At 65.6% G+C, this 48,685-nt stretch carries 49 protein-coding genes (1 of these 49 running past the window's edge); 28 read left to right on the top strand and 21 right to left on the bottom strand.

Annotated features, from left to right (window positions below):
- Nucleotides 1-107: 107 nt before the first annotated feature.
- The gene (locus DRB17_RS13850) at nt 108-410 is read right to left on the bottom strand and encodes a hypothetical protein (RefSeq protein WP_114582812.1); all 303 of its coding nucleotides are present in this window, start codon (nt 408-410) and stop codon (nt 108-110) included.
- Nucleotides 411-458: 48 nt separating this feature from the next.
- On the bottom strand, nt 459-827 hold the full coding sequence (locus DRB17_RS13845) for a LysR family transcriptional regulator (RefSeq protein WP_114582811.1): 369 nt from the start codon (nt 825-827) through the stop codon (nt 459-461).
- Nucleotides 828-1,025: 198 nt separating this feature from the next.
- On the opposite strand from DRB17_RS13845, the gene DRB17_RS13840 reads away from it, so the two are divergent.
- From DRB17_RS13840 to DRB17_RS13810, 7 genes are all read left to right on the top strand, one after another.
- Nucleotides 1,026-1,649 (top strand): class I SAM-dependent methyltransferase, encoded by a 624-nt coding sequence (locus tag DRB17_RS13840; RefSeq protein WP_206607894.1) that lies wholly within the window; start codon nt 1,026-1,028, stop codon nt 1,647-1,649.
- The gene (locus DRB17_RS13835) at nt 1,646-2,101 is read left to right on the top strand and encodes a MarR family transcriptional regulator (protein ID WP_114582810.1); all 456 of its coding nucleotides are present in this window, start codon (nt 1,646-1,648) and stop codon (nt 2,099-2,101) included. Before DRB17_RS13840 ends, DRB17_RS13835 begins: the two co-directional genes overlap by 4 nt.
- Nucleotides 2,101-2,352 (top strand): SHOCT domain-containing protein, encoded by a 252-nt coding sequence (locus DRB17_RS13830; protein WP_206607893.1) that lies wholly within the window; start codon nt 2,101-2,103, stop codon nt 2,350-2,352. The genes DRB17_RS13835 and DRB17_RS13830 overlap by 1 nt, the downstream gene beginning before the upstream one ends.
- A 186-nt stretch (nt 2,353-2,538) precedes the next feature.
- Nucleotides 2,539-4,581: an NADH:flavin oxidoreductase gene (locus DRB17_RS13825; RefSeq protein WP_114582809.1), complete on the top strand. Its 2,043-nt coding sequence runs from the start codon at nt 2,539-2,541 to the stop codon at nt 4,579-4,581.
- A 10-nt stretch (nt 4,582-4,591) separates the two neighbouring features.
- Nucleotides 4,592-4,837: a hypothetical protein gene (locus DRB17_RS20575; protein WP_206607892.1), complete on the top strand. Its 246-nt coding sequence runs from the start codon at nt 4,592-4,594 to the stop codon at nt 4,835-4,837.
- 325 nt (nt 4,838-5,162) lie between these two features.
- Nucleotides 5,163-6,674 carry a di-heme oxidoredictase family protein gene (locus DRB17_RS13815; protein ID WP_114582808.1) on the top strand — a complete coding sequence of 504 codons (1,512 nt, stop codon included), beginning with the start codon at nt 5,163-5,165 and terminating at the stop codon, nt 6,672-6,674.
- Nucleotides 6,675-6,857: 183 nt separating this feature from the next.
- Nucleotides 6,858-7,526 carry a DUF1194 domain-containing protein gene (locus DRB17_RS13810; protein WP_206607891.1) on the top strand — a complete coding sequence of 223 codons (669 nt, stop codon included), beginning with the start codon at nt 6,858-6,860 and terminating at the stop codon, nt 7,524-7,526.
- Here the strand turns inward: DRB17_RS13810 and DRB17_RS13805 are convergent.
- Together DRB17_RS13805 and tyrS are read right to left on the bottom strand one after the other, a co-directional pair.
- A complete protein-coding gene (locus DRB17_RS13805) occupies nt 7,523-8,332 on the bottom strand; it encodes a metal-dependent hydrolase (RefSeq protein WP_114582806.1) in 810 nt (269 codons plus the stop codon). The two genes, DRB17_RS13810 and DRB17_RS13805, sit on opposite strands and share 4 nt — an antisense overlap.
- Before the next feature lie 122 nt (nt 8,333-8,454).
- Nucleotides 8,455-9,711: a tyrosine--tRNA ligase gene (gene tyrS, locus DRB17_RS13800; RefSeq protein ID WP_114582805.1), complete on the bottom strand. Its 1,257-nt coding sequence runs from the start codon at nt 9,709-9,711 to the stop codon at nt 8,455-8,457.
- 104 nt (nt 9,712-9,815) lie between these two features.
- Between tyrS and DRB17_RS13795 the strand changes: the two genes are divergently transcribed.
- Complete coding sequence (locus tag DRB17_RS13795) at nt 9,816-10,952, top strand: anhydro-N-acetylmuramic acid kinase (RefSeq protein ID WP_114582804.1); 1,137 nt, start codon at nt 9,816-9,818, stop codon at nt 10,950-10,952.
- A gap of 13 nt (nt 10,953-10,965) precedes the next feature.
- Here the strand turns inward: DRB17_RS13795 and DRB17_RS13790 are convergent, their stop codons facing one another.
- Entirely contained in the window at nt 10,966-11,634 is a 669-nt protein-coding gene (locus tag DRB17_RS13790) for an alpha/beta hydrolase (protein WP_114582803.1), read from the bottom strand.
- A gap of 234 nt (nt 11,635-11,868) precedes the next feature.
- Here DRB17_RS13790 and cysE point away from each other — a divergent pair, with 234 nt between their 5' ends.
- The 6 genes from cysE to tenA all read left to right on the top strand — a co-directional run bounded on the left by cysE (nt 11,869) and on the right by tenA (nt 16,790).
- Nucleotides 11,869-12,642 carry a serine O-acetyltransferase gene (gene cysE / locus DRB17_RS13785; protein ID WP_114582815.1) on the top strand — a complete coding sequence of 258 codons (774 nt, stop codon included), beginning with the start codon at nt 11,869-11,871 and terminating at the stop codon, nt 12,640-12,642.
- A gap of 58 nt (nt 12,643-12,700) precedes the next feature.
- Nucleotides 12,701-13,180, top strand: a complete 480-nt coding sequence (locus DRB17_RS13780; protein WP_114582802.1) for an Rrf2 family transcriptional regulator — start codon at nt 12,701-12,703, stop codon at nt 13,178-13,180.
- A 47-nt stretch (nt 13,181-13,227) separates the two neighbouring features.
- Nucleotides 13,228-14,355 carry a cysteine desulfurase family protein gene (locus tag DRB17_RS13775; protein WP_114582801.1) on the top strand — a complete coding sequence of 376 codons (1,128 nt, stop codon included), beginning with the start codon at nt 13,228-13,230 and terminating at the stop codon, nt 14,353-14,355.
- A 55-nt stretch (nt 14,356-14,410) separates the two neighbouring features.
- Nucleotides 14,411-15,604 (top strand): IscS subfamily cysteine desulfurase, encoded by a 1,194-nt coding sequence (locus tag DRB17_RS13770; RefSeq protein ID WP_114582800.1) that lies wholly within the window; start codon nt 14,411-14,413, stop codon nt 15,602-15,604.
- Nucleotides 15,605-15,726: 122 nt separating this feature from the next.
- On the top strand, nt 15,727-16,059 hold the full coding sequence (locus DRB17_RS13765) for a ferredoxin family 2Fe-2S iron-sulfur cluster binding protein (protein ID WP_114582799.1): 333 nt from the start codon (nt 15,727-15,729) through the stop codon (nt 16,057-16,059).
- A 5-nt stretch (nt 16,060-16,064) separates the two neighbouring features.
- Nucleotides 16,065-16,790 carry a thiaminase II gene (gene tenA / locus DRB17_RS13760; protein WP_114582798.1) on the top strand — a complete coding sequence of 242 codons (726 nt, stop codon included), beginning with the start codon at nt 16,065-16,067 and terminating at the stop codon, nt 16,788-16,790.
- Between the two features lie 22 nt (nt 16,791-16,812).
- Here the strand turns inward: tenA and DRB17_RS13755 are convergent, their stop codons facing one another.
- The 7 genes from DRB17_RS13755 to proV all read right to left on the bottom strand — a co-directional run bounded on the left by DRB17_RS13755 (nt 16,813) and on the right by proV (nt 25,753).
- A complete protein-coding gene (locus tag DRB17_RS13755) occupies nt 16,813-17,358 on the bottom strand; it encodes a hypothetical protein (RefSeq protein ID WP_114582797.1) in 546 nt (181 codons plus the stop codon).
- Nucleotides 17,359-17,438: 80 nt separating this feature from the next.
- On the bottom strand, nt 17,439-20,648 hold the full coding sequence (locus DRB17_RS13750) for an efflux RND transporter permease subunit (RefSeq protein WP_114582796.1): 3,210 nt from the start codon (nt 20,646-20,648) through the stop codon (nt 17,439-17,441).
- On the bottom strand, nt 20,645-21,811 hold the full coding sequence (locus tag DRB17_RS13745) for an efflux RND transporter periplasmic adaptor subunit (protein ID WP_114582795.1): 1,167 nt from the start codon (nt 21,809-21,811) through the stop codon (nt 20,645-20,647). The genes DRB17_RS13750 and DRB17_RS13745 overlap by 4 nt, the downstream gene beginning before the upstream one ends.
- Before the next feature lie 21 nt (nt 21,812-21,832).
- Nucleotides 21,833-22,378, bottom strand: a complete 546-nt coding sequence (locus DRB17_RS13740) for a PadR family transcriptional regulator (protein WP_114582794.1) — start codon at nt 22,376-22,378, stop codon at nt 21,833-21,835.
- Between the two features lie 256 nt (nt 22,379-22,634).
- On the bottom strand, nt 22,635-23,498 hold the full coding sequence (locus DRB17_RS13735) for a glycine betaine ABC transporter substrate-binding protein (RefSeq protein ID WP_114582793.1): 864 nt from the start codon (nt 23,496-23,498) through the stop codon (nt 22,635-22,637).
- A 131-nt stretch (nt 23,499-23,629) separates the two neighbouring features.
- Complete coding sequence (locus DRB17_RS13730; protein ID WP_114582792.1) at nt 23,630-24,559, bottom strand: ABC transporter permease; 930 nt, start codon at nt 24,557-24,559, stop codon at nt 23,630-23,632.
- A gap of 3 nt (nt 24,560-24,562) precedes the next feature.
- On the bottom strand, nt 24,563-25,753 hold the full coding sequence (gene proV / locus DRB17_RS13725; protein WP_114582791.1) for a glycine betaine/L-proline ABC transporter ATP-binding protein ProV: 1,191 nt from the start codon (nt 25,751-25,753) through the stop codon (nt 24,563-24,565).
- A gap of 673 nt (nt 25,754-26,426) precedes the next feature.
- Here proV and DRB17_RS13720 point away from each other — a divergent pair.
- Genes DRB17_RS13720 through DRB17_RS13705 form a run of 4 tightly spaced genes read left to right on the top strand, consistent with a single transcriptional unit; the run spans nt 26,427 to nt 31,400 of the window.
- Nucleotides 26,427-28,211, top strand: coding sequence for a glycoside hydrolase family 15 protein (locus DRB17_RS13720; protein WP_114582790.1), 1,785 nt, complete (start codon nt 26,427-26,429; stop codon nt 28,209-28,211).
- Complete coding sequence (gene otsA / locus DRB17_RS13715; protein ID WP_114582789.1) at nt 28,208-29,599, top strand: alpha,alpha-trehalose-phosphate synthase (UDP-forming); 1,392 nt, start codon at nt 28,208-28,210, stop codon at nt 29,597-29,599. The genes DRB17_RS13720 and otsA overlap by 4 nt, the downstream gene beginning before the upstream one ends.
- Before the next feature lie 3 nt (nt 29,600-29,602).
- The gene (locus tag DRB17_RS13710; protein WP_114582788.1) at nt 29,603-30,568 is read left to right on the top strand and encodes a glucokinase; all 966 of its coding nucleotides are present in this window, start codon (nt 29,603-29,605) and stop codon (nt 30,566-30,568) included.
- A 49-nt stretch (nt 30,569-30,617) separates the two neighbouring features.
- On the top strand, nt 30,618-31,400 hold the full coding sequence (locus DRB17_RS13705) for a peptidoglycan-binding protein (RefSeq protein ID WP_114582787.1): 783 nt from the start codon (nt 30,618-30,620) through the stop codon (nt 31,398-31,400).
- Nucleotides 31,401-31,423: 23 nt separating this feature from the next.
- On the opposite strand, the gene hutU is transcribed toward DRB17_RS13705, so the two are convergent.
- From hutU to DRB17_RS13690, 3 genes are all read right to left on the bottom strand, one after another.
- Nucleotides 31,424-33,115, bottom strand: a complete 1,692-nt coding sequence (hutU, locus tag DRB17_RS13700) for a urocanate hydratase (protein WP_114582786.1) — start codon at nt 33,113-33,115, stop codon at nt 31,424-31,426.
- Nucleotides 33,116-33,195: 80 nt separating this feature from the next.
- Complete coding sequence (locus tag DRB17_RS13695; protein ID WP_114582785.1) at nt 33,196-34,653, bottom strand: TrkH family potassium uptake protein; 1,458 nt, start codon at nt 34,651-34,653, stop codon at nt 33,196-33,198.
- 8 nt (nt 34,654-34,661) lie between these two features.
- Entirely contained in the window at nt 34,662-35,318 is a 657-nt protein-coding gene (locus tag DRB17_RS13690) for a potassium channel family protein (protein ID WP_161958823.1), read from the bottom strand.
- Nucleotides 35,319-35,560: 242 nt separating this feature from the next.
- Here DRB17_RS13690 and DRB17_RS13685 point away from each other — a divergent pair, with 242 nt between their 5' ends.
- The 3 genes from DRB17_RS13685 (at nt 35,561) to DRB17_RS13675 (ending at nt 36,705) form a co-directional block, all read left to right on the top strand.
- Nucleotides 35,561-35,833: a hypothetical protein gene (locus DRB17_RS13685; RefSeq protein WP_114582783.1), complete on the top strand. Its 273-nt coding sequence runs from the start codon at nt 35,561-35,563 to the stop codon at nt 35,831-35,833.
- Nucleotides 35,830-36,150 (top strand): c-type cytochrome, encoded by a 321-nt coding sequence (locus DRB17_RS13680; RefSeq protein WP_114582782.1) that lies wholly within the window; start codon nt 35,830-35,832, stop codon nt 36,148-36,150. The genes DRB17_RS13685 and DRB17_RS13680 overlap by 4 nt, the downstream gene beginning before the upstream one ends.
- 138 nt (nt 36,151-36,288) lie before the next feature.
- Nucleotides 36,289-36,705, top strand: a complete 417-nt coding sequence (locus DRB17_RS13675) for a phasin family protein (RefSeq protein ID WP_161958822.1) — start codon at nt 36,289-36,291, stop codon at nt 36,703-36,705.
- Nucleotides 36,706-36,797: 92 nt separating this feature from the next.
- Here DRB17_RS13675 and galE read toward each other — a convergent pair whose 3' ends face one another.
- Entirely contained in the window at nt 36,798-37,772 is a 975-nt protein-coding gene (gene galE, locus DRB17_RS13670) for a UDP-glucose 4-epimerase GalE (protein ID WP_114582780.1), read from the bottom strand.
- A 203-nt stretch (nt 37,773-37,975) separates the two neighbouring features.
- On the opposite strand from galE, the gene DRB17_RS13665 reads away from it, so the two are divergent.
- Complete coding sequence (locus DRB17_RS13665; RefSeq protein WP_114582779.1) at nt 37,976-38,560, top strand: NADPH-dependent FMN reductase; 585 nt, start codon at nt 37,976-37,978, stop codon at nt 38,558-38,560.
- A 27-nt stretch (nt 38,561-38,587) separates the two neighbouring features.
- On the opposite strand, the gene DRB17_RS13660 is transcribed toward DRB17_RS13665, so the two are convergent.
- Entirely contained in the window at nt 38,588-39,289 is a 702-nt protein-coding gene (locus DRB17_RS13660; RefSeq protein WP_114582778.1) for a winged helix-turn-helix transcriptional regulator, read from the bottom strand.
- Between the two features lie 156 nt (nt 39,290-39,445).
- Here DRB17_RS13660 and DRB17_RS13655 point away from each other — a divergent pair, with 156 nt between their 5' ends.
- Nucleotides 39,446-40,267, top strand: a complete 822-nt coding sequence (locus tag DRB17_RS13655) for a class I SAM-dependent methyltransferase (RefSeq protein ID WP_206607889.1) — start codon at nt 39,446-39,448, stop codon at nt 40,265-40,267.
- A 797-nt stretch (nt 40,268-41,064) separates the two neighbouring features.
- A complete protein-coding gene (locus DRB17_RS13650; protein WP_161958821.1) occupies nt 41,065-41,742 on the top strand; it encodes a LuxR C-terminal-related transcriptional regulator in 678 nt (225 codons plus the stop codon).
- Between the two features lie 141 nt (nt 41,743-41,883).
- On the opposite strand, the gene DRB17_RS20720 is transcribed toward DRB17_RS13650, so the two are convergent.
- The 3 genes from DRB17_RS20720 to DRB17_RS13635 all read right to left on the bottom strand — a co-directional run bounded on the left by DRB17_RS20720 (nt 41,884) and on the right by DRB17_RS13635 (nt 44,611).
- Nucleotides 41,884-42,621, bottom strand: a complete 738-nt coding sequence (locus DRB17_RS20720; RefSeq protein WP_114582775.1) for a helix-turn-helix transcriptional regulator — start codon at nt 42,619-42,621, stop codon at nt 41,884-41,886.
- A 485-nt stretch (nt 42,622-43,106) separates the two neighbouring features.
- Nucleotides 43,107-43,469 (bottom strand): ArsR/SmtB family transcription factor, encoded by a 363-nt coding sequence (locus tag DRB17_RS13640; RefSeq protein WP_114582774.1) that lies wholly within the window; start codon nt 43,467-43,469, stop codon nt 43,107-43,109.
- A 179-nt stretch (nt 43,470-43,648) separates the two neighbouring features.
- Nucleotides 43,649-44,611 carry a transporter gene (locus DRB17_RS13635; protein ID WP_114582773.1) on the bottom strand — a complete coding sequence of 321 codons (963 nt, stop codon included), beginning with the start codon at nt 44,609-44,611 and terminating at the stop codon, nt 43,649-43,651.
- A gap of 353 nt (nt 44,612-44,964) precedes the next feature.
- Between DRB17_RS13635 and DRB17_RS13630 the strand changes: the two genes are divergently transcribed.
- From DRB17_RS13630 to DRB17_RS13615, 4 genes are read left to right on the top strand one after another with little or no spacing between them, the layout of a single operon-like run.
- The gene (locus DRB17_RS13630; protein WP_114582772.1) at nt 44,965-45,846 is read left to right on the top strand and encodes an S-methyl-5'-thioadenosine phosphorylase; all 882 of its coding nucleotides are present in this window, start codon (nt 44,965-44,967) and stop codon (nt 45,844-45,846) included.
- Nucleotides 45,847-45,865: 19 nt separating this feature from the next.
- Nucleotides 45,866-46,972, top strand: a complete 1,107-nt coding sequence (gene mtnA / locus DRB17_RS13625; protein ID WP_114582771.1) for an S-methyl-5-thioribose-1-phosphate isomerase — start codon at nt 45,866-45,868, stop codon at nt 46,970-46,972.
- Nucleotides 46,973-46,993: 21 nt separating this feature from the next.
- A complete protein-coding gene (locus DRB17_RS13620; RefSeq protein WP_114582770.1) occupies nt 46,994-47,674 on the top strand; it encodes a class II aldolase/adducin family protein in 681 nt (226 codons plus the stop codon).
- Nucleotides 47,671-48,510 (top strand): VOC family protein, encoded by an 840-nt coding sequence (locus DRB17_RS13615; protein WP_161958820.1) that lies wholly within the window; start codon nt 47,671-47,673, stop codon nt 48,508-48,510. Before DRB17_RS13620 ends, DRB17_RS13615 begins: the two co-directional genes overlap by 4 nt.
- Nucleotides 48,511-48,546: 36 nt before the next feature.
- On the opposite strand, the gene DRB17_RS13610 is transcribed toward DRB17_RS13615, so the two are convergent.
- Nucleotides 48,547-48,685 carry the 3' portion of an aldolase gene (locus DRB17_RS13610; RefSeq protein WP_206607888.1) on the bottom strand. The gene runs 596 nt beyond the window's last position, so only the last 139 of its 735 coding nucleotides appear in the window; its start codon lies beyond the right edge, outside the window; the stop codon is at nt 48,547-48,549.

The following is a 48,685-nucleotide window of genomic DNA, read 5'->3' as shown; positions in this document are numbered from 1 at the left end:
CCACCACCGCCGGGAATGCAACGCCCTCGATCCCAGCCCGCGCTCAGACATCGCCGCCCGAAAATCCAACGGTTGAGCGCGCCTCGGCCGGGTTTTTCAGCGTCCTGCTAGAAAACTTGGCGGAAGGTGTAGCGCACCTGCCGCCCTTCCTGCGCGAACCGATAAATGTCGCCACACAGCGCGATCAGGTCCGGATCGTGGTCGAACGACTGCGCGTCCGCCAGGGCCTTGAGCTGGCGCAGATCGCGCTGGTCCAGCGACAGCATCGGCGTCCCGTCCTCGTCCTGGCCGGCCGTGCCGATTGCGAAGGCCTCGCGGATGTCGTGAAGATGGTAGTCACCCCCGCGGTCGCTGTGGATCAGCCGCCAGCGGCCGTCGGGATCGCGGGCATAGACGCCGGGCTCGCTCATTACGTTGAAACCTCCTCGCGTGGATCGGTATCGAGCGTCGCCAGCCGCTCAATGCTGCCTTCCTCCACCAGCCAGTCGCGAATGGCCAGGATATCGTCCTTCAGCGGCAGGTGACGCGGCCAGACGACGTAAAAGCCATGGTCGGTGCGGTAGCGCGCCTCCACTGCCCTCGCTGGTGAGGCCGATCGAAACGTCGCCAAAGAACTTGCGCCCGTTCTCGGTCAGCGCGGTGCGCCGGTTTGCGCGCGTGAACAGCGTCGTGCCCAGATCCTGCTCCAGCCGGCGGATGCCGGCACTGACGGCCGCCTGACTGGCGTTCAGCTCCTCGGCGGTCAGCGTGAAGCTGCCTAGGCGCGCCGTCGCCTTGAAGGCGAACAGGCTGGTGGGCGAGGGCATGGCGCGGCGCAGGCTTTGCATAATATCAGGTTATCGTTCGAACGAGATTTTTTGCTCGTCACGCGGCGTTTGAACGCCGCTATCGTAAACTTATTGCAACGTCCGGGGAACCTATCGGCGCCGGCAGGACGCCGGGGCATCGTCACTGTACTGATCTGCGTCAAGGCATCTCTTCGAAGTGTTGCCATATTCGAGGGCCGTTACTCGAGGCGGGCCGATATGATCGAGGGTTTCTTTCCCGCGACCGCGATGCCGGATAAGGACTGGTGGGCGGCGCTGTGGCCGAGCCCAGAGGCTGTCCTGCGGGCGCTCGGCATTCGGCCCGGGATGACCGTTGTGGACCTGTGTTGCGGCGACGGCTACTTCACGGCGCCACTCGCACGGATCGTCCAGGGACAGGTGTACGCCGTCGACATCGATCCGGCGATGATCGAGCAATGCCGCGCCGCGCTCGACGCTGCCGGCGCCAGTGTGCTCAGTCTGATATGCGCGGATGCACGCGGGCTCCCCGATCTGCTGGACGGCGAGGTCGACTGCGTCCTGATCGCCAACACCTTCCACGGCGTCCCGGACAAGACCGGAATGGCGATGGCCGCGGCTCGGGTGCTCCGACCCGGGGGATGCCTAATCGTCGTGAACTGGTATCCACTGCCGCGCGAGCGCACGGTCGTCGTCGGAGAGCCACGCGGCCCGCGCACGGATATGCGGATGTCGCCCGAGCAGGTGCGAGAGGCCGTGGAGCCGGCAGGGTTTGTCCAGGATCGAGTGGTCGACCTGCCGCCGTTCCACTATGGGGCGATCTTCCAGAAAGAGGTCCCGGAGCAGGAGGAAAAGAGGCGATGACCGAGAAAGACGACACGACCGGGCGCAGCGGCAGCCCGATGGAGATGGGCATGGAGATGGCGAAGCGAATGATGGCGCAGATGGGGGCCGGCTCGCCCGACCCCATGGCCATGATGCAGAAGATGATGAAGCGGATGGGCGAGGAGGACCACAGCCCACCGCCGATGATGCAGATGTGCATGGGCATGTGCGCGGAGATGCTGACTGCGATCAAACGGACCACAGACATGGCCGGCTTCGCCACGCCGGAACTGCATGCGCTCTTCGAGGAATGGCTCGAAACGGCCGAAGATCGGGCGATGCAGCACTTGCGCGAGACCCCCGACGCCGACCAAGCCAGCATCTCTGAAGCTCTGGAGATTGGTGAGGCCAGCGCCGCCTACCTCCTGGCGCACCTGGCCCGGCGCGGCAAGGTTACGCTGCGGGCGGCGCCACGGGACGGAGGTCAGTGATGGAGCCCTGGCACACGATGCCCTGGTACGGGATGGTGCTTGGGCCGCTGATGATGGTGCTTGTCCTGACCACCGTCATCGTCGTCGCAGTGATCATCGTGCGCTGGCTGGGAGGCAGCTTTCCAGACGGCGGACCCGACCAGGCCCGGTCTGCCGCAAAGGCGCCATTGAGGATCCTGGAGGAGAGGTACGCGCGGGGCGAGATCGACAAGGAAGAATTCGAGGAACGCCGGCGCACTCTCGGATACTGACGCTGGGCCAAACCGCTGACCGCGCAAAGCCGCTGGGCTTCGTCGACGAACTCTACCAGCAGGGAGAAGCGGACGGTCGGCCGCACGGGCGCCGCTTGCCGGCACCGAACATCAAAAATGCGGCTTTAGGCGCGAACCGCCAAAATGCCATCATCCGATGCGACAGAGTGCGATAGAGAGAGGACCATGGCCCGCAACGACCCGCTGCTTCAGCCCTTCACGCTCAAGCACCTGGAACTCCGCAACCGGATTTGCTCCACCGCGCACGAGCCGAACTATGCCGAGAACGGCCTGCCGACGGAGCGCTATCGCCTCTACCACGAAGAGAAGGCGAAGGGCGGCATCGGGCTGACGTTCATCGGCGGCTCCGCCGTGGTGGACCGGGATTCGCCGCCGGCCTTCGGCAACCTGCACCTCTGGGACGACGCCATCGTGCCGCACTTCCGGGCGCTGGCCGAGGGTGTGCATGCGCACGGTGCGGCGGTGATGTGCCAGATCACCCACCTGGGTCGGCGCACCGCCAACATGACGGCGGACTGGCTGCCTGTGCTCTCTCCCTCCTGCGTGCGGGAGCCGGCGCACAGGGCGTTCCCGAAGGCGATGGAGGACTTCGACATCGCCCGCGTGGTGCGCGCCTATGGCATGGCGGCGCGGCGTTGCCGGGACGGCGGCCTGGACGGCATCGAGATCGAGGCCTACGGCCACCTGCTGGACGCCTTCTGGTCGCCGATGACCAACCGGCGGGACGATGAGTACGGCGGCTCGCTCGATAACCGCCTGCGCTTTGCCCATCAGGTCATTGCCGAGATCCGCCGGCAGGTAGGTGCGGACTATATCCTCGGCATCCGCATGGTGGTGGACGAGGATCTGAAGAACGGCCTGCGCTGCGAGGAGGGCATGAAGATCGCCCGCCGCCTGACGGCCGACGGCGGTGTGGACTTCGTCAACGTTATCAAGGGCCATATCGACACTGATGAGGGCCTGTCGCACGTCATTCCCGGCATGGGCACGCCCGCCGCGCCGCACCTGGAACTGGCCGGGCGGGTGAAGCGGGAACTAGGCGTGCCGGTGCTGCACGCCGCCCGCATAAACGACGTGGCGACCGCCCGCCATGCCGTGGCCGAGGGGCACGTCGATCTTGTCGGCATGACCCGCGCGCACATGGCCGACCCGCATATCGCGCTGAAGCTGGCTCGCGGGGACGAGGAGCGCATCCGCCCATGCGTCGGCGTCGGCTACTGCATCGACCGGATCTACGAGGGCGGCGACGCGCTGTGCATCCACAACGCCGCCACCGGGCGCGAGCAATCGATGCCGCACGTCATTCCGAAGGCCGAGGGGCGTGCGAAGAAGGTCGTGGTCGTCGGCGCCGGCCCCGCCGGGCTGGAGGCCGCGCGCGTCGCGGCACTGCGCGGGCACGGCGTGACGGTTTTCGAGGCGGCGGACCGCCCCGGCGGACAGGTCCGCCTTGCCGCCGCGTTACAGCGCCGGGGGGAGATCATGGGCATGATCGACTGGCTGGAGGACGAGGCGGTGCGCGCCGGTGCCGAGCTGCGCATCAACACCTTCGCCGAGCGGGCGGAGGTGATGGCGGAGGCGCCGGATGTCGTGGTCGTCGCCACCGGCGGGCTACCCAATACCAGCTTCCTGGAGGAGGGCGAGAATCTGGCGACGACAAGTTGGGACGTCCTGAGCGGCCAGGCCGTGGCCGGGCAGGACGTGCTGGTCTACGACGACAACGGCGCGCACCCCGGCGTGACCGCTGCCGAATACCTGGCCCGCGCGGGCAGCCGCGTCCACTACGTCACGCCGGAGCGCATGCTTTCTCCCGATATCGGCGGCACGAACTATCCTGCCTACTTCCGGGCGTTCGGCCAGTTCGGGGTCGAGACCACGGTGAACCGTCGCCTGCTGGGGCTGCGCCGGAACGGCAACAAGCTGGAGGCCATGCTCTGGGACGACTACGCCAAGGCTGACCATATCGTCCCCGTGGACCAGGTGGTGGTCGAGCACGGCACTTTGCCCTTCGACGAGCTGTACTTCGACCTCAAGGACGGCTCCGCCAACCGGGGCGAGGTTGACTACGACGCCCTGCTCGCCGGCCGCCCGCAGCCCGTGGGTCAGGGCGCGAACGGCGGTTACTGGCTGGTCCGCATCGGCGACGCCGTGGCCAGCCGGAACATCCATGCGGCGATCTACGATGCGCTGCGGGTGGTGAAGGACATTTAGCGAAGACGTGGTGTCAGGCGCACAGACGGGCCCCTTCGGCGCGTCCCAGCGCCAGCGACGCGGCAACCTCCGCCACGTGCCTTCCCTGAAAGCGTGCCCCGTCAAGCTCGTTCCGGCTTGGCGGACGGTAGACGCCGCCGTTACCGCCCACGTCGAAACCCAGGCGCGGCTGACCTCGATGTTGTCGGATGAGGACAAGGCCGCCCTCAACGGTCTCCTCGCCAAGTACCTGGCAGGTTTCGAGGGTGATTCCTGAGGCCGCTTCGGTTTCGAAGCGACGTCCACGGCGATGCCCCCGCGTGACACAGACTGGTCACTGTCACGCCGTCGATCGTGCAATAACATCCCCCTTTGGGTGAAGACGTCAGTTGATTCGTGCGATCAAAGCGGAGGTAATAGTAAATAAGTTCGGCTTCTATAACAGATGTTAAAGGTCTAAATCCGGGTTTTCATTTGTTAAAATTGGCAAATCCGGAAATGATGACTGGTGTGTGGATGGGTGTGAATGCCTCTCGCGGGGCGGCTGACGCGAGCGGTCTTTTCGTGTGGGGTTTGCAGCCGACAAATTGGGGGATTGATTCATGAAACTGAGGCTTATCGCCCTCGGCGCGCTTTTGTTGTCGCCGGGGGTGGCCGCGGCGCATGAGCCGCATGCGTGTCCGCTCGATTTCCCGGACTCGCCTGTCCTGTCCGGCCATCTGGAGCAGGCCGATATCGCGGAGGGCTTCGTTCCGTTCAGGGAACTCTTCGAGCGTGGGCGCGAACTTTTCGTCGCCAAGGTGAACAAGTGCGACGGTCAGGGCCGGCCCGCGACGACGGGGGCGGGCGACAAACGGGTGCCGGACCAGCCCAGCTTCATCCGCACCTCGGCGCCGGAGTCGAACTCCTGCGCGGGCTGCCACAGCGATCCGCGGCCGGGCGGCGCCGGTGGCTTCGTCGCCAACGTCTTCGTGCTGGCGCAGGCGCTGGATCCGGTGACCGAGAGTGTCAGTCCCGAGTTCAGCAACAGCCGCAACACGCTTGGCATGTTCGGCTCGGGCGCCATCGACATGCTTGGCCGCGAGATGACGGCGGAGCTTCGCGCGCAGGCGACGGGGCTGCCGGACGGCGACCATGTCCTGACGACGAAGGGGGTGGACTTCGAGGTCACCATCGCCGGTGGTGAGGTTGTCGCCAGCCGCGGCATCGACACCGACCTGGTCGTGAAGCCGTTCCATCAGGCTGGGGTGGTGCGCTCCGTGCGCGAGTTCACGGTGAACGCCTATAACCACCACCACGGCATGCAGGCGGAAGAGCGCTTCGACCTCAATCCGGCGAAGGGGTTCGACCCGGATTTCGACGAGGACGGGGTGGAGCATGAGCTGACCGTCGGCGACATAACGGCCGCGACGATCTTCCAGGCCGCCCTTGGCGTGCCGGGCCAGGTGCTGCCGGCGGACCGGGACGAACGGCGCGAGGTCCGGCGTGGCGAACAGCTTTTTTCGGACGTGGGCTGTGCCTCCTGTCACGTGCCGGCAATGCGCCTCAACAGCCGAATGTATGTTGAGCCGTACGAGCTCAATCCCGACGGCACGTTCAACGAAGCCGCGCAGGCCGTGTCGTTCGACATGACACGCGACGGCGAGCGGCCGCGGCTGGAGCGGGCGCGCGGCGGCGGCGCCATCGTCCGCGCCTACACCGACCTCAAGCGTCACAACCTTTGCGACCCCGAGGACAGGCCGGACGCCATCCGCTTCTTCTGCAACGAGCAGCTCGACCAGGGCCGGCCCGAGCAGGACGGCCGCCCGGGCCGCGAGTTCTTCATCACCCGCAAGCTCTGGGACGTCGGCAACTCGGCCCCCTACGGCCATCGCGGGGATTTGACGACCATCACCGAAGCCATCCTCGCCCACGGCGGTGAGGCCCGCGAGTCCCGCGACGCCTTTGACGAGCTGCTGGTCGAGGATCGCGCCGCCATCGTCAGCTTCCTGAAGTCGCTGCAGGTACTGCCGCCGAACTCTCCGCGCGTTAAGACGGACGGCTGGCAGGGCGTGTTTCGCCGGGGAAGCAATGTCAGGGCCTTGGCGCAGTCGGGCTCCCCATTCTTCAAGTAGCGTTGGAATTTTTCTCGCGCCCCGTCGTCCGGTCCGGGCGGCGGGGCACCTTCCAGTCGTCGGTTCTTTCGGGTAACTTTCGCCCGGCTGCAGGCGGCGCTAAGCTGAAATATGCGTGCATTGCGGTCGATAGCTCGGCATGCCGTGGTTGCCCTGGTTGTGTCCCTGCTCGCGAATGGAACGGTGGCGGCGCAGGAAGGGGTGGACCTGGAACTCGTGCTGCTGGCGGATGGCTCGCGCTCCATCGATGCCGCCGAGCTTCGCTTCCAGCGTGAGGGCTATGCCACCGCCATGCAGGACCCGGCGGTCCTGGCGGCGATTGGCGGTGGCTATTACCAGCGGATTGCGGTCGCCTATGTCGAATGGGGCGGGGCGCATTCGCAGAAGCTGATCGTTCCGTGGATGGCGATTGATGGCCCGGAAAGTGCCGCGCGCTTTGCTGACACTCTGCTGTCCTCGACGGATCGGGCAGAGGGCGTCAACGCTATCGGGACGGCCATTGCCCTGGCTCACGAGCTTATCGAGACCAACGCCTATGATGCGGCCCGCAAGGTGATCGATTTTTCGGGCGACAGTGCGAACAACATGGACGGACCGCCACTGGCGCCCGCCCGCGCGCAGGCCCTTGCCGCCGGCGTCACCATCAACGGGTTGGCAGTTCTTTGCTATGCCTGCAGCGGGCCGCCGGTGAGCTACGACCTCGTCTCGGCGTTCGAACGGTCGATTACGGGCGGGCCGGGCAGCTTCGTCATCAGCGCGGATAACACGACGCGCTTCACCGACGCGGTGCGCCGCAAGCTGATACTGGAAATCGCGGGAAAACCCGCCCGAACCAAGGCCCCTGCCAGCTAGAACTGCCGCGTCTCGCCCGGTTCCATCACCACGACGTTGCCTTGGTAATCGTCCCCCAGCGCTTCCTTGAACGCCTCGGGCGTACCCTTCAATGGCGGGAAAGTCCCGTAGTGCATCGGCACGACGATTTCGGTCTTCAGAAGGTTCTCGACCGCGTAGGCAGCATGGGCCGGGTCCATCGTGAAGTGCCCGCCGATGGGGAGGAATGCGACGTCCGGCCGGTAGTAATCGGCGATGAACGCCATGTCCGAGAACACGCCCGTGTCGCCGGCATGATAGAGCGTCGGACCGTTGCTCAACTCAATGATATAGCCGGCGGGCTCGCCGCCGGGATAGACCTGCTCCGCGCCGGTTTCCGGGTTGGCGTGGACGACTTCGGAGCTGTGTTCGGCGTGCGTCATCGTGACCGTCACGCCTTCCAGCGGCTCGATGGGACCACCCTTGTTGAAGCGGATCAACTGGTCCGCCGGCACGATACCCAGCGTGCGGAAGGTGTGTCCCATGTCCGCGTTCAGAGCGACCTTGGCGCCCGTCATCCTGGCGATCTCGCCGGTATCGCCGATATGGTCGCCATGGCCATGGGTGACGAGGATCAGATCCACGTCGCCAAGCGCGGCAAGATCCTTGTGCTCGTCGGGCGTCAGCGGATTTCCGGTTATGAAGGGGTCGATCAGGATCACCTGATCGCGGGACGTGGTGATCTTGTAAGCGGCTTGCCCGAACCACTGTACGTCCGCGCTCCAGGCCGGTGCCCCGAACACGCTTAACGCGAGTGTCAGCGTGAAGGTCTTCAGGCAGCGAAACATATCGTCGCTCCTCCCGTCCGTTGGTTCGTCGAAGCCGTATCGCTCCACCGATGAGAGCATAACACGGCTCGCCAGGGCTGCGACGAGGGAAGCGAAGACGGTTGCCGCGTCTGGAGTAGCTGTTACCCGACCTCCACCAGCGCATGCCGCTTCTTGCCGGCGGAGAGCTTGATAACCCCGTTCTCGCCGATGTCGGCCGCGCTCACCTGTGCCGATTCGTCCGCGATCTTGGCGTCGTTCACCCTGGCGCCGCCGCCCTTGATGAGCCGGCGAGCCTCGCCGTTCGTATTGGCAAGGCCGGTTTCGCGCAAAAGTTCGTACAACGGCACGCCGCCGGCCAGCCGGTCACGGGACACGGCGATGCGCGGCAGATCCTCGCCCAGCGTGTGCTCCTCGAACACGCGGCGGGCCGTTTCGGCGGCGGTGGCGGCTGCGTCCTCGCCGCGGCACAGCTTCGTGGCCTCGAACGCCAGGACCTTCTTCGCCTCGTTGATCTCCGCGCCCGGCAGCGCCTCCAGCCGTTCGATCTCCTCGATCGGCAGGCCGGTGAACAGGCGCAGGAAGCGGCCGACGTCGGCGTCCTCGGTGTTGCGCCAGAACTGATAGTAGTCGTAGCTGGACAGGTTCTTCTCGTTCAGCCAGATGGCTCCCTGATGGGTCTTGCCCATCTTCTGGCCGGAGGCCGTGGTCATCAGCGGCGTGGTCAGACCGAACAGCTCTCGCCCGTCCACCCGGCGGGTCAGCTCGACACCGTTGACGATATTGCCCCACTGGTCCGAGCCGCCCATTTGCAGACGGCAGTCCATCCGGCGCGACAGCTCCAGGAAGTCGTAGGCCTGGAGGATCATGTAGTTGAACTCCAGGAACGTCAGTGGCTGCTCGCGGTCCAGGCGCAGGCGCACGGAGTCGAAGGTCAGCATCCGATTGACCGAGAAGTGCTGGCCATAGTCACGCAGGAACGAGATGTAGTTGAGGTCGCGCAGCCAGTCGTCGTTGTTCACCATGACGGCGTCGGTCGGTCCGTCGCCGAACGTGAGGAACTGGCGGAAAATCGCCTTGATTCCGGCCATGTTGGCCTGGATCTCGTCGTCGCCGAGAAGCTGGCGCTGGCCGTCCTTGCCGGAAGGGTCGCCGATCTTCGTCGTGCCGCCGCCCATCAGCACTACCGGCTTGTGACCCGTCTGTTGCAGCAGGCGCAGCAGCATGATCGGCACCAGCGAGCCGACGTGCAGCGAATCCGCCGTGCAGTCGAAGCCGATATAGGCCGGCACCGGTGCCTTTTCGCACAGGACGGTGTCCAGGCCGTCGGTGTCGGTCGCCTGGTGGATGTAACCGCGTGCTTGCGCTTCCCGGAGGAATTCGGATTTCGGCTGACTCATCTCGGCTCACTTCAGCTTGCAGGGCGCGCGGGCACTTAGCACAATCGCCCGATGTTGCCAATCGACGCCACGCGTGCGCGGTCGCACGGGGCAGGGGGAATGCCATGACCGAGACCAAGTCCGATCTCGTGTGGGCCCTCGGCCTGATGAGCGGCACTTCCCGCGACGGCATCGACGCCGCCTTGATCCAGAGTGACGGCGCCAGCCGCGTCGTTGCCGGCGCGTCGCTGTCCCGACCTTACGGCCCGGTGTTCCGCGAGCGCCTGACCGCTCTCGTCAACGGGGAAGGCGACGTGGCGGCGGTGGCGCGCGAATTGACCGACCTGCACGCCGACGCGGTCGAGGCGCTGCTCTCGACATCCGGCATCGCGAGGTCCAGCGTGCGCGTCATCGGCTTCCACGGCCATACTGTGCATCATAATCCGGCGGCGGGCATGACCTTGCAGATCGGCGACGGCGCGCGGCTGGCGGCGTTGACCGGCGTCGATACGGTGAACGACTTCCGTGCCGCCGACGTCGCGGCGGGCGGGCAGGGCGCACCCTTGGCGCCGCTCTATCATGCCGCCCGCGCCGCCGCACTGGACAAGCCGCTGGCGGTCCTGAATCTGGGCGGCGTCGGGAATGTCACCTGGTTGGGCGCGGATGGCCGGATCATCGCCTGCGACACCGGTCCCGGCAACGCGCTGATCGACGATCTGGTGTTCCGGCGCACCGGCGATGCATTCGACGCCGGCGGCGCTATCGCGGCGGCGGGGCGCGTGGACGAGGCGGTGCTGGCGCGTCTGCTGGAGCATCCCTATTTCGCCGCGCCTCCGCCGAAGTCTTTGGATCGCGATGCCTTCGACGCGGCGCGGGTCGAGCCCCTGTCGCTGGAAGATGCGGCGGCGACGCTGGCCGCTTTCACCGCGGGATCGGTGGCCGCGGCGCTGCCGCATTTGCCGGCAGCGCCGCGCCGCTGGCTGGTCACCGGCGGCGGACGGCACAACCCCGCGCTGATGGATGCTCTGCGCCGGGTTTTGGAGGTGCCGGTGGAGCCGGTGGAGGCGGCGGGCTGGGACGGCGACGCGTTGGAGGCGGAGGCTTTTGCCTATCTGGCGCTACGCGCGCTGAACGGCTGGCCGCTGTCGCTGCCCGAAACCACGGGCGTGCCGAGGCCGATGCCCGGCGGGCGACATCATGCCGCATCGCCGGCAAAAGCAGGTGGCGGCGCGGCGGCCGGGGGTGCGGCGCGGGGATTCTGACGGCCGATCCCGCTTAGCGCGCGGCGGCCTGCGCTTCCTGCGCGCCCTCGGCGTGCTGGCGCAGGTAGTCCTCCACGTGGCCCGTCATCTCCTCCATCCGGTCCGTGAAGAAGTGGTTCGCCCCCTGCACCACGCGGTAGTCGACCGTGATGTCGCGCTGCTGCGAGAGCTTGTTCACCAGCTTTGCCACCGACGGCTCCGGCACGATGTCGTCCTTGTCGCCCTGCAGCACCAACCCAGAGGAGGGGCAGGGAGCAAGGAAGGAGAAATCGTACATGTTCGCCGGCGGCGCCACCGAGATGAAGCCGCTGATCTCCGGCCGGCGCATCAGAAGCTGCATGCCGATCCAGGCGCCGAAGGAGAAGCCGGCAATCCAGCAACTGGCGGCGCCTTCGTTGTACATCTGCAGCCAGTCCAGCGCCGAGGCGGCGTCGGAAAGCTCGCCCTCGCCCCTATCGAATTCGCCCTGTGAGCGGCCCACGCCGCGGAAGTTGAACCGCAGGACCGAGAAGCCCTGCCGGGCGAAGGTCTGATAGAGGTTGTAGACCACCTTGTTGTTCATGGTTCCGCCATGCTGCGGGTGCGGGTGCAGCATGAGGGCGATGGGCGCCTTGGGCGTACGCCCATGCTGGTAGCGCCCCTCCAGTCGGCCTTCCGGCCCGGCAAAGATCACATCAGGCATTGTGTCGTGTCTTCGGTCCCAGTCTTGCGTAACGGTCGTCGGCCGTTCCCGTCGTTGCTTCCCGCCCCGCGGGTCGGGGCGATCGAGGCCCGTCGGCCGGGCGTGGCGAAAACTTGATCAATTTACTCAGGCATACTATATCGCAAACAGGTCTTTGCTGCCTTCGGTGTCATTCCGCCCGGCGGCACGACGGCGCCAAAGTCCGCGCACACTACTACCACGATGGTGGAAGCCATGTTCAAGAGTCTGCGGGACGAAATCGACGGCATCATGGCCCGCGATCCGGCGGCACGCTCCTGGCTAGAGGTAGTGCTTTGCTATCCCGGATTCCAGGCCTTGGCCTTCTATCGTATGGCCAACTGGCTGTGGCGGCATGGTTTTCACCTGAGCGGGCGCTGGGTTTCGCACCTTGGCCGCGTTCTCACCGGTATCGAGATTCATCCTGGCGCCAGGATTGGCCGTAACCTCTTCATCGATCACGGCATGGGCGTCGTCATCGGCGAGACGGCCGAGATCGGCGACGATGTCACGCTCTATCACGGCGTCACACTGGGCGGCATATCGCCCAGCGAGAACAGCGACGAGCAGCGCAACCGCAAGCGTCATCCCACGCTTGGCGACCGGGTGATCGTCGGCTCCGGCGCGCAGGTCCTGGGCCCCTTCGAGGTTGGCGAATGTGCGCGCATCGGCGCCAACGCGGTAGTGACCAAGCCGGTGCCGGCGCGTGCCACGATGGTGGGCAACCCGGCCAAGCAACTGCCGATGCGCGACCAGCCGCACGAGGCGGAGCCGCGCTTCGTCGCCTACGGCACGCCGACGGGCGACATCCCCGACCCGGTGGCCCGCGCCCTGGACGGCTTGCTGCAGGAGGTGCACGGACTGCGCGCCCGCGTGCAGGAACTTGAGTCGCAGCAGGGCGAGGGCCGGGGAACGCTGCCGCCTCACGGCGAGGAGCAGGAGACGGAACGCGAGGAAACCCGGCAGAGCCGTGTGGAAGGGAAGTGCTGACGGCCGGCGCGCTGTCGATCCCGGCAGCGCGATCAGCGCGCGAGGAGACTGATCTGTCATGAAGCTGAGTGCAAAGGGCCGGTACGCCGTGATGGCGATGTGCGACCTTGCAAGCCAGAGCGATAGCGGTAAGCCCGTCGCCCTTGCCGACATCGCCGATCGACAGGAAATTTCGCTGTCCTACCTGGAACAGCTTTTCGCGAAGCTGCGCCGGGGCGGTCTGGTCAACAGCGTCCGCGGCCCCGGTGGCGGCTACCTGCTGGCGCGGGAGGCGGAGGAGACGCGCGTTGCGGATATCATCCTCGCGGTCGACGAGCCGATACGGGCGACCCGCTGCTCGCCTGCGCAGCCGTTTGGGTGCCGCAGCAACAAGGCGCGGTGCCTCACCCACGACCTTTGGGAGGAGCTGGGCAACCAGATCTATCTCTATCTGTCCTCGGTCAGCGTGGCGGACGTGATCGAGCGGCGTATCCCGGCCGGCCGGCGGGAGCGGGCGCCGGACAACGGGTCGGGCAACGGTTCCGTCGCCGCGGAATGACCTATCCCGCACTCGAACACCGGTAAAAGGGGAAGCCCACGGCAGGCATGAGCACTCCGGTCTATCTCGATTATAACGCGACCGTCCCGGTCCGGCCCGAGGCGGCCGACGCCATGACCGCCGCGCTTGGCGAGGTGGGCAACGCCTCCTCGGTCCACCGCTTCGGCCGCGCCACGCGGCGCCGCGTGGAGGCGGCGCGCGAGGCCATCGCCGCGCTTGCCGGGGCGCGGCCGTCGCAGGTCGTCTTTACCTCCGGCGGCACCGAAGCCAACAACATGGCGCTGCTCGGCACCGGCCGCCCGCGCATCCTGGTTTCGGCGGGCGAGCACGATTCCGTGCTGCGGGCGATGCCGCAGGCCGAGCGCATTCCCCTGCAGCGCGACGGGCGTATCGACCTGACGGCGCTGGCAACGATGCTGGCGGACGATCCGCGGCCGGCGCTGGTGTCGGTGATGCTGGCGAACAACGAGACCGGCGTGATCCAGCCCGTGGCCGAAGTGGCCACGCTGGCCCGGCAGTTCGGCGCGCGGGTCCACTGCGACGCGGTGCAGGCCGCCGGCAAGCTGCCGGTCGATATCGCAAGGTTCGGTGTCGATCTGATGACCCTCTCCGCGCACAAGCTGGGCGGGCCGCAGGGCGTGGGCGCGCTGATCGTCGCGGACGAGGCGCCGCTGCAGGCCATCGTCCACGGCGGCGGACAGGAGCGCGGCTTCCGCGCCGGCACCGAAAACGTGCCCGCCATCGCCGGCTTCGGCGCGGCGGCGCAGGCGGCGATGGCCGGGATCGACGGCATGAAGCGTCTCGGTGAATGGCGCGACCGGCTGGAGGCGCAGGTGCGTCGCGTGGCGCCAATGGTGACGATCCATGGCGCGGACGCACCCCGCCTTGCGAACACAAGCTGTATCGGCCTGCCCGGCGTGACGGCGGAAACCCAGGTCATGGCGCTCGATCTGGCGGGGGTGGCGGTGTCCTCGGGCTCGGCGTGCTCGTCGGGGAAGGTGCATCCCTCGCACGTTCTGGCGGCGATGGGTGTGGCGCGGGACGAGGCCGGCAGCGCGATCCGCGTCAGCCTGGGCTGGCGAACGGCGGAGGGGGATATAGAGCGGTTCCTCGATGCCTGGAGCCGTGTTGCCCGCCGCCACCAGGGCGCGGCGGAAGCCAGCCCGGCGGCTTGAATCCGGCCGCCTTGCGCGAAACATGACAGTTCTGGAAAGCGTCCAAGCGAGAGCCATGAGCCAGCGCCCGATCTACCTTGACTATCAGGCCACCACGCCCGTGGATCCGCGCGTGCTGGACGCCATGTGGCCGTACTTCGCGGAGCATTTCGGCAACCCGCACAGTGTCCACCACGCCTATGGCCGGAAAGCCGAGGCGGCGGTGGAGCAGGCGCGCACCGAGGTCGCCGCGTTGATCGGCGCCGAGCCGCGCGAGGTCGTGTTCACCTCCGGTGCGACGGAGTCCAACAACACGGCGATCAAGGGCGCGGCGCATTTCCATGCACAGTTCGACAAGAAGCATATCGTCACCGCCGCGACGGAACACAAATGTGTTCTGGAGAGCTGCAAGCGGCTGGAAAGCGAGGGCTTCGAGGTCACCTATCTGCCGGTGCGCGCGAACGGCCTCGTCGATCCGGACACCCTCGCCTCGGCGATGCGCGAGGATACGGTACTGGTCTCGATCATGGCGGTGAACAACGAGATCGGCGTGATCCAGCCGTTGAGCGAGATCGGGGCGCTGTGTCGGGAGCGCGGGGTCTATTTCCATACGGACGCCGCGCAGGCTGTGGGCAAGATCCCGCTGGACGTGCGGGAGATGAACATCGACCTGCTGTCGATCTCCGGCCACAAGGTCTATGGCCCCAAGGGTATCGGCGCGCTGTATATCCGCCGCCGGCCGCGCGCGCGGATCCAGCCGCTGATCGACGGCGGCGGGCAGGAGCGGGCGATGCGCTCGGGCACCGTGCCGGTGCCGCTGGCCGTGGGGCTCGGCACGGCTTGCCGCGTGGCCGGAGAGGAGATGGCCGGCGAGAGCGCGCGCCTTTGCGAACTGCGGGACCGGCTGCTTCGGGCCTTGCGGGCGCAGGTATCGGACCTGCGTGTCAATGGCGACATGGATGCGCGGATACCCGGAAATCTGAACGTCACCCTGCCGGGTATCGAGGCGGAGGCCCTGATCGAGAAGCTGGACGGCGTGGCTGTCTCCACCGCTTCCGCCTGTTCCTCGGCGTCGGTCGAGCCGTCCTACGTGCTGTCGGCGTTGGGCTTGCCGGACAGCGATGCGGCGGCCAGCCTGCGGATCGGCCTGGGCCGCTTCACCACCGCCGAGGAGATCGACAGCGCGGTGGCCCAAATCGCTGCCGCCGCGAACGATCTGCTGGCGGAAGGCACGGTCGAACGTCCGGCTCGCACGCCTGCGGCGGAATGACGCGGGATTGCGAAAATCGACTCTGGCCTTCGGATAAACATATCGGTAAGTCACGGCCTAATCCGCGAAAGATACCGGCCTGAAACGACACGGGCCTGAAGAGAGGCGAGGACGACTGCACCATGCCGAAGATGACCTTCGTTCAGAAGGATGGAAGCCGCAAGGAAGTCGAGGCCCCGATCGGGCTGTCGATTCTGGAGATCGCCCACCGCAACGGCATCGACATGGAGGGGGCGTGCGAGGGCTCTCTTGCCTGCTCCACCTGCCACATCGTCGTGGACAAGTCGTGGTACGGAAAGCTTGAGGAGCCTTCCGAGGACGAGGAGGACATGCTTGACCTCGCCTTTGGCCTCACCAAGACCTCGCGCCTGGGCTGCCAGATCATCATGACCGAGGAACTCGACGGCCTGGTGGTGAAGCTTCCCGATCAGGTCGTCAACTGGATGGACATGTAACCGCGATGACCGAGACCGGCGTGGCCAGTCCGGCGGCGCCGATTCCGCCGGACAGCTTGGTTGGAAAGCTGAAGGCGGCCTGTCCGCAGGATTGGCGGAACTATGCCGGGCACGCGTTCGTGCGCAAGCTGGCGGCCGGGACGCTGCCGGAGGCCAGTTTCCGGCATTATCTGATCCAGGACTATCTGTTCCTGATCCACTTCGCGCGCGCCTATGCGCTGGCAGTTTACAAGAGCGAAACGCTGGCCGACATGCGCGAGGCGGCGGCTGTCGTCGATGCGCTGCTCAACACCGAGATGCGCCTGCACCTGGACTATTGCGCGCGCTGGGATCTGTCGGAAGACGAGATCACCGAAACCCCGGAAGCCCGCGCGACGCTCACCTACACGCGCTTCGTCCTGGAAACCGGGCATGCCGGCGACCTGCTGGATCTTTTGGTGGCGCTGGCACCCTGCGCCTGCGGTTATGGCGAGATCGGCGCCCGGCTGATCGCCGACCCGGACACCAAGCTGGACGGCAATCCCTACCGGGAGTGGATCGAGCTTTACGGCGGCGAGGAGTTCCAGACCGTCACCCGTAACGCGGTCGCACAGCTTGACAGCGTCGCCGCCCGGCGGATCGGGGAGGCGCCGGAGGATTCGGGCCGCTGGCCGTCGCTCGTCCGCATCTTCCGCATGGCCACGCAGCTTGAGACCGATTTCTGGCAGATGGGACTGGAGCGCACCGAGTAGGCGGCGCAGGAAGAGGACCGCCTCAACCCGGCCTGTGGGGGCGGCGCGGCCGTCTCAAAGCGACGTTCAGCAGGTCCAGATAGGGAAGCGCATCCATCAGCAGCGACACGACCGTGGCCACGACGTTCACCGGCGTCCGCGGACGGGCCGGCACGGCGCGAAGCTCCATGTGGACGCGCATATGGTCGTCCCACCACAGTTGCCCGCGTGCCAGGCGGGCGTGCGCCAGGATCGTCCAGGCCGCCCGCCGTCCGACGGCATTCTCGGCTGAGTAAGGGATCACGCCGACGACCGCGCGGAGTGTGAGAAGCCCGTCCTCGCAATCCACCGGCAGCTCGGCGTGGAAGGTGATGCCGCGATAGACGAAGTCGAATCGAATCGGCTGGTCGTTCGTGCGCTGCCGGACGAATCCTTGTTCGTCCAGCTCTACATCGCCGACCTCGACCGGCATCGCAGTCTGGGAGAGCACCTCAACGGCGCTTGCCGAACTTGGAGCGTCCTTATCCACGGTCTCCGCCATCGCCGCCACCGTTACGCACTCCCCCGAACCCTCGCCAATGAACCGCATTTTATGGACATTCGAACGCTAAAGGCTTGATGCTTAAGGACCGGTAAAGCATCGGCTCGAAGTCCACGCGGCCCTTCGCCTCACTCCGCCGCGTGCGGCAGTTGTGGCGCCTCGCTACCGGTGGAGACGGGCGGCTGGGCCATCTCCCGGCCCTTTCGCCGATCCCGCCAAGCCGCGACGTTCGCCCGGAACATCAGGGCGCAGGGCGTGATGATCAGCGTTAGCACCGTGGCGAAGGTGAGGCCGAATACGATGGCGGTGGAAAGCTGACGCCACAGCTCGGTCGAGGGCGCGCCGGTCTGGACAAGCCGGTTCAGGAAGTCGATGTTGGTGCCCAGGACCATCGGCATCAGCCCCAGGATCGTGGTGATCGTGGTCAGCCCCACCGGACGTAGGCGCTGGGCGCCGGTGCGCAGGATCGCCTGCAGGACGTCCGGTTCGTGCTTGCGCAGGCGGTCGAAGGTATCGATCAGCACGATGTTGTTGTTCACCACGATGCCGGCCAGGGCGATCACCCCGATCCCGGTCATGACGATGCCGAACGGCTGGTTTGTTACCAACAGGCCCGTCATCACGCCGATAGTGGAAAGCACCACGGCCGAGAGGATCAGGAAGGCGCTGTAGAAAGAATTGAACTGCGTCACCAGGATGATCGCCATCAGGAAGAGGGCGACGACGAAGGCCTTGGTGAGGAAGCTCGCCGCCTCCTTCTGTTCCTCCTCCTCGCCCTTGAAGGCGATGTCCACCCCGCGCGGCAGATCCCGCGTATCGAGCCACCCCTGAAGGTCCCGAACCTTGTCGTCGGCAAGAACACCCGGCGGCACGTCCGCCTTGATCGTCAGCACGCGCCGGCTGTCCGTGCGGCGAATCAGGTTCGTCCTGTGCTCCGGGCGCCTCTCGACGAAATTCGAGGCGGGAATGTTGCCGCTGCCGGTCTCCATGCGGATTTGATCCAGGCGGTCCAGGCTGCGCTGACTTTCGGGGAAGCGCACGACGATGTCGATCTCCTCGTCGGCGTCGCTTACCCGGTATTCGCCCAGTTTCAGGCCGTTCGTCATCATCTGCACGTAACTGCCGAGCAGCGAGACGTCGGCGCCGAACTTGGCAGCCTGCGCGCGGTCGACCTCAAGCTCCCATTCGATGCCGGGAATCGGTCGACTGTCCTCGATGTTGGTGTATTCGCCATCGCGGCGCATGCGCTCGACGATTTCGCCGACGACGGGAGCAAGTTGGTCGGGATCGTTCGCGGCGACCTCGATCTGGATCGGCTTGCCGGTCGGCGGTCCCATCTGCTGCTCTTCGGATTCGACGCGGATGCCGGCCAGGTTGGCCGTGCGCTGCTTGATGTCGGCGATGATCTCGCTGGCGGGTCGCCTGTTCCACCAGTCGACGAACTCCAGCGTGATGGTGCCGATGATGTCCTCCGGCTCGTCGCGCTGCTGGCCGGAGAGAAGCTGCGAGCGGGCGTAGATGGCGTGGAACTCCTGCTTTTCCCGATGCAGTTGCAGGACGCGGGATTCCACCTCCTTCACCAGCCGGTCGCGCTGGTGGATCGACAGGTTGCCGCGGCCATGAACCTGCAGGACGGCGTTGTCGGGCTCGACGTCCGGGAAGAACTCCACGCCGCGACCAAATTGCGAATAGGCGTATTGCACGGCGACCAGCATCACGAGCGCGGCGAGGATGACCTTGGCCGGATGGCGCAGGGCGGCGCGTAGAACGCGCAGGTACGCGCCGGTGATGCCGGACAGCCGCGTCAGGTCCCCCGTGCTGCCGGCGGCGATGGCGCGGGCCTTCTCGCTGTCCACGCCGCCGCTGGCAACGCCCCGGCCGGTGATGGAGCCCAGCGTGGGGACGAACACCAGCGCCATCGCCAGCGACGCGGTCAGCGTCGCCAGCAGGGTGATGGGCAGGAACTTCATGAACTCGCCGACGATTCCCGGCCAGAACACCAGCGGCAGGAAGGCCGCCAGTGTCGTCGCCGTCGCGGCGATGATCGGCCAGGCCATGCGTTTGGCGGCCAGGCCATAGGCCTCGTGCGCCGACTTGCCCTCACGCAGTTTCCGGTCGGCGTACTCGACAACGACGATGGCGCCGTCCACCAGCATGCCGACAGCCAGGATCAGGCTGAACAGCACCACCACGTTCACTGTGAGGCCGGCGAGGTAGAGCACCAGGATGCCGGTCAGGAAAGAGCCCGGAATCGCCAGCCCCACGAACCCGGCCGAGCGAACGCCGAGCGCGGCGACGATCACCACCATCACAAGGATAACTGCCGCCAGGACGTTGTTCTGCAGATCGCTCAGCATCGTGCGGATGTTCGCGGACTTGTCCTGGCTGTAGGTGACGCTCACCACGTCCGGCCAGTTCGCCCGGCCTTTCTCCACGGTGGCACGCACTTGCTCGATGGTCTCGATGATGTTCTCGCCGGTGCGCTTGGAGACTTCCAGCGCGATGCCGCGCTCGCCATTGATACGGGCGAAGGTCTCCGGGTCCTTGAAGGTCCGCCGCAGGGTGCCGATGTCGGCGAAGGTCACCGCCGCATCCCCCGATACCTTCACCGGCATGTCCAGTATATCCTGCGGGTCGCTGAACAGCCCCGGCACCTTGATGGCGAATCGGCCTCCCCCGGTGTCGAGCGACCCTGCCGCCACCAGCCGGTTGGAGCGGGAGACGGCCTCCATCACCTGCCGCGCGTCGATGCCGTAGCTTTCCATCACTATCGGATCGACGATCAGCTCGACCAGTTCCTCGCGGTCGCCGGCGATCTCGACGTCGAGGACTGGGGGCAGCGCCTCGATCTCGTCGCGCAGGTCGCGAGCCAGGCTCAGGAGCGCACGCTCCGGCACCTCGCCGGAAAGCGTTACCACCAGGACCGGGAACAGGCTGAGGTTGACCTCGTGGACGGTGGGCTCGTCCGCCTCCTCCGGCAGCTCGGGCTCGGCCAGGTCGACCTTCTCCCGCACGTCCTGCATCGCGGCGTCGGCGTCGAAGCCGGCCTCGAACTCGAGGATGACGTTGGCGCCGCCCTGGTAGGCGATGGAGCGCATCTCGTCCACGCCCTCCACGCTGCGCAACTCCTGCTCCAGGGGCTGCACCAGCAGGCGTTCGGAATCCTCGGGCGAGATGCCCTCGTGATGTACCTGGGCATAGATGACGGGGATGTTGACGTCGGGATCGGCCTCCTTGGGGATGGCGATGTAGGCGTATGTGCCGCCGATCAGCAGCAGAAGCAGCAGCGAGAGGACGGTGCGGCTATGCGTCAGCGCGGCCTCGATCAGCGCCGTCATGGCCGCGCCTCCGGACCGGGCTTGCCGGGCGCATCCTGCGGCAGGTCGAGGGGCGTGCCTTCAAGGCTGTTTACGACGTCGGACTCCTCCACCGGCTCGACCTCTTGACCGACGTTCACGAAGTTCTGGCCGACCGTAATCAGCGTCACCTCGTCTGGTAGTCCCGTGACCCAGACCCCCTCGCGCGTGTCGCTGAGGATATTGACCTCCTGGAAGCGCACGCGGTCCTCTTCGTCTAGATATTTGACGCCCACCATGCCCTGGTCGGTGAGTGTCAGGATCGACGGCGCCAGCAGATGGGCGGGTGCCTGCCTCACGGCCACGCGGAGGCTTGCCGTCACACCGTCACGGGCGCGACGATCGGGGTTCGGTGCCGTCATCTCGACGCCGAACGTGCGTGTATCCTCGTCGGCCTCCGAGGCGATGTAGCTGATCCGGCCCTCGATCCGTTCGCCGGTAATCAGTTCGGCCGTAGCGCTGTCGCCGATATGCAGCATGCCGACATCGCGCTCGCTGACGTCGGCCACGACCTCGATCGGGTCCAGATCGATCAGCCGAAGGATCGGTGCGCCGCCGGTAAGGTAGTCTCCGACTTCGACCATGCGGTCACCGACCTGGCCGGCGAACGGCGCTCGGACCTTGGTGTCGGCCAGCGCGATATCGGCTTTGGACACCGCGGCCATCGCTTCCTCGTAGTAGGCCCTGGCCTCGGCAAGCTGGTTCTGCGCGCGATAGCCCTTTTCGGAAAGCTGCCGCGCGGCTTCCAGTTCGATTCGGCGCTGGTCCAGGCGAGCTCTGGCTTCGGCAAGGCGGGCCGGTTTGTCCTGCGCGTCGATGCGGGCAAGCAGCTCGCCCTTTTCGACCGTGTCCCCCTTGTCGACCAGCAGCTCGACGACGCGGCCGGTGGTTTCCGCTGCGACAGTCACTTTCTTTTCCGCCTTGGTGCGTGCCTGGACGACGAGCGTTTGCGTGTGTTGCTGAACCGTCTGGGTCCGGACGCGGACCTGGGGTATCTGCTGCCGGGCGGCGAGGTGCGCCGCTTCCTTGCGGGCATCGGGCTCGTTCCGGCCGCCGAACTCGCCGGACGCGATCCACAGGACCGCGGCCAGGGCGAAGAAGAACGCCAGGAACCACGAGCCGTACTTGCGCAGACGGGAGAGCATGAGGGTGCGGCCTTTCCCGGGCTATTCCGCTGCCGTATCCGCCGGCACAGCGGCGTCGCGAAGGAGGTCGTCGCGGTGGTCGCATAGGTAATTACGGGCGGCGCGATAGACCGCCAGGCCCAGCCCGTGGACGAAACGCTCCCCTGCGGGATGCTCGCCAAGTTCTTCGCATTCCTCCATGCGGGCCAGGGTTTCGTCGTACCAATGGATGCGCGCGTCGATCAGGCGGGCAAGTTCCTCCGCCGGCAGGAGGTGAGCGAAGAACAGGATGAAGCAGAAATCTGATCGGAACTTGTCGGCGGCCGGCGGGTGGTGCAGCGCCTTTTCCAGCGCGCGGCGGCCGGCGGACGTGATCGAGTAGACTTTTTTGTCCGGGCGCTTGTCCTGCGGCAGTTCGCAATATTCCACCAGGCCGTCGGCGGCCAGACGGCTCAACGCCGGATAGATCGCGCCAAAGCTGGCTTCGTGGATGTGGGCCAGAGGACCTTCCTCGAAGCTCTTCTTGATCTCGTATCCGCTTGCGGCGCCGCGGTTCAGCACGCCAAGGCAAAGGGTCTGCGTGTCCATCGGTCTCAATTCCAGTCCAAAGATACTGTCAGTATATATCGTTTCGATATAAGGCGTGCCAGCATATATTTGTCCGATATACCGCGACGCAGCGTCGCAGATGGTGCGTGGCTCTGCACGGCGGGATCGGCGGCGTCGCAAAACGAGTGACTGGCAGCGTCTCTTGAAGCGATCTTGGGCGCGGCGACGAAAAGAAAAGGGGCCCGACCCCTTGGGCCGGACCCCTTCGCTCCCAGATGGTGCGATTGGGCCGAGGTTACTCGATCTCGCCCGTCGCCCAGTAGTGAACCCGCTTCGGGTTGTTCTCGATGTACTTCGACACGGCCTCTTCATAAGAGGTCTCCTGTGCGTCGTACATCGCCGCCTGCAGGTCGTTCAGCGGGATCCACATGCGGGACAGGGTCATCGCGGCGTCGATGTTCTCCTGATAGAAGCCCTGCCGCGCGACCGCGTGGATGCGCTCGAAGCTGCCGAGCACGCCCTTCGGGTCCTCAAGATAGCGCAGGTCCCACTTGCCGAACTTCCAGTGCGGGCTCCAGCCGGTGACCACGATCCAATTGTTACGCTTGACCGCCCGGTCGAGCGCGGCTGTCATACCAGCACCGCTGGAGGTCTGGAGGTTGTAGCCGTCCAGGCCGTACTCCTCGACCGCCTTCTTGGAGAGGCGGGTGAGGCCGGCGCCCGGATCGATGCCGACGATGGTGCCATCCAGCTTCTCGCGGACGTCGTCGTTCTTCAGGTCCGCGATGGAGTTGAGCTGATCCTTCGGGATGTAGTTCGGCACCACCCAGCCAAGGCGGGCGTGGTCATAAAGGATGCCAAGCGACACAACCTTGTCGCCGACCTTGTCCCAGTAGTCGGAGTGGGTGCCCGGCAGCCAGGACATCAGCATGACGTCGATGTCGCCCTGGGACACGCCCTGATACTGCGGGGCGATGTCGGTCTGGATCAGCTCGACCTCCTCGCCCACGCGATTTTCAAGGATCTGCTGGGCCAGCTTGGTGACGAACTCGGCGTCGGACCACGCGGTCCAGCCGATCTTCACCTTCGCCGCGGCCGGTGTAGCCACAAGCGCGGCGGCGGCCGCTGCCGCAACGAATGTCTTCTTCAGACTCAGCATTTGAGGGTCCTCCTCTTTGCTTTCCTCGCGTCTTCCCCCGCCAAGGTCCCTGGCAAGGGTGCGATCGCGCCGTTGGCCGGCGCGTTATAATGGCGCGACGTCCCGCTTTCTCAGCAAGGGGGCGCCACCCCTCAAGTCGTTCGTGCGTGTTCTTCGCCTTTCTCCTCACCTGCCGCGGGGTGCCCGCGCAGCGTGCGCATGAGCCGTCGGAACAGGCTTTCACCCTGCCCGATGTGGCCGAAACTCTGCGTGATGCGGTCCAGCATGATCGCCACGATCACAACACCGAGGCCGCCCTCGAAGCCAAGGCCGATGTTCAGGCGCTGAATGCCGGTCAGGACGGTATTGCCCAGGCCGCCCGCGCCGATCATCGAGGCGATGACCACCATCGACAGCGCCAGCATGATGGTCTGGTTCACCCCGGCCATGATCGACGGCAGCGCCAATGGAAGCTGGACCTTCATCAGAAGCTGCCGGTCGGTGCAGCCGAAGGCGAGGCCCGCCTCCACGTTCTCGTGGCTGACCTGACGGATGCCCAGATTTGTCAGGCGCACCGACGGCGGCATGGCGAAGATCACCGTGGCGATGGTTCCCGGGACCTTACCCAGGCCGAAGAACATGGCCGCCGGGATCAGGTAAACGAATGGCGGCATGGTCTGCATGAAGTCCAGGATCGGCCTGACGACCGCCTCGACCGTGTCGCTCTTGGCCATCGCAATGCCGACTGGGAAGCCCAGGATCAAGGCGACGAAACTGGCGGCGACGACCAGCGCCATCGTCGATACCGTCTCCTGCCACAGGTTCATCCCCATGATCACGAAGAGCGAGACCGCGGCGAAAATGGCGAAGCGCCATCCGACCCGCCAGAGGCTCAGCAGGACCAGGAGGGCTGTAAGGATCAGTGGGTGTATCCAGAGCAGCGTGTTCTCGAAACTCTCCGACACGAAGCCAATGGCGGCCGCGATGGCGTCCAGTAGCGGCTGGAAGTTGATCAGGATGAAGTCGACGATCGCCTCAACCCAATCGCCGATCGGGATCCGCAATGCTTTAATGGTTTCCATTGTTCAGCTCGCCCTGTCCAGGGTTTGTAGCAGCGCGGTCTTGGAGATCGCGCCGATATACTTTTTGTTCCCGTCCAAAACCGGGATCGGATAGGCGCTGTTCGCAACCTGGTGGAGCACGTCCGACAGACCCATGTCCCCGGTGACGGGCTCGACATCCTTGAGGAACGCGCTTTGGATCTTGCCATCGCCATTCTTCGCCTCGGCAAGGCTGCTGGCAGACACCATGCCTTCATAGTGCTGGTGCTTGTCGAGGACGATGGCGACGTCGCGGTCCTTGCCGCGCATGGCCTGGATGGCTGAATTCAGGTCGCTGCCCGGCCGCTCGATCACCGTGAGCTGCTGCTTGCGCGCGATGTCGCCGGCGGTGAACACCTGTGTGACGTCCACGCCCTTGAAGAAGGAGCTGACGTATTCGTCGGCCGGTTTGGTTACGATTTCTTCCGGCGTGCCGATCTGCACGATCCTGCCGTCTTCCATGACCGCGATGCGGTCGCCGATGCGCATCGCCTCGTCCAGGTCGTGGGTGATGAAGATGACGGTGCGCTGGCTCTCCGACTGCAGGCGCAGGAGTTCATCCTGCATCTCCGTGCGAATGAGCGGGTCGAGAGCCGAGAACGCCTCGTCCATCAGCATGATGGAAGGATCGTTGGACAACGCGCGGGCAAGGCCCACACGCTGCTTCATACCGCCGGAGAGCTCGTCCGGATAGCTGTGCGCATTGGCCTTCAGACCAACGGCGTCGAGCGACTTCAGCGCCCGCTCGTAACGCGTTTCGCGGTCCACCCCGGCGACCTCGAGCCCGAACGCGGCGTTGTCGATGACGGTCTGATGCGGCATCAGCGCGAACGACTGGAAGACCATCGCCATTTCGCGCCGGCGCAGTTGGATAAGCTCTTCCTTGCTCATCTTGACGATGTCATGGCCGTCGATCTCGATTTTGCCGAAGGTCGGCTCGATCAGACGGTTGAGCATGCGCACCATGGTCGACTTGCCGGAGCCGGACAAGCCCATGACGACGAAGACCTCCCCTTCGTAGACTTCGAAGCTGGCGTCCTGCACGCCGACGGTCATGCCGGTTTCCTCGAAGATCTCGTCCTTGGACTTGCCCTGCTCGATCAGGTCGTAGGCCTCCTGCGGGCGAGGACCGAAAATCTTGTACACTTCGTTGACGACAAGCTTGGTTTTGGCCATCGCGCAGCGAGCCCCCTTCCACACGTTATTTCACCGACCCGGGATGAACCGGTCCGGCGCGACCTTTCGATATTGGAGCGCCGTCCTGGTCATCACGGCACCCTGCCAGCAATAAGGATGGAGTTGGGGGTAGATGGTGCGCCTTGTCAAGCCGTCGCCAACGAAAGTTCTAAGTATGTTCGCAATGTCGGCGCCTGATCCCCTTGCCTGATGTATTTGTGGGGTTGGAGTTCGCTTCGAGATTGATAATAGATCCGTCATATTATATAATAACGGCTTGGTTGTATAATATCGTTATACTATAAAGTTCAGGAGGATTGCGGGATTTGGGTCGGACGGCAGTAATGGGGTGGGCTGCGGTATCAAGTGCGGTCCAATGACCGGCACCAGCGAATGAAAACACTTGAGCCACCCCGTCTCATCCCATCGTACGCTGCGTTGATCGATCACCTGTGCTTAGGCCAAACAGTCCATTGTGCGTCAACTATATGATTGCGGCCCGGCTGCGCCGAATTTCCTGCGAAAAATGTCAAACCCGGCCGCAATGCACGGCGGTCGACCGGCGATATCCTCTATATGGACAGAGAAACGTGTGGGGCCACGGCAGGCTTGGCTGTAACCTACGTAGCGAAGGGTGATCGTTGCAGCGGCGCCGTGGCTCCGCGGAGGATGAATGAGCGACCTCGATCTCGCCGTTATCGGCAACTGCGCGTTCGCCGCGCTTCTGGATCGATCGGCCCGGATCGTCTGGAGTTGCCTGCCACGATTCGATGGCGATCCGGTGTTCTGCGCGTTGCTGGATAACCACCACGGTGCCGAGCGCGGCTTCTGGGACGTCGAACTGCAGGATTTCTCCCACGCCGAGCAGCGCTATCGCCGCAACTCCGCGGTGGTCGAGACTGTCCTGTACGACCGCAGTGGGAATGCCGTCGAGATCATCGATTTCGCACCGCGCTTCAAGCAGTTCGACCGCACCTTCCGCCCGCCCGTGTTCGTGCGCCGGATCCGCCCCTTCGCGGGTGCGCCAAGGGTACGCTTTCGCCTGCGGCCCGCCTGCGGCTACGGCAGCGGGACGCCGGAGGTGACGCGCGGCAGCAACCACATCCGCTTCGTGATGCCGGCGATGACGCTGCGCCTGACGACGGACGCGCCGCCGACCTACATCCTGGAAGAGACAGCCCACGTGCTCGAGCAGCCGGTCACCATGGTGCTGGGACCGGACGAAAGCCTGACCGAGCCGGTGGCGGAGATCGGCCGGCGGTTCTTCGAAAAGACCGACGCCTACTGGCGCGAGTGGACGCGTTTCCTGGCGCTGCCGTTCGAGTGGCAGGACGCGGTGATCCGTGCGGCCATCACGCTGAAGCTGTGCAGCTTCGAGGAAACCGGCGCGGTCATCGCGGCGCTGACGACCTCGATTCCCGAGGCGCCGCACTCGGGCCGCAATTGGGATTACCGATTCTGCTGGCTGCGCGACTCGTTCTTCGTGGTGCATGCGCTCAACCGTCTGGGCGCGACGCGCACGATGGAGAGCTACCTCAGCTATATCACCAACATCGTGGTGGAAAGCGGTGGGGGACCGCTTCAGCCGGTGTTCGGGATCGCCCTGGAAACCCGCCTGGATGAGCGGGAAGAGCCGGGATTGGCCGGTTACCGCGGCATGGGGCCGGTCCGCGTGGGCAACGACGCCTATACCCAGGTTCAGAACGACGGCTATGGCGCGGTGGTGCTGGCGACCGCCCAATCGTTCTTCGATCGGCGTCTCAGCCGGCCCGGCGACGAGGCCTTCTTCCAGCGCCTGGAGCGGCTGGGCCAGAAGGCGGTCGAGCTTTGGAACGTGCCCGATGCAGGTATGTGGGAGTTGCGCACGCGTCAGCAGGTGCACACCTTCTCTGCCGTGATGTGTTGGGCGGCCTGCGACCGACTGGCACGTATCGCGGAGCGTTTGGGTCTGGACAGCCGTGTTGCCTACTGGCGCCACTACGCGGGCGAGATCCGCGAGGAGACGCTGCGCCGGGCATGGAACTCGGAGATGGGCAGCTTCGTTGCTTGCTTCGAGGGCCAGGAGATCGACGCGAGCTTGCTGTTGCTGCCGGAACTCGGATTCCTGCCGGCCGACGACCCACGCTTTCTGGGAACGCTGGCGTGCGCCGAACGCTATCTTCGTTCCGGCGATCATGTCTTCCGCTATGCCGCGCCCGACGATTTCGGCGAGCCCGAGACCGCGTTCAACGTCTGCACCTTCTGGTACATCGACGCCCTGGCGGCCGTCGGCCGCACTGAGGAAGCGCGCGAACTGTTCGAGCGGATGCTGGCGGCGCGCAACCACCTGGGCCTGCTTTCCGAGGACCTCGATCCTGACAGCGGCGAGCTGTGGGGCAACTTCCCGCAGACCTATTCGATGGTTGGGCTGATCAACTCGGCGCTGCGCCTCAGCCGGCCCTGGGAGGAGGCGTTTTGACGCGTCTGGTCGTCGTCTCCAACCGTGTGACATCACCGCGTCAGGCGCGCTCGGGCGCGCAAGGCGGCCTTGCGGTGGCGGTGCAGGCAGCGCTGGAGGATTGGGGCGGCGTCTGGTTCGGCTGGAGCGGCGAGCTACGCGATACTGGGGCCGAGGAACCCACGGTGTTCCGCTCAGGCCAGGTAACCTACGCGACCGTCGATCTCAGCAGCCAGGATTACGAGGAGTATTACAACGGCTTCGCCAACCGCACGCTGTGGCCGCTGTTCCACTACCGGCTCGACCTGACGGAGTTCAGCCGCCGCACGCTCTCCGGCTACCAGCGTGTGAATCAACTCTTTGCAGAGAGGCTGCGGCCGCTGTTGCGCGACGACGATCTGATCTGGGTCCATGACTATCATCTTATCCCACTGGCCGAGCAGCTTCGCCATGCCGGGTGCCGGCAGCGGATGGGCTTTTTCCTGCACATTCCGTGGCCGGCCCTGGAAGTGTTTCTGGCATTGCCGAACCACCGGGAGATCGTGCACGCCCTCTGCGCCTACGACTTGGTCGGTTTCCAGACTGACAACGACGTGCGCGGCTTTGTAAACTATATCAAGCTGGAGGCTGGCGGCGAGGTCGATCCCGACGGGACGGTCAGGGCGTTCGGCCGCCGCCTGCGGGTCGCGGCGTTTCCAATTTCCATCGACACCGCGCGGCTTGCCGGATTCGCGCGGGAAGCGGTATTCGCGCGCCAGACGGTGCGGCTGCGCGAATCCCTGCGCGGGCGCAAGCTCATGATCGGCGTGGACCGGCTGGACTACTCCAAGGGCCTGCCGCAGCGCTTCCGGGGGTACGAGCAGCTTCTGGAGCACTATCCCGAGAACCGCGGGCGCGTCGTCTTCCTGCAGATCGCGCCGCCCTCGCGCCAGGATGTGCCGGAATACCTGCAGATCCGCCGGCAGCTTGAGGCGACGGCGGGTCACGTCAACGGCGCGTATGCCGAGTTCGACTGGATGCCGCTGCGCTACCTCAACACCGGGTTCAGCCGGCGTATCCTGGCCGGCTTCCTGCGCCTTGCCACGGTCGGCGTGGTGACCCCGTTGCGGGACGGGATGAATCTTGTCGCCAAGGAGTACGTCGCCGCGCAGAACCCGAAGGATCCCGGCGTTCTGCTGCTGTCCCGCTTTGCCGGTGCGTCGGCGGAACTCGATGGGGCGGTGCCGGTGAATCCCTATGACGTCGAGGGTACGGCCGGTGCGATGCAGGCAGCCCTTTCCATGCCTTTGGAGGAGCGTCGCGAGCGCTGGGAAAGCATGTATCGGCGCCTGGAAACGCATGACGTCGACTACTGGCGCGGCGCGTTCCTGGATGCGCTTTCCGCCATGGAACCGGCGGCGTGTGAGTAGCGCATGTCCGGCGTTTCGCGCACGATTCTGCTGGGCGACATCGGCGGCACCAACGCGCGTTTCGCGCTGCTGTCAGACGGTGCGCCCTCTCATCAGTACCGTCAGCGCACGAACGATCATCGCGACCCTGAGAGCGCCGTTCGTGCTTACCTTGATGCAACCGGCGCACCGCTGCCCTCGATTGCAGTGATGGCGGTCGCCGGTCCGGTGCGCGACGGCCGTGCCCGACTGACCAACGCCGCCTGGACGTTCGATCCGGACAAGATCGAAGACGAACTGGGCATCGGCCGCGTTGTGGTGGTCAATGACTTCGCGGCACAGGCCTGGGCATTGGCGGAACTGGCTGACAAGGACGTGCGTCCAATCGGTACGGGCGCGGAGGTGGAAACGGCGCCCAGATTGGTCATCGGGGCGGGGACCGGTCTGGGCGCGGCCGCCTACATGCCGGCCGACGCGGGCATGGGTGAGCGGGTGGTGACGGGCGAGGCCGGGCACGCGACGCTGGCTGCGGCCGATGACGGACAGGAAGCGGTGCTGCGTCCGCTGCGGCTGAGCTATGGCCGCGTGTCGGCGGAACGTGTGCTGTCTGGGCCGGGGCTTGCCGCGCTGGCCGGGGCCGTGGCTGAGATGCATGGCAAGGATGCGCCCGGCACGACGCCAGAGGCCGTGCTGGCGGCCGCCCGCGCGGGCGATACGGTCGCCGGAGAGGCGGTAGCGCTGTTTCGCGCCTTCATGGGTGCGTTCGCCGGCGACTTGGCGCTGGTCTTCGGTGCCTGGGGCGGCGTTTACCTGAGTGGCGGGCTGGTGCGGGCGATGGAGGCGGAGCTTGACGCCCCAGCATTCCGCGAGGCCTTCGAGGCGAAGGGGCGGTTCCGAGAGGCGGTGGCCGCCGTTCCCGCGTGGATCGTCACGCATCCCGACCCGGCGTTTCTCGGTCTTGCCAGACTGGCGCGCCGGCTTGGCGATTGAGTTGGCGGCTCTTGCGCATGTGCAGGGTTTATCCGAACTTCGGGCCGTGATGATGATCGTCCGAGTCCTCCGCCATCTTCTTCTTGTCGCCGCCCTTGCCGTCGCGTTGCCGGCCTATGCCCAGACGGAGGCCGAGGGCGATCCGCTGGTCCGCGATATTCAGCAGGGCCTGAAGGAACTTGGATACGAGGTCAGGGTGGTGGATGGCCTTTACGGCCCGAATACGCGCAGCGCCATCGAGGCATTCCAGACCAAGCACGACCGCGAAGTCACCGGCGAGGTCAGCGAGACGTTACGCGCGGAGATTCAGCGCCTGTTGTTCCGGCGCTCGCAGGAGGCACGGCGAATCTGGACGCAATCCCGGCTTTACCTGAAAGCTCTTGGCTATACGCCCGGCGACGGCGAGTTCGACAGTCCCGCCGCGCGCCGCGCGCTGGAAGCGTTCGTCGAGGACCACTTCCTGACAGTGGGCAGCGGCTTTTCCGAGACCCTGCACGGCATCATCGCAAGGCGGGCGCGGGCCGACGAGAGGGCGCAGACGCACCTGTGCCACCGTTTCATGCGCGAGAAGGTCTATGACAAAGCTTTGTCGTGGTGCCGGCGGGTGGCGCGCAAGGACAATGTCGAGGCGCAATACCTCGTCGGCTGGATGTACTACTACGGCCGCGGGGCCGAGCAGTCCTATGCCAAGGCCTTCGAGTGGTATCATCGTGCCGCCAGGGCGGGCGACAGCCGGGCGCAGACCTTCGTCGGCCTGATGTACCGCCACGGCCAGGGGGTCGACCGCAATCCGGACGCCGCTCACCACTGGTACCAGCGCGCCGTGGAGTAGCGGCCGCCACCTCGCCTCGCGGCTCAGTCCTCCAGCATCGGCAGCTTCAGGCCGAACTCGCGGGCGCAGGCTTTCGCTTCGTCATAGCCGGCGTCGGCGTGGCGCATCACGCCGGTCGCCGGGTCGTTGGTGAGCACCCGCTCAATCCGTTTCGCCGCCGCATCGCTGCCGTCGCAGACGATCACCATGCCGGAATGCTGGCTGAAGCCCATGCCCACGCCGCCGCCATGGTGCAGGGATACCCAGGTCGCACCCCCGGCGGTGTTAAGCAGGGCGTTCAACAGCGGCCAGTCGCTCACCGCATCGGAACCGTCCAGCATCCCCTCGGTCTCGCGGTTGGGGCTGGCGACGGAACCGCTGTCCAGGTGGTCGCGGCCGATGACGACCGGCGCCGACAATTCGCCGCGCGCGACCATCTCGTTGAAGGCCAGGCCCAGCTTCGCCCGGTTGCCAAGGCCAACCCAGCAGATCCGCGAGGGCAGGCCCTGGAAGTGGATCCGCTCGCGGGCTATGTCGAGCCAGTTGTGCAGGTGGGCGTCGTCGGGGATCAGTTCCTTCACCTTCGCATCGGTGCGGTAGATGTCCTCCGCCTCGCCCGACAGCGCGGCCCAGCGGAACGGCCCGATGCCCCGGCAGAACAGCGGCCGGATATAGGCGGGAACGAAGCCGGGGAAGTCGAAGGCGTGCTCCACCCCCATCTCCAAGGCCATCTGCCGGATGTTGTTGCCGTAGTCCAGCACCGGAATGCCTTGAGCGTAAAAGTCCAGCATGGCGCGCACCTGCACTGCCATCGACTCCTTCGCCGCCCGCGTGACGCCGGCGGGGTCGCGCTCCTGCGCGGTTTCCCACTGGTCCAGCGTCCAGCCGGCGGGCAGGTAGCCGTGTAGCGGGTCATGCGCGCTGGTCTGGTCGGTCACGACGTCGGGATGGACACCGCGGCGCAGCAGCTCCGGGTAGACCTCGGCGGCGTTGCCTTCCAGGCCGATGGAGACCGCGTTGCCAGCCTTCGTAGCCTCCTCGACAAGCTGTAGCGCGTGGTCCAGATGGTCGGCTTTGCGGTCCAGGTAGCCCGTCTCCAGCCGCCGCTCGATGCGGCTCGGCCGACATTCCACCGCCAGCATCGAGGCGCCGGCCATTGTTGCCGCCAACGGCTGCGCACCGCCCATGCCGCCAAGCCCGGCGGTGAGGATCCACTTGCCGGCGAGGTTGCCGCCGAAATGCTTGCGGCCGACCGCGCCGAAGGTTTCGTAAGTGCCCTGGATGATCCCCTGGCTGCCGATATAGATCCAGGAGCCGGCGGTCATCTGGCCGTACATCATCAGGCCAAGCTTATCCAGCTTGTTGAAATGCTCCCAGTCGGCCCAGTGTGGCACCAGATTGGAGTTGGCGATCAGCACGCGCGGCGCGTTGGCGTGCGTGCGGAAGATGCCGACCGGCTTGCCCGACTGCACCAGCAGCGTCTCGTCCTCGTCCAGATCCCGCAGGCACTCGACGATTTTGTCGAAACAGCGCCAGTCGCGCGCGGCCCGACCAATGCCGCCATAGACGACCAGTTCCTCCGGCTTCTCGGCCACTTCCGGGTCAAGGTTGTTCATCAGCATGCGCAGCGGTGCCTCGCTGAGCCAGGACTTGCAGCTCAGCTTGCTTCCGCGTGGCGCCCGGATCTTCCGCGCGTTGTCGAGCCGGTTCAGGTTCGCGGGCCGCTGGTCCGCCATTCGCCGCCTCCCCAGGTTTTCGTTCCGAATCGGACTGTCATACAGCGGGAAGCGGCGATCAAGCCGGATTCACCGCATCCTCACCGGCCACGTCCGATCCATGTCGGCGGGTAGAGAAGGACCAGCAGCGCAATAATCTCGACGCGTCCCGCCACCATGTCCAGGCACAGCAGAAGCTTCAGCCCCGGCGCCAGGTCCGGTGCCGAGATGCCGGCGGACAGGCCGACGGTGCCCAGCGCCGAGACCACCTCGAACAGTGCATCGATCGCCGGTACGCCGGCCAGCAGGAACACCAGCCAGCTTGCGCCCGCCGTCAGCAGGAACATCAGGATGACGGCAAGCGCGCGCTGCAATGCCTCCGGCTCCAGCCGCCGGCCGGTGATGCGAAGGTCGGCGTAGGCGTGCGGGGGCAGGGCGGTGCGCAGCATCGCCAGCCGCAGAAGACCCAGGATGACGAGCAGCCGGATGATCTTGATACCGCCGGCGGTCGAGCCGATGTCGCCGCCGACAAGCATGCTGGCGCTCAAGACCAGCTTCGAGCCCGGGTCGAGCGTGGCGGGTGCGATTGGCTCGAACCCGGTCGTGGACTGGGCCGAGATGGCGAGCAAAGGCCCGCGCAAGGCAGCATCGCTCCAGCTTGCCTGTCCGCTGATCCCAAGCACCAGCACCAGAACCACGCTGAACAGCAGGCAGCATGACAGCAGCGTCAGCAACTCCGTATCGCGCCACGCCTGACGCCAGTGGCGTGTTGTCAGGCGGTGGTACAGCGCGAAGGAGACAGCGCCCAAAAGACCGGCGACGACCAGCACTGCCTGGCCGGCCCAGGGCAGCGCCGCGATGCTCTCCGGATGGCTGGAGAAGCCGGCCGTGGAAACGGCGGTGAATACGTGCAGCAGCGCCTCGAACGGCGCGACGCCGGCGGCCAGCGTCGCCAGCAGTGCGGCGGCGGTCAGGGCGATGTAGACGACGGCCGTGCGGCGCGCGTGTGCCTTGGTGCCGCCGACGATATCGCTGTGGCCGATGCCGCTTTGCGCGAAACGCTTGGAGGCCGCGCCCGGCGGGAACACCAGCGCCAGCCCGACGACCACGATCAGGTAGCCCGCATACCACTGCACCCAGGCGCGGGCGAACAGGAAGCCGTCGCCATAGGCGCTGGCATCGCCTACCGTCGTGAGGCCGGTCGTGGTGATTGCCGAGACGGCCTCGAAAACGGCATCCACTGGCGCGAGGCCGAAGCCCGTCAAGGGCCAGGCGAGGGCAAGCGATGCCGTCAGGAACACCAGCGCGATGACAGCCAGCGCCTCGTTCCACGCCAATTCGGTGGGCGCGCGGTGGCGGGCGGCGGGAACCGCCAGCGCGGCGATGACGGCCAGCACGACCGCCGCCCGCCAAGCAAAGCCGGTTTCGCCTATCGCAAGCGTCACGACCAACGGCACCGCAAGCGCACCCGCCAGCGGCAGCCATAGCTCGGCAAGGTACTTCGCCACCACCGCCGGCCGGGCGGCGCGGATCAGGATGCGGGAGCCGGGCGTGGCCATGGTGCGCGTTAGGCCGTGGCCTGGCCGCCGAAGCGTTCCGTCAGTTTCTCCCGTGCGCGATCGTCGGCCAGCAGGATGACCTGGTCGTTGGCCTCTATCGTCGCTCCGGCGCCGGGCAGGATTGGCTCGTCCCCGCGATAGATGGCGATCACCTTGCTGTGGGCGGGCAGATCGAGGTCCTCTATCGGGCCCGCGGTCGCCTCGTCGGCGACGAAGCCGAAGAAATGCAGGTCCCCGCGTAGCAGCGCCGACACCTCGTAAACCCGCCGCCCTTCGGCCATGTCGGCCAGGGTGCGGGCCATCGCGCTGTTCGGGATCACGGTCTCGTCGAGGCCAAGCTCGGCGCAGATATGCTGGAATTCCGGGTCGATGATCTTGGTGATGACCCGCCCGAACCCCAGAGAGCGGCCGACAAGGCTTGCCAGGATATTCGACTGGTCGTCGGGGCCGATGCTCAAGAGGACATGCGTCTCTTCCGGCCCTGCCTCGCGCAGGATCGCGGGCTTGCTGCCGTCGCCGTTCAGGAAGCCGCAGTCCAGCTCGTCGCTCAGCGCCTCGATCCGCTCCTTGTCCTTCTCGACGATGACCACGTCGTGGCCGCGCTCGATGGCGCGGCGCGCCGTCGCGACGGCAAGGTCGTCGGCGCTGACGATGACGATGCGCATGGCTGGTCCCCTGAACTGAATACCGGACAGTGTCCGGCAATCTGGCCGAACAGCTTCCGGCCCGCGGGGAGGCAGGTCAAGCGTGGGAGGGGAGCGCGTGCGCATTTCGATGGATGCATAGTCGGCTGCGATTGCATATATTATCTATCGGAAATGAATGGACGCGGGTCGATATTGCAGGCTTTAAACGCTGCGATCCGCGACGGTCGCCCTCCAATCCGGACGGGAGAAAGTGGCGAGGCATGGCAGAGCGGTACGAGGACAACGACACCCTACCCGAGGCAGTACCGCGGTGGCGGTCCGTGTACGATGGGGGACGCTGCCTGGGAACACTGGCAAACTGCGGTCCCGGTTCTTCCTACGTCTTCTATGCCTGCGAGCCCAATCTTATCGTCTTCGATGGTTGCAGCTTCGCTGCACCGGCGGAGGCGGAGACGGTTATTGTCCGCGCCGCACGCCGCTTCCGCACCTGCACGCCGGCCGGCGCCGGCAATGGACGCGACGCCAACCAATGAGGGTGGGCACGGGCGCACGCCTCACGGCGCTTGTTCTTGCCGCCTGCATCTCCGGGCCGGCAAACGCGCAGGACGGCGAGGTGGAGCGGGGCGAGGCGATTGCCCAGGAATGGTGCGCAGCTTGCCATGCCCTTCCGGGCAGCAAGGTCGCCAGCGATGCGGCGCCAGCGCTCGTTCAGGCGATATCGGGCAAGGACCTGACGGCGGGTGCGCTGCGGGCGTGGCTGTCGACGCCGCACCCACAGATGCCGGATTTCAACCTGGCACGCGAAGAGGTCGACGCGCTGATTGCCTATTTGCGCGGGCTTGGCCGATAGGCCTGCGACCACCCTGTCACAATCATTTCACATCAAATGCTTGACGTGGCTCAAAGCGGCGTGGGGGGCGATGGTCTATTACGCAGACCTCACGCAACGCAGCCCCAACTATCCGCAACCCGTTTCGGGAGGGAGAGCATGGCCACGCAGAGCCAGGAAAAGACCCCGTCCGCCGCCGCCTTCAACAAGATGTTCGAGGGCTTCGGCGACGACTTCGGGACCAACTTCGACAGCCTGATGAAGGCAAACGCCAAGGCCGGTCAGGTCTGGATGGAGCAGTGCTCCAAGATCAGTCGTGAACTTATGGAGTTCACGAACAACCGCTGGAGCAAGGACGTCGAGGCGTTCCGCGAACTGAGCGAGTGCCGCGATCCGTTTCAGGCCTTCCAGGTACAGGCCAACTGCGTCCAGTCCGCGATGAAACAGTACATTGACGAGGCGGCGAAGCTGACCGACATGGCGACCGACGCCAGCGTCTCGTGCTTCAAGTCGATCGACGAGGGCGTTCGCAGCGCCACGTCGTCGGGCGAGGAGTCGGGCCGCAAGGCTGCCTGACGCCTGTTATCGGACAATCGACGGAAAGGTAAGCTGTGGCGGTCGGTATCGGCCGCCGCAGGTTTCCTTGCGCCTCTCACACCTCTGCAGGATCAGTTCCGCAGGTGCCAGCGCGCGGCCGTTTCCACGATCGTCCGCAGTTCGCTGTATCTCGGTTCCCACGCCAGTATCCGCCGGGCACGTGAGGGGTCGGCGACGAGACGCGGCGGATCGCCGTCGCGACGCGGTGCCATGGTACGCTTGACCGGCCGGCCAAGCACCTCCCCGGCCGCGCGGAGAACCTCCAGGACCGAATGCCCCTGACCGGTGCCGAGATTGAGGGCGGTGGTGTCTCCGCCGGCCTGCAGGTATCGCAACGCCGCGACGTGGGCGTCGGCCAGATCGCTGACATGTATATAGTCGCGAACGGCGGTGCCGTCGGGGGTGGGGTAGTCGTCACCAAAAACCCGAAGCGTGAAGCCGGGCTCGCTTGCCGCCCGGATGGCAAGCGGGATCAGGTGCGTTTCCGGATCGTGCGCCTCACCGATATCGCTATCGGGGTCCGCCGCGGCGGCGTTGAAGTAGCGCAGCGAGACGGCGCTTACGTCGCCGGCGGCGGCGCAGTCCGCCAGGATCCGCTCGCACATCCGCTTCGATGCGCCATATGGATTGACCGGCGCAAGGGGGTGCGTCTCCGGGATCGGCACTTCGACCGGATCCCCATAGACCGCCGCGCTGCTGGAAAACACGATCCGGCCGACGCCCTGACGGCGCATGGCGTCCAGAAGCGACAGCAACGTCCCCACGTTGGCGCGATAATAACGGCCGGGCTCGCGCACCGATTGGCCGACGGCGATCAGGCCGGCAAAGTGCAGCACGGCGCTGGGCCGGTAGCGCGCCATCACGGCATCGACCGCGCCCTCGTCCATGAGGTTGGCCCGTTCGAGCGGCCCCCACTTGACCGCCCAAGTGTGACCGCCGCTCAGGTCGTCGAGGCAGATGGGCTCGTAACCCGCCCCCGCCAGCGCCTTGCAGGCATGACTGCCGACATACCCCGCGCCGCCCGTAACCAGGACGCGCTCCGCCATCCGGAATTTCCCCCTGCTGCCCGAACATCTGTTTAACCGGAGCATGCCGCCTCCGGCAACGCGAAAGCAGGGTTTCCGCGCCGGCTTCTTCGTGTTCCATCCAAAGTGCCGCCTTCGGGCGGCGGCAAAGACGGGTGCTCGCGAATCGCGACGACATCGATTAGTTTTCGCGCAACCCTGAAACCCGGCCAGAGAGGATGGAAATGCCCGGAATCCCGCGCATCCTTGCGTTTGCTGGCAGCACGCGCAAAGCCTCGTTCAACAAGATGCTGGTCCGCGTGGCCGCCGCCGGCGCGGCGGACGCCGGCGCCGAGACCACGGTGGTTGATCTGCTGGACTATCGGATGCCGGTCTATGACGGCGATTTGGAGGCCCGCGAGGGCATCCCCGCCTCGGCACGCAAGCTGAAAGAGATGATGAAAGCGCACGACGGGTTGCTCATCGCGGCGCCGGAATACAACGGCTCGCTGACGGCCGTCCTGAAGAATACCATCGACTGGGTTTCCCGCCCGGAGGAAGGCGAGGCGACGCTGGCGGCGTTCGACGGCAAGGTGGCCGGCCTGCTGGCGGCCTCGCCCGGCGGTCTCGGCGGCTTGCGCGGGCTGGCGCATCTGCGGCAGATCCTTAGCGGAATCCGCGTCATGGTTGTGCCGGAACAGCTTGCCGTGCCCCGCGCCGGGGATGCCTTTGCCAAGGACGGCAACATGAACGACGCCGCGCAGGAGGCTGCCGTCCGTGCCATCGGCGCGCGGGTGGCCGAGGTGGCATCGAGGCTCAAGGACGCCTAGGCCGCCTAGGCCGGCCTCCGGTAGCGCCTAAACGGTTGAGTGGTCGGCGCGCGCGGAAGGGATGCCTGCAAGCGGGCCAAGGTTGAGCCAGGCACCGAGTGCGCGGACCAGGCGCCGCGGCCCATGCGCATCGAGCCGTGCCTCATCGAGGGCGCGCCGGAGTGTAAGGTCGCCCCGCCAGATGTGGATCATGTCCCGCACCGTGACCGTGAGGTAGAGGTCCACTTCGAAGCCGGGGTCCTGCAGGCAAAGCTGCACGGCGCCGCCATCGTTGACGAACCACCACGTCCGCTGACCCGGCGGCAGGTCGGAGAACTCCAACTGGACGATTGCGCGCTGCTGTGCGAACGCATCCGCGCGCACCGTGCGCTCCATGTCCCAGAGTAGTAGGCCCACGTCGATCTCGTCATCCCTGAGTTGACGGCGCGTCCATCGCTGCCCCCATGTGCCAAGAGCGAAAACGAGCGGCAGGAACTCCTCGCCCGCAGGCGTCAGGTGGTAGGTGGCGCTTCGTCCGGCATCGGCGTGGCGCTCGATCACGCCTTCCTGTTCAAGCTCCTTCAGCCGGCGGGAGAGCATCGAGGGCGACATCAGCGGCACGCCGCGCTGTAGTTCCGAGAAGCGCTTGGAGCCGGCCCCGAGTTCGCGGAACAGCAGCGCATTCCACCGCTCGCAGAAGATCTCCGCGGCTTTCGCGACCGGGCAGAACTGGCCGTAACCCTTTCTCATGGTCGGCCAGCGTATCCCCTTGCCGTCGCCGCCGTCACTACATTTTTGGTACTAGGAAAAGACCAATGCCGGGGCCAGGCTTGCCGACCATGGAGGGCCGACGCGATGCCTCTGGACGCTCGCGTCGGCCCGGTCAACGCTCAAGGAATGCGAACGATGAACACGGCAGCGGAAGAGCAGGACCTGTCCGAACTGAAGGACAAACTGAAGGCAACCTGGACCGCCGGTGACTATGGCTTGATCGCGCGGGGCCTGGAGCGCAGCGCCCGGGAGTTCCTGGATCGTATCGGCATCCGGCCGGGCGAGAACGTCCTGGACGTCGCCTGCGGAACCGGGCAGCTCGCCATTCCCGCCGCACGGCAGGGCGCGCGCGTCACCGGGCTCGATATAGCGGAGAACTGGATCGCACAGGCGAGAAGCCGGGCGGACGCCGATGGGCTGGAAGTGCGGTTCGACGTCGGCGACGCGGAGGACATGCCTTACGAGGATGGCGCCTTTGATCTCGTCGTCAGCATGATCGGCGCGATGTTCGCGCCACGGCCGGCGCGGGTGGCGGCGGAAATGTTACGAGTCTGCCGGCCCGGCGGCCGTATCGTGATGGCGAACTGGACGCCGGAGGGCTTCGTCGGCGACTTCTTCAAGACCGTTGCCCGATACGTCCCGCCGCCACCCATGCCTTCGCCGCTAATGTGGGGCGACGAGACGGAGGTAAAGGCACGGTTGAGCGACGGCGTCGCGGATCTGCGCCTGACGCGCTCTATCCTGCGCTTCCATTACCCGATGCCGCCGTCCGAGGTTGCGGCCCATTATTTCGAGCACTTTGGCCCGACAAAGCGAGCCTCCGCGGCGCTGGGCCGGGAAGGGCAGGCGGCCTTGAACGCGGAACTCGAAGCCTTGTGGGCGGCGAACAACCTTGCGAGCGACGGCACGACGCAGGTCGACGCAGAGATATTGGAAGTGGTCGCCGCGCGGGAATAGCGACGGGCGGGATCATCTCCCGGCCCAAGGATCCAGGATTTCGTAGCAGGTTGATCGACCGTGCCCGCTCCTTGATATCGGGGGAAAGGGCGTCCGCCATGTCCGCCCTTTCATTGAAGGTCCCGGCAGCCGGGAAGACGGACAGTCGGTTATACTTGGCAATTTAGAGAGTACCCTTGTCGTCGAATGCCGATCCATTGTGACAAGGGCAAACGGATAACGTGCGTTTTTGCTTGGGGGCGAGGGTTACTCGCGCTCGACTCGCGCTCGTCTTTCCCTTGAAGGGGGGCACTCGGGTAAAGGCCGTATCAATAGCATGTGTACTCCGTTATTTCCGGCGGCTCGCGCGAATGCGCGTTGGACTGATGGCCGCGGTCTGTTCGAAAGTGTGAGTCACGCATATGTCATACGAAACAAACTACACGAGAGAAAGTGGGGGCTTACACTTCTGGTGCACGGCGTAAGTCGAACGATCGTCCCGATGTTCGCCAGATTAGCCGTGTTGAACGTCGTATCAGGCCGATATGTGCTTGATTGACGATGATCAGTTGAACATTTGTTGAGAACAGTACCCTGCGCTCGAAGTTTGAATGACAATTATCACATAGCATGATAGCATCAACTTTTGGGTGATAGTAAGTTAAGAAAAATTTTGCTAAATACCTCTTCGTAGACGGATCGACGGAATGACCGGGATTCGTTTGGGTATAAGAAGACGACGTCTTAATGGGCGGGGGTTGTTCCAAAAGGGCTACACAAAGTCGCAGGGACAATTACATGTGCGGGGATCGAAAGAAATGTCGGATGTGCGGACGTATCTGGTGGATGCCAATCGCCTGTCGCGAGACGGCTTGGCAAGAATCTTTTCCGAATCACGCTTCCAGATTATCGGAGAGGCTGACGGCCTGTCCGGTTTGCTCGACCAGTCGGGCGAGGATGGCGGCGTTGATCTGATCATTCTGGACTCGAACATCCTGGAGGACCGGGTTGGGGAAAGCATTGGCGCCCTGCGTCAGGCGCTTCCCAATGCCAAGACGGTCATCCTGGGCAACAGCCAGCAGCCGGAAGTCTTGCTGGAGTGCTTCAGCGCGGGGGCCGACGGCTGCCTGCTGAAGGACATCTCCAGTGCGGCGTTGCTGGAATCGCTCGATCTGGTTCTGTTGAGCGAGAGGGTCTTCCCCTCGCAACTGCTGACCCTGGTTATGCGGGGCAATGCGTCGTTCGGTGTGCGCCAGCCCGTGGCGGCGGTGTCCGAAGCGCGGCTGTCCGAGCGTGAATTGCAAATCCTGCGCTACCTTGTGTCCGGGCACTCGAACAAGGTGATCGCCAATCGTCTCGACGTGACCGAGGCGACAGTGAAGGTTCACCTGAAGAGTATCCTGCGTAAGATCAAGGCGCAGAATCGTACGCAGGCGGCGATCTGGGCCCTCAACCACGGCCTGGCCGGTACGCCAGCCAGCGACATGCAATTCTGAAGTCGCGGTAGAGCGGCTGCGGGGCAGCCGGATGAACGGCCACGTTCATAGTGGCCGTTCATCCGGCGCTCTTGTTCCAGTCTGGATGGGGGGCGGGCTCGGATTGCCAGCCCCGCGGATGTCGGGCCGGTATCTCGTTTCCTACAGGTGCGGGGCGATCTCGCCGATCCGGTCTTCATGGCGGATGTAGAAGACCCCGGCTTCCGTTCGATTGTGCAGGTGCAGCTTCTGCAGGATCGATCGGACGAGCGCCTTGACGGCCGCCTCGGAAACCCCGAGTTCCGTCGCAATCGTTTTGTTGCTGAGACCCCGGCCCAGTTTCTCCAGGACCCGTGTGTCCTGCTCGTTGAGTTGCGCCAGGCACGAGAGGCGAAGTTCGTCGATGACGTGCTCGGTGCCGAGGAAGCGCGGCAAAAGGCAGTACCCACGTCGCGCTAGGGCCAGGATCTTGCAGGCCATGTCCAGGTTATAATCGGTGAACAGCAGCCCGTCGGAGAGCGCGACGACCTCCGCCACGCCCAGGAGCGTGCCGCGGGTCAGCGCAACCACCACCGGCAGTCGGCGGGATACCAGAACGAACTGGTTGATATCGATATTGACCAACGCACTGTGCTCGACGACCACGACGTCGCCGCGTACGCGCGCCGCGTAGGCAAGCGTATGCAACTCCGGGCGGCCGACGATCTCGCAGGAACCGTCGCTTTCGATGGCGCGCGTCAGGCGCTGAGCCTCCTCGTGCGATTGGGAGACGAGCAGCACCTCGATCCGGCCCTTGCCTTCCGATCCGTTCGGTTTTGCCCGTTCCGCCGGGGAGGTTCTATGCCGCGGGCTTCCACCGTCCGGTTGTGCGGTGTTGCGGTAGGCTATCACCTTGCGCATCCTACCCTCTCATGCCCCGGCAAGGCGATCGGCCGGTTGCTTCGGCATAGTCAGCTTGTTTGCCGACCCCATTCGTTCCTGCCTATTCTGTCGTAACGCACCAATATCCTTTGCGTTCCACAAGATACGATAAGTCATAGACGACGTAGATGACTCTTTCGGTGTACGCCGATTTCTCAGTCCCAACGGTGATATTCGGTAATCGCCGGAATCCGTACGGGCAGGTAATCGGCTTTGTACTTGTAATTTTATCGTTTTTTAATTTGGCCGAAGGAGCGGCCCTGGTGTTTGCAGGAGCGGCCCCGCAACGGAAAAGGCAGCGCCGCCCGTTTCGTGAACCTCAATATTTCGTGAGTTCACGATGGCGTCGGCCGTGCCAAGGGTTTCTTACCACAAGCCGAACGCCCCGCCGCCCGAAGGCGGCAGGGGCGTCAGGTCACTGCCGTCGAGACGCCAGCCGATGAAGTTCGCCCTGCGGTCCGCCGTCAGGATCCGGCCGCGGCCAGCCGCGCGGGCGGCATCTCCGACACGGTCTGCGAGGAACAGCAGTAGAGGCCATAGAGCAGACGGATCACCTGCCGGACCTCGTCGCTGATCAGGCTGTAATAGATCGCCTTACCCTCGCGCCGCGTTTTCACCAGTTCCTCGCTGCGCAACCGAGCGAGCTGCTGCGAGAGCGTCGGCTGACGAAGTTGCAGCAGCCCCTCAAGGTCGCTGACGTTGCGTTCGTGGTGCGCCAGATAACAAAGAATGAGCAGGCGATCCCTGTTCGACAGCGCCTTGAGCAGACGACAGGCCTTGTCGGCAGTCCCTTCCAGGACCTCGATCTCTTCAGACGTGATGTGCATTGCCCCCAACCACCCGATGACACGGAATTTTAATTCACTATAACCGGAGGTGGAACCGGATTAAAGAGCAGTTTGAACTGGAATTGGACAGACCACTGGACCGGAGCGGCGAACGCCCCCGAAGCCGCGCGCCGGCAGCGGCGGCTCCAAGGGCGTCGAGCAGTCCAACGGGATAGGGCTCAGAAGCGGGTCGTGACGCCGACCACCGTCGACCAGTCGGCCGTCAACTGAACGCCGCGCACCCACTCGTATACCGGCTGCTGCACCAGGCCGTAGACCTGCACCCCGTCGAGGATGGAGTAGCTGATGCCGGGGCTGATGGCGACAAGCGCGCTGCCGGTGTCCTCGGGCTCGGCCTGATCGCCGTGATCGCGGCCCTTGACCGCGGTGTTGAGCTGCAACAGCAGGCCCAGGTCCTCCGTCGCGTTGTAGCGGTAGCCGACGTCGACGGAGAATTCCCAGCCGGGCTCGTAATCCTCGCGCTGGTGCAGCGGCTGCTGGAACTGGCCCTGCACGAACCAGGAGGAATCCCAGTCAAGCAGCGTCTGCTGGTAGAACGCGCCAAGCAGCAGGTCCACCGTGCCGCTGCCCGGCTGCAAGCTGCGTTCGGCCAACTCGCCGTCATCGTTCTTCACGTGGAACTCGCCGGTCGGCAGTTCCAGACCGAAATTCAGGCCGAAGCCCGGAATGATCGCGGGGTCGTCTTGTTCCAGCGAGAACTTGTAGCGGCCCAGCACCTGCATGTCGCCGAGCTTGCTGAAATCCCAGCTATCGAAAATCTGGCTGCCGTGATGATTGTGGATGTGCTCGTGGTCGCGCTTGACGAACGGTAGGGCAATGGAGGCACCCCAGTTCTCGTCGAAGGTGTGATCCACGGTCGCGACGATATTGTGGTTGATGGTCTCGACCTCGTCGTGGTGGCGGGGAAGCTCGCCGACGTCAACGTCCTTGGTATGGTGACGGGGCTGATCCTGCTTGATGTACTCGTAGCGCAGGTCGACCCGGGTTCCCGGTCCCGCCGTCGGGCTCTGCGCGTCCCAGTCGGTGTTGACGGTGCAGAACGCGGAGCCGCAGCTTGCCTGCGCGTATAGAGGCAGCGCCAGCGGCACGACGGCCACGGCCGCGAGAAGATATCGAAACATTTTTTTCTCACCCTCTTAGCTCGAATCACCGACGCGCAGCGCCGGCGAACCCTCGATACCGAAGCAACCAGTACGCGAGTTTATTACTCAATATTAAATTTTGTAGGGATCTAAAACACATGCCACAACCATAAAAATTTTGATTTTTTTGTATCAAAGTGCGACTTTGACGAACATCAGATACATGTTTGCTGTTTCGCGCGATCCCGGAGATTGCGATCCGCGCAAGGCTGGTCCACTTTGCTTGTCGCTGCGGGGCACGATGCGGCTGACTTGCCGCTGTAGGCGTGGCAAGCTGCGGCAACAACAACCATAGATCGATAGATCGCATCAAAATCCAGTAGAGGTGGGTAATGGGCGAGCCTGGAACGCCGCCGGTCGTCGGCGTTATCGGCGGCAGCGGCGTCTACGACATCGAGGGGCTGAAGAACGCGCAATGGCGGAAGGTGGATTCACCTTTCGGCGATCCGTCCGACGAACTTCTGACCGGCGAGATCGATGGGCAGAAGGTGGTGTTCCTGCCGCGCCACGGCCGCGGCCACAGGATTCCGCCAAGCCGTTTGAACTTCCGCGCCAACATCGATGCGCTCAAGCGCGCCGGCGTCACGGAGATCCTGTCGCTTTCCGCCGTGGGGTCGCTGAAGGAGGATCTGCCGCCGGGGACATTCGTGCTGGTGGATCAGTTCATCGACCGCACCTTCGCGCGGGAGAAGTCGTTCTTCGATACTGGGCTGGTCGCCCATGTCTCGGTGGCCGAGCCGACCTGCGGGCGCCTGGCCGGCGTGGTGGAAGCGGCCGCGCGCGCCGAATCCATTTCGGTCAGCCGGGGTGGCGCCTACCTGGTGATGGAAGGGCCGCAGTTCTCGACGCGGGCCGAGAGCGAGCTGTACCGCTCGTGGAACTGCGACGTCATCGGTATGACCAACATGCCCGAGGCCAAGCTGGCCCGCGAGGCGGAGCTTTGCTATCTGACGATCGGGATGGTCACCGACTATGACTGCTGGCACGAGGAGCACGACGCGGTGTCGGTGGAGCAGGTCATCAAGGTGTTGATGGACAACGCCGACAAGGCCCGTGCGCTAGTGCGCCGCGTGGTGCCGCAACTGGCGGGACGCGCCGAGGCCTGCGACCACGGCTGCCACCGGGCGCTGGAGAACGCCGTCATCACCCGGCCTGAGGCGCGCGACGGCGCGATGGTGGAACGGCTCCAGGCCGTGGCGGGCCGGGTGCTTTGAAGCCCGGAGGACGAGAGCGATGAAGGTCGACGGCGATGCGTATCGTACCATCTGGCCGGCGGTGGACGGCCGGGCGGTGGAGATCATCGATCAGACCAGGCTGCCGCACAGTTTCGAGACGGTGCGGCTGGAGACGCTTGAGGACGCTGCGCACGCCATCCGCGCCATGCTGGTGCGTGGCGCGCCGCTGATCGGTGCCACGGCGGCCTACGGTCTGTGGCTGGCCCTGCGCGCCGATGCCTCCGACGCCATGCTGGCCCGCGCGTGCGAGACGCTTGTGGCGACCCGGCCGACAGCGATCAACCTCAAGTGGGCGGTAGAGGATGTGCGCGCCACGGTGGCCCCGCTGCCGGAGGGCGAGCGGGCCGCCGCCGCCTTCCGCCGCGCCGGCGAGATCTGCGACGAGGACGTGGAGATCAACGAGGCCATCGGCCGCCATGGCCTGGACCTGATCCGCGAGGCGCATCGGGCCAAGGACGGGCGCGGTCCGGTCAATATCCTGACCCACTGCAACGCCGGCTGGCTTGCCACCGTCGACTGGGGTACGGCGCTCGCGCCCATCTACAAGGCGCACGACGAGGGGATTCCGGTCTTCGTCTGGGTCGACGAGACGCGCCCGCGCAATCAGGGCGCCGGCCTGACGGCTTGGGAGTTGGGACGCCATGGCGTGCCGCACAAGGTGGTCGTGGACAACGCCGGCGGCCTGCTGATGCGCCGGGGGGAGGTCGACCTCTGCATCACCGGCACCGACCGCACGACGGCGGCGGGCGACGTCTGCAACAAGATCGGCACCTACCTGAAGGCGCTGGCGGCGCACGACAACGGCGTGCCGTTCTATGTCGCGCTGCCGGGGCCGACCATCGACTGGTCCATCGAGGACGGCGAGCAAATCCCGATCGAGGAGCGCGACGGCCGCGAGGTCAGCCACATTCCAGGGCGCACCGACGACGGGCACGATACGGCGGTTCGCGTGACGCCCGAGAGCAGCGCGGTCGCCAACTTCGGTTTCGACGTGACGCCGGCGCGCCTGGTGACGGCACTTGTGACCGAGCGTGGTGTGTGCACCGCCAGCAAGGACAGCCTGCGCGCGCTTTATCCCGAGCACGCGACGGCGGCGGCCGAGTAGGCGGCGGAGAGGGCACGCGGGATGGACCACCCTGAACTGCGGCAGGAGATCGTCGATACCGCCCGCCGCATGAACGCGCTGGGCATCAACCAGGGAACCTCGGGCAACCTGGGTGTCCGCGTGGAGGGCGGGCTGCTGGTGACGCCGTCGGGCGTGCTTTACGAGGCGATGACGGCCGAGGACATCGTCGCCATGGACTTCGACGGCAACTGGTCGTGCCCCGCCGCCGGCCGCAGGCCGACCAGCGAGTGGCACATCCACCGCGACGTACTGGCCGGGCGGGACGATGTCGGCGCCGTCGTGCATACCCACGCCATGTTCTGTACGACGCTGTCGTGCCTGCACCGCGACATCCCGCCGTTCCACTACATGATCGCGGTGGCCGGCGGCAGCGATATCCGCTGTGCGCCCTACGCCACCTTCGGCACGCGCGAGCTGTCGGACAACGCGCTCAAGGCACTGGAGGGACGCAAGGCGTGCCTGCTGGCGAACCACGGCATGCTTGCGCTGGGCGACAATCTGCAGAAGGCTCTGGCCCTGGCGGTCGAGGTTGAGACCCTGGCCGCGCAGTACTGGCGGGCGCTGCAGATCGGCGAGCCGGTGCTGCTGGACGAGGCGGAGATGGCGCGCGTGCTGGAGAAATTCAAAACCTACGGCAAGCCCGAGGCGGCCGCGGACAGCGAAGGGGCGAAAGCGGATTGAGCGAGGGAATCACCGGCCTGGACCACCTGCTGATTGGCGTGAACGATCTCGAAGCCGGACGCGCGGCCTACGAGCGCCTGGGCTTCCGGTCCACGCCACGTGGCCGGCACATCGGCTGGGGCACGGCCAACTACTGCCTGATGTTCGGCCGCGACTACCTGGAATTGCTGGGCATCGTCGACCCGTCGCAGTTCACCAACAACCTCGACGTCTTCCTGGCGGAGCATGGCGAGGGGCTGCTGGGTGCGGCCTTCGCCGGCGACGACCTGGACAGCGTTGCCGCGCAGATGCAGGCGCTCAACAAGCCGGGCGACGGGCCGAAGGACCTGAAGCGCACGCTGGAACTGCCCGAGGGCGACGTCCTGCCGGAATTCCGTCTCTACCACCTGCCGCCGGAGGCGACGCCGGGTTTGCGCAGCTTCGTCTGCCAGCACCTGACGCCGGAGATCGTCTGGCAGGCGCCTTGGGTGGAGCAGCCGAACGGCGCCCGGCGCATCGCCGGCCTGACGGTCGTGGTGGACGAGCCCGGCGCGATGGCGGTGCCCTATGGCGAGCTTTTCGGCCTCGACGCCGTGCGCAACACCGACAACGTGGTGGAGGTCACCTGTGGAGCCTGCGTGCTGCGCTTCACCGACGGCAAGGGGCTGGCGCAACGGCATCCGCAAGCGGTAGTCCCAGCCAGGCCCGGCCCGGCGGCGATGGAAATCGCGGTCGCGGACCTGCCCGCGACGGCCAGCTACCTGCGCGACCACGGCGTGGCCTTCGAGCGGGGCAGGGACGGCCGGCTGCATATTTTGCCCGACGACGCCTGCGGCGCGGCGCTGGATTTCGTTTAGCTATCCGCCCACGCGATCCACTTCCCGCAGTGTAACCTAAGCGGCGAAGGGCGCGCCCAGCAGGCGCTTGATGGCTGCGAAGTGGCGTTCGGCGGCGGCGGGGCGCTCGGTGGCGAACTGCTCGGCGACGGCGCGGCAGGTGGGCTCGTCCAACTCGTTCAATTCCGCGCCGCCC

The sequence above is a fragment of the Ferruginivarius sediminum genome (assembly GCF_003344765.1).
Lineage (GTDB): Bacteria > Pseudomonadota > Alphaproteobacteria > Kiloniellales > Rhodovibrionaceae > Ferruginivarius > Ferruginivarius sediminum.
This window is presented reverse-complemented; position numbering and strand designations above follow the sequence as displayed.

Excerpts from the sequence above, each read along its gene's own strand:
- DRB17_RS13745 (WP_114582795.1), bottom strand. The coding sequence starts at position 21,811 with ATGCTCTCCCGTCTGCGCAAGTACGGCTCGTGGTTCCTGGCGTTCTTC.
- DRB17_RS20720 (WP_114582775.1), bottom strand. The coding sequence starts at position 42,621 with ATGCGCAAGGTGATAGCCTACCGCAACACCGCACAACCGGACGGTGGA.
- DRB17_RS13850 (WP_114582812.1), bottom strand. The coding sequence starts at position 410 with ATGAGCGAGCCCGGCGTCTATGCCCGCGATCCCGACGGCCGCTGGCGG.
- DRB17_RS13690 (WP_161958823.1), bottom strand. The coding sequence starts at position 35,318 with ATGCGCATCGTCATCGTCAGCGCCGACGACCTTGCCGTCGCGACGGCG.
- DRB17_RS13815 (WP_114582808.1), top strand. The coding sequence starts at position 5,163 with ATGAAACTGAGGCTTATCGCCCTCGGCGCGCTTTTGTTGTCGCCGGGG.
- galE (WP_114582780.1), bottom strand. The coding sequence starts at position 37,772 with ATGGCGGAGCGCGTCCTGGTTACGGGCGGCGCGGGGTATGTCGGCAGT.
- DRB17_RS13750 (WP_114582796.1), bottom strand. The coding sequence starts at position 20,648 with ATGACGGCGCTGATCGAGGCCGCGCTGACGCATAGCCGCACCGTCCTC.
- DRB17_RS13730 (WP_114582792.1), bottom strand. The coding sequence starts at position 24,559 with ATGGAAACCATTAAAGCATTGCGGATCCCGATCGGCGATTGGGTTGAG.
- DRB17_RS13665 (WP_114582779.1), top strand. The coding sequence starts at position 37,976 with ATGCCCGGAATCCCGCGCATCCTTGCGTTTGCTGGCAGCACGCGCAAA.
- DRB17_RS13755 (WP_114582797.1), bottom strand. The coding sequence starts at position 17,358 with ATGCGGTTCATTGGCGAGGGTTCGGGGGAGTGCGTAACGGTGGCGGCG.
- DRB17_RS13780 (WP_114582802.1), top strand. The coding sequence starts at position 12,701 with ATGAAGCTGAGTGCAAAGGGCCGGTACGCCGTGATGGCGATGTGCGAC.
- DRB17_RS13840 (WP_206607894.1), top strand. The coding sequence starts at position 1,026 with ATGATCGAGGGTTTCTTTCCCGCGACCGCGATGCCGGATAAGGACTGG.
- DRB17_RS13775 (WP_114582801.1), top strand. The coding sequence starts at position 13,228 with ATGAGCACTCCGGTCTATCTCGATTATAACGCGACCGTCCCGGTCCGG.
- DRB17_RS13825 (WP_114582809.1), top strand. The coding sequence starts at position 2,539 with ATGGCCCGCAACGACCCGCTGCTTCAGCCCTTCACGCTCAAGCACCTG.
- DRB17_RS13795 (WP_114582804.1), top strand. The coding sequence starts at position 9,816 with ATGACCGAGACCAAGTCCGATCTCGTGTGGGCCCTCGGCCTGATGAGC.
- DRB17_RS13650 (WP_161958821.1), top strand. The coding sequence starts at position 41,065 with ATGTCGGATGTGCGGACGTATCTGGTGGATGCCAATCGCCTGTCGCGA.
- DRB17_RS13830 (WP_206607893.1), top strand. The coding sequence starts at position 2,101 with ATGGAGCCCTGGCACACGATGCCCTGGTACGGGATGGTGCTTGGGCCG.
- DRB17_RS13845 (WP_114582811.1), bottom strand. The coding sequence starts at position 827 with ATGCAAAGCCTGCGCCGCGCCATGCCCTCGCCCACCAGCCTGTTCGCC.
- tenA (WP_114582798.1), top strand. The coding sequence starts at position 16,065 with ATGACCGAGACCGGCGTGGCCAGTCCGGCGGCGCCGATTCCGCCGGAC.
- DRB17_RS13685 (WP_114582783.1), top strand. The coding sequence starts at position 35,561 with ATGGCAGAGCGGTACGAGGACAACGACACCCTACCCGAGGCAGTACCG.
- DRB17_RS13710 (WP_114582788.1), top strand. The coding sequence starts at position 29,603 with ATGTCCGGCGTTTCGCGCACGATTCTGCTGGGCGACATCGGCGGCACC.
- DRB17_RS13630 (WP_114582772.1), top strand. The coding sequence starts at position 44,965 with ATGGGCGAGCCTGGAACGCCGCCGGTCGTCGGCGTTATCGGCGGCAGC.
- DRB17_RS13720 (WP_114582790.1), top strand. The coding sequence starts at position 26,427 with ATGAGCGACCTCGATCTCGCCGTTATCGGCAACTGCGCGTTCGCCGCG.
- proV (WP_114582791.1), bottom strand. The coding sequence starts at position 25,753 with ATGGCCAAAACCAAGCTTGTCGTCAACGAAGTGTACAAGATTTTCGGT.
- DRB17_RS13640 (WP_114582774.1), bottom strand. The coding sequence starts at position 43,469 with ATGCACATCACGTCTGAAGAGATCGAGGTCCTGGAAGGGACTGCCGAC.
- DRB17_RS13675 (WP_161958822.1), top strand. The coding sequence starts at position 36,289 with ATGGCCACGCAGAGCCAGGAAAAGACCCCGTCCGCCGCCGCCTTCAAC.
- cysE (WP_114582815.1), top strand. The coding sequence starts at position 11,869 with ATGTTCAAGAGTCTGCGGGACGAAATCGACGGCATCATGGCCCGCGAT.
- tyrS (WP_114582805.1), bottom strand. The coding sequence starts at position 9,711 with ATGAGTCAGCCGAAATCCGAATTCCTCCGGGAAGCGCAAGCACGCGGT.
- DRB17_RS13660 (WP_114582778.1), bottom strand. The coding sequence starts at position 39,289 with ATGAGAAAGGGTTACGGCCAGTTCTGCCCGGTCGCGAAAGCCGCGGAG.
- mtnA (WP_114582771.1), top strand. The coding sequence starts at position 45,866 with ATGAAGGTCGACGGCGATGCGTATCGTACCATCTGGCCGGCGGTGGAC.
- DRB17_RS13705 (WP_114582787.1), top strand. The coding sequence starts at position 30,618 with ATGATGATCGTCCGAGTCCTCCGCCATCTTCTTCTTGTCGCCGCCCTT.
- DRB17_RS13790 (WP_114582803.1), bottom strand. The coding sequence starts at position 11,634 with ATGCCTGATGTGATCTTTGCCGGGCCGGAAGGCCGACTGGAGGGGCGC.
- hutU (WP_114582786.1), bottom strand. The coding sequence starts at position 33,115 with ATGGCGGACCAGCGGCCCGCGAACCTGAACCGGCTCGACAACGCGCGG.
- DRB17_RS13695 (WP_114582785.1), bottom strand. The coding sequence starts at position 34,653 with ATGGCCACGCCCGGCTCCCGCATCCTGATCCGCGCCGCCCGGCCGGCG.
- DRB17_RS13770 (WP_114582800.1), top strand. The coding sequence starts at position 14,411 with ATGAGCCAGCGCCCGATCTACCTTGACTATCAGGCCACCACGCCCGTG.
- DRB17_RS13835 (WP_114582810.1), top strand. The coding sequence starts at position 1,646 with ATGACCGAGAAAGACGACACGACCGGGCGCAGCGGCAGCCCGATGGAG.
- DRB17_RS13740 (WP_114582794.1), bottom strand. The coding sequence starts at position 22,378 with ATGGACACGCAGACCCTTTGCCTTGGCGTGCTGAACCGCGGCGCCGCA.
- DRB17_RS13680 (WP_114582782.1), top strand. The coding sequence starts at position 35,830 with ATGAGGGTGGGCACGGGCGCACGCCTCACGGCGCTTGTTCTTGCCGCC.
- DRB17_RS13765 (WP_114582799.1), top strand. The coding sequence starts at position 15,727 with ATGCCGAAGATGACCTTCGTTCAGAAGGATGGAAGCCGCAAGGAAGTC.
- DRB17_RS13635 (WP_114582773.1), bottom strand. The coding sequence starts at position 44,611 with ATGTTTCGATATCTTCTCGCGGCCGTGGCCGTCGTGCCGCTGGCGCTG.
- DRB17_RS13805 (WP_114582806.1), bottom strand. The coding sequence starts at position 8,332 with ATGTTTCGCTGCCTGAAGACCTTCACGCTGACACTCGCGTTAAGCGTG.
- DRB17_RS13735 (WP_114582793.1), bottom strand. The coding sequence starts at position 23,498 with ATGCTGAGTCTGAAGAAGACATTCGTTGCGGCAGCGGCCGCCGCCGCG.
- DRB17_RS13620 (WP_114582770.1), top strand. The coding sequence starts at position 46,994 with ATGGACCACCCTGAACTGCGGCAGGAGATCGTCGATACCGCCCGCCGC.
- DRB17_RS13655 (WP_206607889.1), top strand. The coding sequence starts at position 39,446 with ATGAACACGGCAGCGGAAGAGCAGGACCTGTCCGAACTGAAGGACAAA.